52 protein-coding genes are annotated in these 57,310 nt (G+C 72.1%); 31 read left to right on the top strand and 21 right to left on the bottom strand.

Annotation, left to right across the window (positions count from 1 at the left end):
* Positions 1–94 precede the first annotated feature (94 nt).
* A complete protein-coding gene (locus ABT170_RS11055; RefSeq protein ID WP_351865995.1) occupies positions 95–1,288 on the top strand; it encodes an FAD-dependent monooxygenase in 1,194 nt (397 codons plus the stop codon).
* A gap of 317 nt (positions 1,289–1,605) precedes the next feature.
* Here the strand turns inward: ABT170_RS11055 and ABT170_RS11050 are convergent, their stop codons facing one another.
* Positions 1,606–2,832: an acetyl-CoA C-acetyltransferase gene (locus ABT170_RS11050; protein WP_329942619.1), complete on the bottom strand. Its 1,227-nt coding sequence runs from the start codon at positions 2,830–2,832 to the stop codon at positions 1,606–1,608.
* A 118-nt stretch (positions 2,833–2,950) separates the two neighbouring features.
* Complete coding sequence (locus tag ABT170_RS11045) at positions 2,951–3,868, bottom strand: LysR substrate-binding domain-containing protein (protein WP_329942618.1); 918 nt, start codon at positions 3,866–3,868, stop codon at positions 2,951–2,953.
* 179 nt (positions 3,869–4,047) lie between these two features.
* On the opposite strand from ABT170_RS11045, the gene ABT170_RS11040 reads away from it, so the two are divergent.
* Genes ABT170_RS11040 through ABT170_RS11030 form a run of 3 tightly spaced genes read left to right on the top strand, consistent with a single transcriptional unit; the run spans position 4,048 to position 7,395 of the window.
* Positions 4,048–4,986, top strand: a complete 939-nt coding sequence (locus ABT170_RS11040) for a CoA transferase subunit A (RefSeq protein ID WP_329942617.1) — start codon at positions 4,048–4,050, stop codon at positions 4,984–4,986.
* Positions 4,987–5,012: 26 nt separating this feature from the next.
* Entirely contained in the window at positions 5,013–5,843 is an 831-nt protein-coding gene (locus ABT170_RS11035) for a CoA-transferase subunit beta (protein ID WP_502970501.1), read from the top strand.
* Positions 5,844–5,859: 16 nt separating this feature from the next.
* On the top strand, positions 5,860–7,395 hold the full coding sequence (locus ABT170_RS11030; RefSeq protein WP_351865987.1) for a 3-hydroxyacyl-CoA dehydrogenase: 1,536 nt from the start codon (positions 5,860–5,862) through the stop codon (positions 7,393–7,395).
* 106 nt (positions 7,396–7,501) lie between these two features.
* Here ABT170_RS11030 and ABT170_RS11025 read toward each other — a convergent pair whose 3' ends face one another.
* Positions 7,502–8,095, bottom strand: a complete 594-nt coding sequence (locus ABT170_RS11025) for a hypothetical protein (protein WP_351865985.1) — start codon at positions 8,093–8,095, stop codon at positions 7,502–7,504.
* Complete coding sequence (locus tag ABT170_RS11020) at positions 8,092–8,787, bottom strand: hypothetical protein (RefSeq protein ID WP_329942613.1); 696 nt, start codon at positions 8,785–8,787, stop codon at positions 8,092–8,094. The genes ABT170_RS11025 and ABT170_RS11020 overlap by 4 nt, the downstream gene beginning before the upstream one ends.
* 152 nt (positions 8,788–8,939) lie before the next feature.
* On the opposite strand from ABT170_RS11020, the gene ABT170_RS11015 reads away from it, so the two are divergent.
* On the top strand, positions 8,940–9,332 hold the full coding sequence (locus ABT170_RS11015; protein WP_329942612.1) for a VOC family protein: 393 nt from the start codon (positions 8,940–8,942) through the stop codon (positions 9,330–9,332).
* Here ABT170_RS11015 and ABT170_RS11010 read toward each other — a convergent pair.
* Positions 9,272–10,045: a DUF6597 domain-containing transcriptional factor gene (locus ABT170_RS11010; RefSeq protein ID WP_502970500.1), complete on the bottom strand. Its 774-nt coding sequence runs from the start codon at positions 10,043–10,045 to the stop codon at positions 9,272–9,274. The genes ABT170_RS11015 and ABT170_RS11010 overlap by 61 nt on opposite strands.
* 22 nt (positions 10,046–10,067) lie before the next feature.
* Positions 10,068–11,330, bottom strand: coding sequence for a YihY/virulence factor BrkB family protein (locus ABT170_RS11005; protein WP_329942610.1), 1,263 nt, complete (start codon positions 11,328–11,330; stop codon positions 10,068–10,070).
* Positions 11,331–11,347: 17 nt separating this feature from the next.
* On the opposite strand from ABT170_RS11005, the gene ABT170_RS11000 reads away from it, so the two are divergent.
* The 15 genes from ABT170_RS11000 (at position 11,348) to ABT170_RS10930 (ending at position 26,597) form a co-directional block, all read left to right on the top strand.
* On the top strand, positions 11,348–12,985 hold the full coding sequence (locus tag ABT170_RS11000; protein ID WP_351865977.1) for an acyl-CoA dehydrogenase family protein: 1,638 nt from the start codon (positions 11,348–11,350) through the stop codon (positions 12,983–12,985).
* Positions 12,986–13,284: 299 nt separating this feature from the next.
* A complete protein-coding gene (locus tag ABT170_RS10995; protein ID WP_351865974.1) occupies positions 13,285–14,577 on the top strand; it encodes a GAF domain-containing protein in 1,293 nt (430 codons plus the stop codon).
* Positions 14,578–14,669: 92 nt separating this feature from the next.
* Entirely contained in the window at positions 14,670–15,266 is a 597-nt protein-coding gene (locus tag ABT170_RS10990) for a GNAT family N-acetyltransferase (RefSeq protein WP_329942607.1), read from the top strand.
* 188 nt (positions 15,267–15,454) lie between these two features.
* A complete protein-coding gene (locus ABT170_RS10985) occupies positions 15,455–15,538 on the top strand; it encodes a putative leader peptide (protein WP_309500612.1) in 84 nt (27 codons plus the stop codon).
* A 115-nt stretch (positions 15,539–15,653) separates the two neighbouring features.
* On the top strand, positions 15,654–17,351 hold the full coding sequence (locus ABT170_RS10980) for a nitrite/sulfite reductase (protein ID WP_351865970.1): 1,698 nt from the start codon (positions 15,654–15,656) through the stop codon (positions 17,349–17,351).
* A complete protein-coding gene (locus ABT170_RS10975; RefSeq protein WP_329942605.1) occupies positions 17,348–17,527 on the top strand; it encodes a hypothetical protein in 180 nt (59 codons plus the stop codon). The genes ABT170_RS10980 and ABT170_RS10975 overlap by 4 nt, the downstream gene beginning before the upstream one ends.
* Positions 17,524–18,240 carry a phosphoadenylyl-sulfate reductase gene (locus tag ABT170_RS10970; RefSeq protein WP_351865967.1) on the top strand — a complete coding sequence of 239 codons (717 nt, stop codon included), beginning with the start codon at positions 17,524–17,526 and terminating at the stop codon, positions 18,238–18,240. The genes ABT170_RS10975 and ABT170_RS10970 overlap by 4 nt, the downstream gene beginning before the upstream one ends.
* Positions 18,240–18,809, top strand: coding sequence for an adenylyl-sulfate kinase (gene cysC, locus ABT170_RS10965; RefSeq protein ID WP_351865964.1), 570 nt, complete (start codon positions 18,240–18,242; stop codon positions 18,807–18,809). Before ABT170_RS10970 ends, cysC begins: the two co-directional genes overlap by 1 nt.
* Positions 18,806–19,741, top strand: a complete 936-nt coding sequence (gene cysD / locus ABT170_RS10960) for a sulfate adenylyltransferase subunit CysD (RefSeq protein WP_329942602.1) — start codon at positions 18,806–18,808, stop codon at positions 19,739–19,741. Before cysC ends, cysD begins: the two co-directional genes overlap by 4 nt.
* A 208-nt stretch (positions 19,742–19,949) precedes the next feature.
* Positions 19,950–21,293 carry a sulfate adenylyltransferase subunit 1 gene (locus ABT170_RS10955; RefSeq protein ID WP_329942601.1) on the top strand — a complete coding sequence of 448 codons (1,344 nt, stop codon included), beginning with the start codon at positions 19,950–19,952 and terminating at the stop codon, positions 21,291–21,293.
* Between the two features lie 288 nt (positions 21,294–21,581).
* Positions 21,582–22,697, top strand: coding sequence for an aliphatic sulfonate ABC transporter substrate-binding protein (locus ABT170_RS10950; protein ID WP_329942600.1), 1,116 nt, complete (start codon positions 21,582–21,584; stop codon positions 22,695–22,697).
* A gap of 122 nt (positions 22,698–22,819) precedes the next feature.
* Positions 22,820–23,611, top strand: a complete 792-nt coding sequence (locus ABT170_RS10945; protein WP_266925054.1) for an ABC transporter ATP-binding protein — start codon at positions 22,820–22,822, stop codon at positions 23,609–23,611.
* Positions 23,598–24,515: an ABC transporter permease gene (locus ABT170_RS10940; protein WP_266925052.1), complete on the top strand. Its 918-nt coding sequence runs from the start codon at positions 23,598–23,600 to the stop codon at positions 24,513–24,515. The genes ABT170_RS10945 and ABT170_RS10940 overlap by 14 nt, the downstream gene beginning before the upstream one ends.
* Before the next feature lie 60 nt (positions 24,516–24,575).
* Positions 24,576–25,337, top strand: coding sequence for a sirohydrochlorin chelatase (locus tag ABT170_RS10935; protein WP_329942599.1), 762 nt, complete (start codon positions 24,576–24,578; stop codon positions 25,335–25,337).
* 387 nt (positions 25,338–25,724) lie between these two features.
* Positions 25,725–26,597 carry an ABC transporter ATP-binding protein gene (locus tag ABT170_RS10930; protein WP_351865957.1) on the top strand — a complete coding sequence of 291 codons (873 nt, stop codon included), beginning with the start codon at positions 25,725–25,727 and terminating at the stop codon, positions 26,595–26,597.
* 4 nt (positions 26,598–26,601) lie between these two features.
* On the opposite strand, the gene ABT170_RS10925 is transcribed toward ABT170_RS10930, so the two are convergent.
* The 7 genes from ABT170_RS10925 to ABT170_RS10895 form a co-directional block, all read right to left on the bottom strand.
* The gene (locus ABT170_RS10925; protein ID WP_266925048.1) at positions 26,602–26,985 is read right to left on the bottom strand and encodes a nuclear transport factor 2 family protein; all 384 of its coding nucleotides are present in this window, start codon (positions 26,983–26,985) and stop codon (positions 26,602–26,604) included.
* Positions 26,978–27,526 carry a DUF1697 domain-containing protein gene (locus tag ABT170_RS10920; protein WP_351865954.1) on the bottom strand — a complete coding sequence of 183 codons (549 nt, stop codon included), beginning with the start codon at positions 27,524–27,526 and terminating at the stop codon, positions 26,978–26,980. Before ABT170_RS10920 ends, ABT170_RS10925 begins: the two co-directional genes overlap by 8 nt.
* Positions 27,527–27,662: 136 nt before the next feature.
* The gene (locus tag ABT170_RS10915) at positions 27,663–28,865 is read right to left on the bottom strand and encodes a S8 family peptidase (RefSeq protein WP_351865951.1); all 1,203 of its coding nucleotides are present in this window, start codon (positions 28,863–28,865) and stop codon (positions 27,663–27,665) included.
* A 564-nt stretch (positions 28,866–29,429) separates the two neighbouring features.
* A complete protein-coding gene (gene mgt / locus ABT170_RS10910; RefSeq protein ID WP_351865948.1) occupies positions 29,430–30,629 on the bottom strand; it encodes a macrolide-inactivating glycosyltransferase in 1,200 nt (399 codons plus the stop codon).
* 67 nt (positions 30,630–30,696) lie between these two features.
* Positions 30,697–31,989, bottom strand: coding sequence for an ABC transporter substrate-binding protein (locus tag ABT170_RS10905; RefSeq protein ID WP_329942594.1), 1,293 nt, complete (start codon positions 31,987–31,989; stop codon positions 30,697–30,699).
* Positions 31,989–32,828 (bottom strand): carbohydrate ABC transporter permease, encoded by an 840-nt coding sequence (locus ABT170_RS10900; protein WP_351865945.1) that lies wholly within the window; start codon positions 32,826–32,828, stop codon positions 31,989–31,991. Before ABT170_RS10900 ends, ABT170_RS10905 begins: the two co-directional genes overlap by 1 nt.
* Positions 32,825–33,799: a carbohydrate ABC transporter permease gene (locus ABT170_RS10895; RefSeq protein WP_351865942.1), complete on the bottom strand. Its 975-nt coding sequence runs from the start codon at positions 33,797–33,799 to the stop codon at positions 32,825–32,827. The genes ABT170_RS10900 and ABT170_RS10895 overlap by 4 nt, the downstream gene beginning before the upstream one ends.
* Before the next feature lie 126 nt (positions 33,800–33,925).
* Here ABT170_RS10895 and ABT170_RS10890 point away from each other — a divergent pair, with 126 nt between their 5' ends.
* Positions 33,926–34,792 carry a phosphotransferase gene (locus ABT170_RS10890; protein ID WP_351865939.1) on the top strand — a complete coding sequence of 289 codons (867 nt, stop codon included), beginning with the start codon at positions 33,926–33,928 and terminating at the stop codon, positions 34,790–34,792.
* A gap of 142 nt (positions 34,793–34,934) precedes the next feature.
* Here the strand turns inward: ABT170_RS10890 and ABT170_RS10885 are convergent, their stop codons facing one another.
* Positions 34,935–35,687: a 3'-5' exonuclease gene (locus tag ABT170_RS10885; RefSeq protein ID WP_351865937.1), complete on the bottom strand. Its 753-nt coding sequence runs from the start codon at positions 35,685–35,687 to the stop codon at positions 34,935–34,937.
* Between the two features lie 150 nt (positions 35,688–35,837).
* Positions 35,838–37,070, bottom strand: coding sequence for a DUF5919 domain-containing protein (locus ABT170_RS10880; RefSeq protein WP_266925031.1), 1,233 nt, complete (start codon positions 37,068–37,070; stop codon positions 35,838–35,840).
* A gap of 590 nt (positions 37,071–37,660) precedes the next feature.
* On the opposite strand from ABT170_RS10880, the gene glgX reads away from it, so the two are divergent.
* Both glgX and treY read left to right on the top strand, forming a co-directional pair.
* Positions 37,661–39,865, top strand: coding sequence for a glycogen debranching protein GlgX (gene glgX, locus ABT170_RS10875; RefSeq protein WP_351865934.1), 2,205 nt, complete (start codon positions 37,661–37,663; stop codon positions 39,863–39,865).
* Between the two features lie 125 nt (positions 39,866–39,990).
* Positions 39,991–42,462: a malto-oligosyltrehalose synthase gene (gene treY, locus ABT170_RS10870; protein WP_329942588.1), complete on the top strand. Its 2,472-nt coding sequence runs from the start codon at positions 39,991–39,993 to the stop codon at positions 42,460–42,462.
* On the opposite strand, the gene ABT170_RS10865 is transcribed toward treY, so the two are convergent.
* Together ABT170_RS10865 and ABT170_RS10860 are read right to left on the bottom strand one after the other, a co-directional pair.
* Complete coding sequence (locus ABT170_RS10865; protein WP_329942587.1) at positions 42,422–43,501, bottom strand: cytochrome P450; 1,080 nt, start codon at positions 43,499–43,501, stop codon at positions 42,422–42,424. The two genes, treY and ABT170_RS10865, sit on opposite strands and share 41 nt — an antisense overlap.
* Positions 43,502–43,703: 202 nt before the next feature.
* Positions 43,704–44,270: a DUF1707 and FHA domain-containing protein gene (locus ABT170_RS10860; protein ID WP_351865930.1), complete on the bottom strand. Its 567-nt coding sequence runs from the start codon at positions 44,268–44,270 to the stop codon at positions 43,704–43,706.
* A gap of 130 nt (positions 44,271–44,400) precedes the next feature.
* Between ABT170_RS10860 and ABT170_RS10855 the strand changes: the two genes are divergently transcribed.
* The 5 genes from ABT170_RS10855 to ABT170_RS10835 all read left to right on the top strand — a co-directional run bounded on the left by ABT170_RS10855 (position 44,401) and on the right by ABT170_RS10835 (position 48,679).
* Positions 44,401–45,354, top strand: coding sequence for a GNAT family N-acetyltransferase (locus ABT170_RS10855; protein ID WP_351865927.1), 954 nt, complete (start codon positions 44,401–44,403; stop codon positions 45,352–45,354).
* A gap of 277 nt (positions 45,355–45,631) precedes the next feature.
* A complete protein-coding gene (locus ABT170_RS10850; RefSeq protein WP_351865924.1) occupies positions 45,632–46,543 on the top strand; it encodes a GNAT family N-acetyltransferase in 912 nt (303 codons plus the stop codon).
* A gap of 126 nt (positions 46,544–46,669) precedes the next feature.
* A complete protein-coding gene (locus ABT170_RS10845; RefSeq protein WP_351865921.1) occupies positions 46,670–47,191 on the top strand; it encodes a MarR family winged helix-turn-helix transcriptional regulator in 522 nt (173 codons plus the stop codon).
* A gap of 101 nt (positions 47,192–47,292) precedes the next feature.
* Positions 47,293–47,757, top strand: coding sequence for a hypothetical protein (locus tag ABT170_RS10840; RefSeq protein WP_329942582.1), 465 nt, complete (start codon positions 47,293–47,295; stop codon positions 47,755–47,757).
* 55 nt (positions 47,758–47,812) lie between these two features.
* Positions 47,813–48,679, top strand: a complete 867-nt coding sequence (locus ABT170_RS10835; RefSeq protein WP_329942581.1) for an NmrA family NAD(P)-binding protein — start codon at positions 47,813–47,815, stop codon at positions 48,677–48,679.
* Positions 48,680–48,743: 64 nt separating this feature from the next.
* Here ABT170_RS10835 and ABT170_RS10830 read toward each other — a convergent pair whose 3' ends face one another.
* Positions 48,744–50,102 (bottom strand): GH1 family beta-glucosidase, encoded by a 1,359-nt coding sequence (locus ABT170_RS10830; RefSeq protein WP_351865916.1) that lies wholly within the window; start codon positions 50,100–50,102, stop codon positions 48,744–48,746.
* A gap of 170 nt (positions 50,103–50,272) precedes the next feature.
* Here ABT170_RS10830 and treZ point away from each other — a divergent pair, with 170 nt between their 5' ends.
* The gene (treZ, locus tag ABT170_RS10825) at positions 50,273–52,117 is read left to right on the top strand and encodes a malto-oligosyltrehalose trehalohydrolase (RefSeq protein ID WP_351865913.1); all 1,845 of its coding nucleotides are present in this window, start codon (positions 50,273–50,275) and stop codon (positions 52,115–52,117) included.
* 173 nt (positions 52,118–52,290) lie between these two features.
* On the opposite strand, the gene ABT170_RS10820 is transcribed toward treZ, so the two are convergent.
* The gene (locus tag ABT170_RS10820) at positions 52,291–53,739 is read right to left on the bottom strand and encodes an amidase (protein WP_351865910.1); all 1,449 of its coding nucleotides are present in this window, start codon (positions 53,737–53,739) and stop codon (positions 52,291–52,293) included.
* Between the two features lie 501 nt (positions 53,740–54,240).
* Between ABT170_RS10820 and ABT170_RS10815 the strand changes: the two genes are divergently transcribed.
* Positions 54,241–54,774, top strand: a complete 534-nt coding sequence (locus tag ABT170_RS10815; RefSeq protein WP_329942577.1) for a hypothetical protein — start codon at positions 54,241–54,243, stop codon at positions 54,772–54,774.
* An 11-nt stretch (positions 54,775–54,785) separates the two neighbouring features.
* On the opposite strand, the gene ABT170_RS10810 is transcribed toward ABT170_RS10815, so the two are convergent.
* Positions 54,786–55,913: a M24 family metallopeptidase gene (locus tag ABT170_RS10810; protein WP_351865907.1), complete on the bottom strand. Its 1,128-nt coding sequence runs from the start codon at positions 55,911–55,913 to the stop codon at positions 54,786–54,788.
* Positions 55,914–56,128: 215 nt separating this feature from the next.
* A complete protein-coding gene (locus ABT170_RS10805) occupies positions 56,129–56,761 on the bottom strand; it encodes a nucleoside/nucleotide kinase family protein (RefSeq protein WP_351865904.1) in 633 nt (210 codons plus the stop codon).
* Between the two features lie 116 nt (positions 56,762–56,877).
* Between ABT170_RS10805 and ABT170_RS10800 the strand changes: the two genes are divergently transcribed.
* The gene (locus ABT170_RS10800; RefSeq protein WP_351865901.1) at positions 56,878–57,267 is read left to right on the top strand and encodes a VOC family protein; all 390 of its coding nucleotides are present in this window, start codon (positions 56,878–56,880) and stop codon (positions 57,265–57,267) included.
* Positions 57,268–57,310 lie beyond the last annotated feature (43 nt).

Genomic DNA, 57,310 nt, shown 5'->3' with positions numbered 1-57,310 from the left:
GCACGGGTGCCGTACCGGGCCGAGCGGGACGACGGGCCAGGTCGACGTCCCGCGTCCCGGTGCACCCCGGACCGACGGCGAAGGTGGTAGTGGCATGGCGGCAGCGGCCTTGCGCGTAGGAGTGATCGGCGGCAGCATCGCCGGCTGCGCGGCGGCCGTCGCGGGCTTCCGTGCCGGGGCGGACGTCACGGTGTACGAGCGCAGCGACGGCGAGCTCCAGGACCGGGGGTTCGGGATCGTGATCCCGCCGCCCCTGCACGAGGATCTGGTCTCGGCCGGCTATCTGGACGCGGCGATGCCCACGGCCCCGGTGGCGTACCGGGCCTGGGTCACCCGGCAGCCGGGGGGACGTTCCGCGCGGGAGTTCGCACGACAGGATGCCGCGGTGACGCCCTGCAACTGGGGTTTGCTGTGGCGGTCGTTGCGCGGGAATGTGGGTGGGGCACGCTATCTGCGGGGCCGGCCGGTGACCGCCGTACGGCAGGAGCCGGACGGGCGGGCGGTGATCCGCACCGCGGACGGCGAGGAGAGGTACGACATCGTCGTGGGGGCCGACGGGCACAGGTCCCCGACCCGTCAGGTGCTGGCCCCCGGTCTGTGCCCGACGCCCGCCGGATATCTGGTGTGGCGCGGCACGATTCCGCTGAGCGCCCTCGCCGGTCATCCCCGGGAGCTGGAGCTGCTGCGCGAGGCGTGGGTCACCGTGGGCTTCCGGGGCGGTCATGGGATCTTCTATCTGATTCCGGCCGGTCACCGGGACGGCGCGCGGGCCCGCGGGACCGGCGGCCAGGTGATCGCGTACGCCGTCTACGGCCGGCCGCCCGCGCCGGGCACCGACGCCGGCGCCCACGTACGCACGATCGCCGAGGAGCATTTCCCGGATTCATGGGCCGACATCGTCGCGCGTGGCGAGCACCTCGCCATGGCCTGTCACCCGGTGGCCGATGTCCAGGTTCCCCGCGCCGCGCGCTCCCCGCTCCTGCTCGCCGGGGACGCGGCGGGAGTGACCAGGCCGCACACGGCCAGCGGCGCGGTCAAGGCACTCCAGGACGCGCTGTGTCTGGAGCGGGCGCTCCGGGAGTCGGCCTCACCGGCCCGCGCGCTGGAGCGGTACGCGGACGAACGCACGGCGGCGGGCGCCCGCCTGATGGAGCTGGGACGCAGGCTGGGGCACGCGCAGGTGGAGGCGACCCCGGACTGGGCGGCCATGGGCCAGGCCGAGGTGGACGCGTGGTGCCGGGTCACGCTGGCGGGGACCCGGCACTATCTGTACGGGGAACTGCGATAGGGCCACGCCCGGACGAGCGGCGCTGTGCCATGTGACATGCGCGATGGCACTGGGGCGACATGCCCGGTGACCCCGGGGTGACATGCGCGGTCGCGCGGGAGTGACATGCGTGGTCGCGCGGTGTGACGGCGGTGGTGGGCGCGGTGTGACGGCGGTGGTGGGCGCGGTGTGACGGCGGTGGTGGGCGCGGTGTGACGGCGGTGGTGGGCGCGGGGCGACGGCGGTGGTGGGCGCGGGGCGACATATCGCCATGCGGCCCGCCGTACCGCGCCGCGCCGGGTCCGGTCGGCGCCCACGCCCCACGCCCCCGCCCGGCGTCAGGGGGCGATGCGCTCGAAGACCGCCGCCAGGCCCTGGCCGCCACCGATACACATGGTCTCCAGGCCGTAGCGCGCCTCCCGGCGGTGCAGTTCCCGGGTCAGCGTGGCGAGGATGCGGGCGCCGGTGGCTCCCACCGGATGCCCGAGCGAGACCCCGGACCCGTTGACGTTGATCCGCTGCTCATGGTCGCTCTCGCCGAGTCCCAACTCGCGTGTGCACGCCAGCACTTGTGCGGCGAAGGCTTCGTTGAGCTCGATCAGGTCGAGGTCGGCGAGCGTGAGCCCGGCGCGGTCGAGGGCCGCGCGGGTGGCGGGGACGGGGCCGATACCCATGGTCGCGGCCGGGACTCCGGCACGGGCGAAGGAGACCAGACGCACGAGCGGTGTGAGGCCGAGGCGTTCGGCCGTGGCCGCGCCGGTCACCAGGCAGGCGGCGGCCGCGTCGTTCTGGCCGCTGGCGTTGCCCGCGGTGACGGTGGCCCCGGGATCGGACTTGCCCATGACCGGTCGGAGCGCGGCCAGTTGCTCGGCCGTGGTGTCGGGGCGCGGGTGCTCGTCGGCGGTGACGGTCGTATCGCCCTTGCGGCTCCGCACGGTGACGGGGACCGTCTCCGCGGCGTACCGGCCCTCGGCGGCGGCGGTCGCGGCACGCCGCTGCGACCGCAGGGCCAGCGCGTCCTGGTCGGCGCGGCTGATCCCGTACGCGCGGCGCAGGTTCTCCGCGGTCTCGATCATGCCGCCGGGGACGGGATGGTTGACACCGCCCGCGGTGACGCGGCCACGGGCCAGTGAGTCGTGCAGTTGGAGGCCGGGGCCCTTGATCCCCCAGCGTCCGTCGTGCGTGTAGTAGGGGGCGGCGCTCATCACGTCGACACCGCCCGCGATCACGACCTCGCTGAACCCCGCCCGGATCTGCATCGCCGCGTCGAGTACGGCCTGGAGGCCGGAGCCGCAGCGGCGGTCGATCTGGGAACCCGTGACGGACTCGGGGAGTCCGGCGTCCAGTGCGGCGACCCGGCCGATGGCCGGGCCCTCGGCGGACGGGTAGGCCTGGCCGAGGATCACTTCGTCGACGCGGCCGGGGTCGATGCCCGTACGGGCGACGACCTCGGCGATGACGCGTGCGGCGAGCGAGGCCGGTGTCTGCTGCGCGAACGCCCCGCCGAAGCGGCCGATGGGGGTGCGCAGCGGTTCGCAGATGACGACATCGAGCGGGTCGGGCACGGCGGGGCCTTTCGCGAGGGGCGGCGGGGACGGTGGGCGGGGTACCGGGGTGACCTTCGCATCCGGCCACTGAGCCGGTCCAATATCGAATTCGCCCTGGTTCGAGAGGCGGCACGTCTCAATGGGGCTCCGGTCCCGTTCGGCGGACCGGTGTCGGCAGCGCGTCCTCGGCGACGGCGAGCACGGCGCGCAGTGCGGCGGAGGGGTTGTCGGCCCGCCAGGCCAGGGCCGCCTGGCGGCGGATGGGCGGTCCGGCGAGGGGGCGGTAGACGAGCCCGTTCTGCTGGATGTGCCGGCAGGAGGTGACCGTGAGGGCGACGCCGACCCCTGCGGCGACCAGCGCCATGATCGTGTACGAGTCGGGGGCCTCCTGCACCACGCGCGGGTTGAACCCGGCGCCCTCGCACGCCTCGACCATCGCGTCGCGCACGGTGGAGCCGGTGTTGGCCGGGAAGGAGACGAAGGGTTCCTCGGCCAGGGCCTCGACCGGCACCGTCTCCCGGCGGGCGAGCGGGTGGTCGAAGGGCAGGGCGCACAGCAGCTCCTCCTCGTCGATCACCCGGTACGCCACGCCCGGCCGGGTCACCGGCAGCCGGACGAAGCCGAGGTCGAGCGTGCCGTCAGCCACCCGGGACAGCGCGACATTGGCGTACGTCTGGCCGGTCATGACGAGTTCGAGACCGGGGTGGGCGGCGCGCACCGCGCGGGTCAGCCGGGGGAGCGTCTCGTGGCTGGAGGCCCCGGCGAAGCCGATGGTGACCCGGCCGTACTCACCGCGGCCGGCCGATCTGGCGGCGCGTACCGCCGTACCGAGGTCGTCCAGGACCGTTCGTACGGGTTCGAGGAACGACTCCCCCGCGCTGGTGAGCCGTACGGAGCGGGTGTTGCGGCGGAAGAGCTGGACGCCGAGCTCCTTCTCCAGCTGGCGGATCTGCTGGCTCAGCGGAGGCTGGGCCATCTGGAGCCTCCTGGCGGCCCGGCCGAAGTGCAGTTCCTCGGCCACGGCGACGAACGCGTTCAGATGACGCAGCTCCATACGGGCGCCTCCTCCCCTCGGTGCGCGGCGGTGATCCGGCGATCCATACGCGGGACGTCTTGATCCGACCTTAATTCGGTATTGGACAGCGATCAATGGCCGCTGACACGGTGGGGCGACCGTACGCACACGCCGAACGGCACGCACACGCCGAGCGCACGCCGACGCCGAGGAGCACCGTGGACCGGACGGACAAGGTCATGTCGATGAAGGCGGCCGTCGCCGCCTTCGTCCATGACGGGGACACCATCAGTCTCGAAGGTTTCACCCATCTCATCCCGACCGCCGCCGGGCACGAGATCATCCGGCAGGGCCGCCGCGATCTCACGGTCGTCCGGATGACCGCGGACATCGTGGTGGACCAGATGCTGGCGGCGGGCTGTGTCGCGCGGCTGGTCTCCTCCTTCGTGGGCAACTCCTCCGCCGGTTCGCTGGGCGAGCTGCGCAGGCGGATCGAGAGCGCGGATCCGGAGCCGCTCGCGTTCGAGGAGTACAGCCACTACGGGATGATCTGCCGCTATCTCGCCGGGTCCCAGCGGCTGCCCTTCTATCCGCTGCGTTCGTACGGCGGCAGCGACCTGCCGTCCGTCAACCCCGGTCTGCGCAAGGTCACCTCGCCCTATCCGGGCCCGGACGGCGGACCCGAGCGGATCTATGTCGTCCCGCCCGTCAATCCGGATGTGACGATCATCCACGCCCAGCGCGCGGACCGCCGGGGCAACACCCAGATGTGGGGGCTGACCGGCGTCCAGGCCGAGGCGGTGTTCGCCGCGGGCAGGGCGGTCGTCGTCGTGGAGGAGCTGGTCGACGACGAGGTGATCCGCTCGGACCCGAACCGCACGCTGGTTCCGGCCCACGCGGTCGACGCGGTGGTGGTGTGCCCGCGCGGCGCGCACCCCTCGTTCGCGCAGGGGTACTACGACCGGGACAACGCCTTCTACCGGGCCTGGTCGGGGATCAGCAAGGACCCTCAACGGCTCCGGGCCTGGCTGGACGAGTGGGTCCTCGGCACGGCCGACCACGCCGAGTACGTGGCCAAGCTCGGTGAGGAGTTCTGGGCGGGGCTCGCGGTCGGCGAGGCGCTGAGCGAGCCGGTGAACTACGGACGACGGCTGTGAGCGCGGGACACCGGAGGGAACCGGCCATGAGGACGAGCGCCGCGAACACCACCGGCACGGCAGGCTCCGCAGCCGCGGCCCCCGAGAGCTCCCCGGCGTCCCCCGTCACCTCCTCCGAGCTGCTCGCCGTCGTCGCCTCCCGCGAACTGGCCGCCCGGCGCACCGTGTTCGCCGGAATCGGCCTGCCGACGCTCGCCACCGAGCTGGCGCATCTGACCGTCGCGCCGGACATCGAGGTCGTGTACGAGTCCGGGGTCTGCGGCGCCCACCCCTCGCACCTTCCGGAGACCATCGCCGACGCGGTCCTGATCACCGGTGCCGAGGCGGTGCTGCCGATGCCCGCCCTGTTCGGCTGTGTCCTTCAGGGCGGCCACATCGACGTCGGGTTCCTGGGAGCCGCCCAGATCGACCGGTGGGGCAACCTCAACACCTCCGTGATCGGCGACTGGGAGAGCCCCTCGGTGCGGCTGCCCGGCTCCGGCGGCGGTGTGGAGGTGATGGCCAACTCCCGCGAGGTGTTCGTGGTGATGCGCCGCCACACCCCGCGTTCCTTCTCCGCCACCCTCGACTTCTGCACCACCCCGGGACCCGACCGGGCACTCGCCGAGGGCATCCGGCCGCTCGGCGTCGGCGTCACCCGGGTCATCACCGAACTGGGCATCCTGGCCCGCGCGGGCATCGGCGGGGAACTGCGGCTGGTCGCCGTCCACCCGGGCGTCACCGTCGAGCGGGTCCGGGCCGCGACCGGCTGGGACCTCCAGGTGGCCGATACCGTCACCACGGTGCCGTCCCCCACGGCCGCGGAGCTGCGGCTCCTGCGCGACGATGTCGACCCCCACCGGGTGTACCTCCGCTGAAAGGACCTCAACTGCCATGCGTATCAGGATTGTCGGCGCCGGAGCCATGGGGCGCGGGATCGCCCAGTGGGCGGCGAGTGCCGGGCACACCGTCGAGCTGGGCGACGTACGGGCCGAGGCGGTGACGGAGGCGCTGGACTTCGTCGCGTCGATGCTGGAGCGTGCCGTGGCCAAGGGCCGGATGACCGCCGGGGAACGGACCGCCGCCGGGGAACGGCTCATCCCTCTCGCGGACCCCTGGGCGGCCGGGGAGGACGTCGAGCTGGTCATCGAGGCTGTACGGGAGGATCTGGACACCAAGGCCGAGGTGTTCGGCAGGCTGGAGCGGGCGCTGCCCGCCTCGGCCGTCTTCGCCACCAACACCTCGTCCCTGTCGGTCACCCGGATCGCCGCGACGCTCCAGGACCCCTCACGGCTGGCGGGGCTGCACTTCTTCAACCCGGTCCCGCTGATGAGGATCGTCGAGGTGGTGCCGGGCGCGGCCACCCGCCCGGACATCCCGCCGGCGCTCACCGCGCTCGTCGAGAGCTGCGGCCACCGGGCGGTCACGGTGGCCGACACCCCCGGCTTCCTGGTCAACCACGCCGGACGCGGTCTGGTGACCGAGGCGCTGGCGCTGCTGGAGGAGTCGGTCGCCGACCCGGCCGGCATCGACCGGATCGCCCGTGATGTGCTGGGTCTGCGGATGGGTCCGTTCGAGCTGATGGATCTCACCGGGCTCGATGTGACGGCCGCGGTGATCGACTCGATCTGGCAGGGCTTCCGTCACGAGGACCGGCTGCGCCCCTCCTACCTCACACCGAACCGGGTGGCCGGCGGGCTGCACGGGCGCAAGACCGGCCGGGGCTGGTTCGCGTACGGGCCCGGGGCACCCGGCCCCGCCCCGGAGGCGCCGGTCACGGGTGACGCGGACCGGCCGGCGCATGTGCCCGGCGACGGGCCGCGGGCCGTGGCGCTGCGCGCGGCGCTGACGGCGGCGGGCGCCACCGTCGGGGCGGGCCGGGAACCGTCGGCGGAAGCCGTGGTGCTGGTCCCGGTCTGGGGAACGACGGTCGCCGCCGCGGTGGCCGCGCACGGGCTGCCGGCCGACCGCACCTTCGGGGTGGACCCGCTGCCCCCGGTGGGCCGACGACGGGTGCTCGCCGTGACCCCGGCGTCCGGTCCGGCCGCCGCCCGGGACGCCCGTGCGGTGCTGGCGCGTGCCGACAACGGCGCGGAGCCGTATGCCGTCTCGGTCGTGCGGGACACCGCCGGTTCCGTCGCCCAGCGGCTGCTGGCCTCGGTCGTGTCCGTCGCCGCGTCGATCGCGGAACGCTCGCTGGCCGCCCCGGCCGATATCGACCTGGCCGTGACGACGGGGCTCGGCTATCCGGTGGGGCCGCTGGCCTGGGGCGATCGGATCGGCGCCGGACAGATGCTGGAGCTGTCCCGGTCGCTGTACGCCACGACGGGTGATCCGCGCCACCGGCCGACCCGGTGGGTCACCGAGCGGGCGCAGCTCGGGCTGGCACTGACGGATCCCGGAACCACACCCGAGGCCTGCGCGGACTGACGGGAGGCCCCGGGCCGTACGCGGAGGGGCGCCCGGCGCCCGCCTCGGCCGGTCCGGGCCCCGCCTCGGCCCGTCGGCCGGATGACCATCGGCCCGTCGGCCCGCCTCAGCCCGTCAGCCGGATGACCGTCAGCAGTACGGCGGCGATGAGCGCTCCGAGTCCCAGGACCCGTATCTCCGGGCGGCGCGGCTCGATGCGTTCGGCCGGCGTTCCCGTGTGCTCCAGGTTCTCGGCCTGCCGGGACAGCTCCCCCGGTACCCGTACCGGCACGATCACCCGCCAGGGCTGTTCCGGGTCGTACCGGACCACCATGGACCGCCGGTTGCGGGCGTCCTGGAGGTCGAGCGGATGCCTGACGGTCACGCGGTACGGGGGCCGGGTGCCGGGCACGACCGTGATGTCGAACGCGAACGCCGTGTCCGGCGACTTCGGGTCCAGCGCGGGCAGCCTGGCGTCCTTGTTCACCACCCGCACCCCGTGGACGACGGCGGGCGCGAAGGCGCTCGGACCGCCGGACCGCAGGTCCAGCGCGGTTCCCGCAGGGGTCACCCGGGAGACCAGGTCGACGGCGACCAGGACGAGCACGGTGAGGTTCAGCCCGAGCAGCAGCAACCAGCGGGGGCCGTCGAGCGCCCCGTGCGCCAGGGCGGTCAGCGCGCCGCCGGTGAACACGGCGGCGAGCAGGGCGCGCGGGTTCACGGCCTCCCCTTCCGCGGGGTCGACACCCGGGAACTCGTCGCGTCGCCCGGGTGCTCCCCGTCGTACAGGACGAGTGCCGGGCGGCCCAGGGCGTACCGGTCGACGACGGCCGGGAACTCGTGGCGTACGCCGTCCCCGTCGTCGAAGCCCACGACGACCCGGCCGCGGTCGCGTGCCACCCGTTCCCACCCGGTCAGCTCCGCCTCGGCCACGGCGAGCCGGCGGCCGAGCGCGAGCCGGTGCAGGACCTGGGTCCGCCGGAGACCGAGGCGCAGGCCCCAGAGCGCGTAGAGGCATCCGGCGACGGTGACCGCCTGCGAGACGACGATCCAGTTCGACGGGGTGAACCAGCCCAGCATCCACTCGGCGGACGCGTCGGCGCGCACGTCCCCCGCGTCGATGGCGTCCCGCCAGCCCGTGCCGAACGCGGCACCGGCCAGCGCGACGGCGACGCCCGGGGCGGCACGGTGCAGATAGCGCGTCGAGAGCAGGCTCAGCGCCACCACCGCGGCGGCGCCCATCATCGGTGCCCCGCCCGCCAGGTCGTCGGTTCCGCAGCTGCCGCCCCCGCAGCTCCAGACCACCTTCGAGCCCTCGGCCGCGGCGACATGGAAGAGCAGCCACACCTGCCAGGCCATCAGCACACAGGCCGACGCGAGCGGCAACTGCGCCGCGAGCTTTCCCCGTGTCATCGCTCCCGTACCCCTCGTTCCTCTCTTCCCCCTGGTCATCCCCGGTCCGGCTCCGAATCTATGTCACCGGTTCCGGGGTGTGGGAGGCAGGTCGGGGGGCATGACCGTTTCGTACAAGACCTGGGCGGGACGCCGCGCCTACTGTCGGCCCCATGACTCCACGACTCGACGCCATCAGCGTCATCACCGCGGACCTGGCCGCGTCCCTCGCCTTCTACCGGCGGCTCGGCCTGGACATTCCGGCCGGTGCGGAATCCGCGCCGCACGTCGAAGCGACCCTGCCCGGCGGGGGGCGGCTGCTGTGGGACACCGAGGAGGTCATCCGCTCCTTCGACCCGGACTGGCGGCGGCCGGCGGGCGGGGAGCGCCTCGGCCTCGCGTTCCGCTGCGACAGCCCGGCGGAGGTGGACGCGGTGTACGCCGATCTGACCGGGGCCGGACATCCGGGGCATCTGGAGCCGTGGGACGCGGTGTGGGGACAGCGCTACGCCGTCGTGCTGGATCCGGACGGCTGCGGGGTGTCGCTGTTCGCGGATGCCGCGTAGCCGGTGCGGGCCAGATAGCCGCCCAGCGTGGTGCCCGCCAGTGCCCGTACCTCGCGGGCGAGGTGCGCCTGGTCGGTGCAGCCCGCGGTGAGCGCGGCCTCGGCGTACGGCGTTCCGGCCCGTACGAGGGCCAGCGCGCGCTGGAGCCGCAGCACCCGGGCCAGCGTCTTGGGCCCGTAGCCGAACGCGGCCAGTGAGCGGCGGTGCAGCTGGCGGGCGCCGAGGCCGGCCGACCGCGCGGTGGCGGCGACCGGCCGGCCGCGCCGGAGCTGCGCGGCGATGTGCGCGGTCAGCGGGTCCGGGGGGCCGGTGTCGGCGGCCCGGCGCAGGGCGAGACGTTCCAGCGCCGCGGCCGGTTCGGGGTCCTCGGCGATCCGTTCGGTGAGCCTGCGGACCTCGGCGCCCGGCCACAGCGCGGCGAGGGCGACACGGCGGTCGCGCAGTTCGTCCGCCGGGACGCCGAGCAGTGCGGGCGCGGTGCCGGGGGCGAAGCGGATGGCCGCGCACCGTCCGCGCTGTTCCCCGGCCGCCTCGAACGCGTGGGTGTCGGGTCCGGCGACGAGCAGTCCGCTCCGGGTCCAGATCAGGTCCATGCAGCCGTCGGGGAGGACGGGCCGGGAGGGCTCGTCGGGCCCGTTCCAGGTCCAGACGACCGCGCCCTCGAAGCGCGACGCCCGTTCCGCGTACCCGTGGGGCGTGTCCACGGCGCTCATCCGTGGTTCCCGCGGCGCGTCCTCACGGGGCCCGGAGCCCCGGGTTCTCGCCGGTGTCCGTCCACCCCGTGTCCGGGGTGTGCCGTACGCCGGTGGTGTCCCGCGGATCCCCGGCGGCATCGGCGTCCTTGCCGTCCTTGGGTTCCTTCGCTCCCTTGGGTTCCTTCTCCCGGGTCGCGTGCAGCCGGGACTTCACGTCGTCCGGCGGCAGGAAGCGCGACCAGCGCTCCGGGAACTCCGAGGGCATGTACGCGTCGTCGTCATCGTCGTCGTCCCCTGTGCCGTCCCAGGCCGTGTAGCGGGTACGGGCGACGAACTCGGCGGCCTGCGCGGCCCGGACGAGCTCGTTGGCCTCGCGGGCGGCGGCGGTCGCGAGCGAGGGCCACACCCGGTCGATGGCGGCGTTGACCGCGGCGCCCACCAGTACGGCGAACGCCGAGATGCCTATCCACAGCAGGACCGCGATGGGCGCGGCCAACGATCCGTAGATGGTGGGGCCTTCGACGGTGCTGGTGAGGTAGATCCTCAGCAGGAAGCTGCCGACCACCCACATCCCGAGGGCGACGAGCGCTCCCGGTACGTCCTCTATCCACGGCGAACGCACGGGTACGGACACGTGGTACAGCGTCGTGAGGAACGCGATCGTCAGCAGGATGACCAGCGGCCAGTACAGGACGGCGATGACCTCGGTGCCCCAGGGGACGAACTCCACCACCCGGTCCGGGCCGACCACCAGCAGCGGCAGCACCACCGCCCCCAGCAGCAGCGCGACGATGTACAGCAGGAAGGCGAGCAGCCGGGTCTTGACGATGCCGCGTTCGCCGTCGAGCCCGTACATGACGGTGATGGTGTCGATGAAGACGTTCACCGCCCGGGAGCCGGACCACAGGGCGATCGCGAAACCGATGGAGATCACATCGGGCCGGGCACCGGTCGTGATGTCCGCCAGGAGGGGTTTGGCGAAGTCGTTGACGCCCCGTTCGGACAGCACGGTCTGCGCGGCACCGAGGATGTTGCGCTCGATGGAGGCGACCGTGGTGGTGGCCGTCCACTCGTCGACGTAGCCGAGCAGTCCGATCAGACCGAGCAGCAGGGGTGGCAGGGAGAGCAGGGTGAAGAACGCCGCCTCGGCCGCGAGTCCGAGAATGCGGTACTCGATGCACGAGTTGACGGTGTCCTTGAGCAAGTGCCAGGCCATCTGCCGCTTGGATACGTTGCGGTAGAGGGCTCGGGCCCGGTGGAGCCGGCCCGGTGGCCGCTCGGGTGTTTCATTTGCTGCCTGCACCTCCTTACCGTATCGGCATGGCAGCCACCACTCACACAGTGACCAATCAGGTTCCGCCGCTGGTCGGCTATGACGTCTTCGCCGCCGACCGCGCCCTCACCGAGGCCGTGGAGCGGCACATCGCGCCCGGCGTCCTGCCCGAGGCACGGGAGGAGCTCGGAGCGCTCGGCCGGTCCGCCGGTTCCGCACAGGCCCAGGAATGGGGTGCGCAGGCGAATGAGAATCCGCCGAAACTGCGTACCCACGACCGCTACGGGCACCGTATTGACGAAGTGGAGTTCCATCCGTCCTGGCACCGGCTCCTGGGCCACGCGGTCTCGGCCGGTCTCACCGATGCCTGGGGCCGGCCGGCCGGTCATGTCCGGCGCGCGGCCGGGTTCCTGGTGTGGACGCAGGCCGAGGCGGGGCACGGCTGCCCGCTGTCCATGACGCACGCGGCGGTGCCCGCGCTGCGCACCGACCCGGTGCTGGCCGCCGAGTGGGAGCCGCGGCTGACCTCGCACGTGTACGAGGAGGGACTGCGGCCCGCCGCGCAGAAGTCCGGGGTGCTCTTCGGGATGGGCATGACGGAGAAGCAGGGCGGCACCGACGTACGGACCAACACGACGCGGGCCGAGCCGCTGCCGGGCGAGGGGGAGTATCTGCTCACCGGTCACAAGTGGTTCTGTTCGGCGCCGATGGCGGACGGCTTCCTGGTGCTGGCGCAGGCACCGGGCGGGCTGAGCTGCTTCCTCGTGCCGCGCGTCCTGCCGGACGGAACCCGAAATGTGTTCGGTATCCAGCGCCTCAAGGACAAACTGGGCAATAAGTCCAATGCGTCCGGCGAGATCGAGTTCGACGGGACCTGGGCGCGCCGGGTCGGCGACGAGGGACGCGGCGTACGCACCATCATCGAGATGGTGGCGGCCACCCGGCTGGACTGTGTGATCGGTTCGGCGGCGCTGATGCGGCAGGCGGTGGCGCAGGCGATCCATCACACCGCGCACCGCTCCGCGTTCGGCGGGCTGCTGATCGAGAAGCCGCTGATGCGCAACGTCCTGGCCGATCTGGCCCTGGAGTCGGAGGCGGCGACGGTCCTGGGCCTGCGGCTGGCCGCCGCGTACGACGCGGACACGGAGGAGGAGCGGGCGTTCCTGCGGCTCGCGGTGCCCGCGGCCAAGTACTGGGTGACCAAGCGCTGCACGGCGGTGGTGGGCGAGGCCCTGGAGTGCCTGGGCGGCAACGGGTACGTGGAGGAGTCGGGCATGCCCCGGCTACTGCGCGAGGCGCCGCTCAACTCGATCTGGGAGGGCTCGGGGAATGTGCAGGCCCTCGACGTGCTGCGGGCGCTCCAGCGTGAGCCGCAGGCCCTGGACGCGTACCTCCAGGAGGTCGGCAAGGCACGCGGCGCCGATCACCGGCTGGACGCCGCGATCAAGGACCTGCTGACCGAGCTGGCCGACCTGGAGGCCGTGGAGGCGCGGGCCCGCAGGATCGTCGAGCGGATGGCGCTCGTACTCCAGGGGTCGCTGCTGGCGCGCTGGGCGCCGCCGGAGGTCTCCGACGCGTTCTGCGCCTCACGGCTGGGCGGGGACTGGGGCATGGCCTTCGGGACGCTGCCGCACAGTCTGGATCTGGCCTCCGTGGTGGCGCGGGCCCGGCCCGTCGCCCGGTGAGGCGGTAGCGAAGCTACGGAGGGTGGTGCTGCGCCGACACGGCACCACCCTCCATGCTTCTGCGACACCGACGACGGGAACAGGCCCGTCATACGGTGTTCCGTCACTCTCGTACGGGCACGCGGCACATCACCAGAGTTGCAAAGGGTTGCAACCATTGTGTGGAGTGCGAGGTACAGGGAGCACGGCGGCGTCAGGATGGGGTTCCTTGGGGCTGAAGGCTGTCCGGAATTCGTCGTCGTACGCCCGCCAGGGGCTACGGGACAGCCTTTGGGGTCGGCTTTTTCTGGGGGGAACCCATGAGGGATACAGGGCCTGTCGAGGTGGCGCGGCTCACCGCGCGGGAGGCGGACCGGGCGGCGACCCGGCTGCTCCACGGCGCGCGGGACGCCCGGCTGACGGGCGAGCGTGCCCCGGTCGCCCCCCGTGCGGAGATCGACGCCTCCTGGGACCGGGTGGCGCGCAGTGGGATCGACCCGGAGCAGTCCCCCGGGAGCGATCTGCTGGAGGCGGACGAGATCGAGCACCGGCGCCGGAGCACGGTGCTGGGCGAGGTGATGCCGGTGCTGCGCGAGGGGCTGGGCTCCATCGCGGACGCGCAGCAGATCATGGTCGTCACCGATGTCGAGGGCCGGGTGCTGTGGCGCCAGGGCAATCCCGCCGTGATGCGCCGGGCCCATGACATCTGCCTGGAGGAGGGTGCCGCCTGGGCGGAGGCCGCGACCGGTACGAACGCGATCGGAACGGCGCTCGCCGCCCGCGCCCCCATCCAGGTGCACTCCGTCGAGCACTTCATCCGCGCGCTGCACACCTGGACCTGTGCGGCGGCCCCGGTACGCGATCCGCGTGACGGGCGGCTGATAGGGATCGTCGACATCAGCGGTCCGGCGTCCGCCTTCCATCCGACGGCACTCGCCCTGGTCGGCTCCGTCGCCAGGCTCGCCGAGGCCGAGGTGCGGACACGGCATCTGACCGCGATAGAACGGCTGCGCGCGGTGGCGGCGCCGATCCTGTGCCGGCTGGGCGGCCGGGCACTGGTGGTGGACACCCATGGCTGGCTGGCGGCGGTCACCGGGATGCCGCCGGTGGACCGGCTGCCCCTGCCCAAGTCGCTGCGGCCGGGCCGGGTGTGGCTGCCGTCGCTGGGCATGTGCCGGATGGAGCCGCTGCCCGGCGGCTGGCTGGTGCGGGTCGCGGACGGCTCGTCGGACGGGCCGCCGCGCCGGGTGGTGCTCGATCTGAGCCGGGCGCGGGGGCTCTCGGTCCATGTGGTCAGCCCGGTCGGCACCTGGACGCAGCGGCTCTCGCCCCGGCACGCGGAGCTGCTGTACGCGCTGGCGCTGCACCGGGAGGGGCGGACCGCCTCGGAGCTGGCGCGGGACATCTTCGGCGATCCGACCCGGACGGTGACGGTGCGGGCCGAGGTCTCCCGGATGCGGCGCCATCTGGCGGAGGTGCTGGCGCACCGCCCGTACCGCTTCGGCGAGGACGTCGAGGTGGAGGTGGTCCACCCGGAGCATCCGGGCGATCTGCTGCCGCACTCGAAGGCTCCGGTGGTGGTCGCGGCGCGGCGGCCGGTGCGGCGGGTCTGAGCCGGGAGGACGGGGCCGCACCGCCGGGTGTCCGCCGTCCGGGACGGGGCCCGCTTTGGGCCGGAACGGGGGGTCATGGTTGTCTGGCGGCCATGAGCAATGCCGCGAATCCCGACAGCCCCACCACCGAGGTGACCATCTGGTCGCTGGAGCAGACCTCACCCGCCGACCTGCGGCCCGCCGCCGTTCCGGAGGGTGATCTGCGGATCGTACGGTCGGCGGTGCCACTGCCCGAGTTCAGCCGGTTCCTCTATACGGCGGTCGGCGGCGACATCCAGTGGACCGACCGGCTCGCGATGACCTACGCGCAGTGGCAGGAGGCCCTGGAGCGGCCCGGGGCCGAGACCTGGGTGGCGTACGAGAACGGGACCCCGGCCGGTTACATCGAGCTCGACCCGCAGGACGACGGCGTGGTCGAGATCATGTACTTCGGGCTGATCCCGGCGTTCCGGGGCCGCCGCATAGGTGGCCATCTGCTCTCGTACGGGGTGGCGCGCGCCTGGGATCTGGCCGAGCGCTGGCCGGAGCGGACGGAGACGAAGCGGGTGTGGCTGCACACCTGTTCCAAGGACGGCCCGCACGCCATGGACAACTACCTGCGGCGCGGCTTCCGGCTCTTCGACACGAGGACCGAGCGGGAGCCGGACGTGGCGACACCCGGTCCGTGGCCCGGCGCGCACGCTTCCTGACGGCACACAACCGCACACGGCCGCACGCGACGGGACGGCGACGGCACACACGTATACGCACCTGTCCGGGGCGGCGCGGACCCCGCCCCGGGGTGACGCTCGACACAGCGTCTCGCTCTTCGGGACCATCTCGTCCACATAGCGGATAGTGGTGGACTGGCCCGAGATTCGCGTGACACGCTTCCGCCATGTCCGGAACTGGAATTGCCTTGGTGAGTCGACGCCACGTCGACCTCGGCCGCATGTCCAGCGCCATCTGTCCGGCGGGCTGAGAGTCCCAGCACCGCCGCGATCCCCTTACCTCTGCAACTCCCCGCGCACCGCCGCGCCTCAGCGCGAGTGTGCCGTTCAGAGCCGCCCTCCCGCAGTCCCGAAGGACGTATTGTCATGGCCGCTACCCCGGAACAGCCTGCGACCACCACGCCCCGCCGCAAGGCCGGACGTCACCGTGGCGAAGGCCAGTGGGCGATGGGTCACTTCACCCCGCTCAACGGGAACGAGCAGTTCAAGAAGGACGACGACAGTCTCAATGTGCGGACACGTATTGAGACGATCTACTCCAAGCGCGGCTTCGACTCCATCGACCCGAACGACCTTCGTGGACGTATGCGCTGGTGGGGGCTGTACACCCAGCGCAAGCCCGGCATCGACGGCGGCAAGACGGCCGTCCTGGAGCCGGAGGAGCTGGACGACCGCTACTTCATGATGCGCGTCCGCATCGACGGCGGCCGGCTGACCACCGCACAGCTGCGCGTCATCGGTGAGATCTCGCAGGAGTACGCCCGCGGTACGGCCGACATCACCGACCGGCAGAACATCCAGCTGCACTGGATCCGCATCGAGGACGTCCCGGAGATCTGGCGGAAGCTGGAGGCCGTCGGGCTCTCCACCACCGAGGCCTGCGGCGACTGCCCCCGCGTGATCATCGGCTCCCCGGTGGCGGGCATCGCCGCCGACGAGATCATCGACGGCTCGCCCGCGGTCGACGAGATCCACGAGCGCTACATCGGCAGCAAGGAGTTCTCCAACCTGCCGCGCAAGTTCAAGACCGCGATCTCCGGCTCGCCCGTGCAGGACGTGGTGCACGAGATCAATGACATCGCCTTCGTCGGCGTCGACCACCCGGAGCACGGTCCGGGCTTCGACGTCTGGGTCGGCGGCGGCCTCTCCACCAACCCCCGGTTCGCCGAACGCCTCGGCGCCTGGGTCCCGCTCGGCGAGGTGCCCGACGTCTGGGCCGGAGTCGTCGGCATCTTCCGCGACTACGGCTACCGGCGGCTGCGCACCCGGGCCCGGCTGAAGTTCCTGATGGCCGACTGGGGGCCGGAGAAGTTCCGCCAGGTACTGGAGGACGAGTACCTCAAGCGCCCGCTGCTCGACGGACCCGCGCCCGAGCAGCCCAGCTCCCGCTGGCGTGACCACATCGGTGTGCACCAGCAGCAGGACGGCCGCTTCTACGTCGGGTTCGCCCCGCGGGTCGGCCGGGTGGACGGCTCCACCCTGGCCAAGATCGCCGATCTGGCCGCCGCCCACGGCTCGGACCGGCTGCGCACCACCGTCGAGCAGAAGATGATCATCCTGGATGTGGAACGGGACCAGGTCGAGTCGCTGTCCGCCGGTCTGGAGGCGCTGGACTTCCAGGTGAAGCCCTCACCGTTCCGGCGGGGCACGATGGCCTGCACCGGCATCGAGTTCTGCAAGCTGGCGATCGTCGAGACGAAGGCGCGCGGCGCCTCGCTGATCGATGAACTGGAGCGCCGCCTGCCGGAGTTCGAGGAACCGCTCACCATCAACATCAACGGCTGCCCCAACGCCTGCGCCCGCATCCAGACAGCCGACATCGGCCTCAAGGGACAGCTGATGCTCGACAGCGCGGGCAACCAGGTCGAGGGCTACCAGGTGCACCTCGGTGGCGCACTCGGCCTGGAGGCCGGGTTCGGCCGCAAGGTCCGCGGCCTGAAGGTCACATCGGCCGAACTTCCCGACTACGTCGAGCGGGTGCTCGGCCGCTTCCAGGAGGAGCGCGAGGACGGCGAGCGCTTCGCGACCTGGGCGGCGCGGGCCAGTGCGGAGTCGCTGTCATGAGCGAGCGAGCCGCACCGTTCTACTGCCCCTACTGCGGTGACGAGGACCTGCGTCCGCACGAGACCGGGCACGGCGCCTGGGAATGCGCCTCCTGCAATCGCGCGTTCCAGCTCAAGTTCCTGGGCCTGCTGAGCCGGGGACTGCAGCGCAACGACGGGGAACGGGACGGGATATGACGGACACTCTGTCGGCCACCCGGCTCACCGACGGCCAACTCCGGGAGCTGGCCGGGCGGGCGGGCCGTGAGCTGGAGGACGCCTCCGCGCTCGACATCCTGAAATGGGCCACCGACACCTTCGGCCCGCGGTTCTGTGTCACCTCCTCCATGGAGGACGCCGTCGTCGCGCACCTCGCCTCCCGGGTCCTGCCCGGTGTGGACGTGGTGTTCCTCGACACCGGCTACCACTTCCCCGAGACCATCGGCACCCGGGACGCGGTGGACGCGGTGATGGACGTCCATGTCATCACGCTGACCCCGCGGCGCAGCGTCGCCGAGCAGGACGCCGAGCACGGGCCGAAGCTGCACGACCGGGACCCCGACCTGTGCTGCGCCCTGCGGAAGGTCGCCCCCCTGGAGGACGGCCTGACGTCCTACACCGCCTGGGCGACCGGGCTGCGCCGCGACGAGTCCCCCACCCGGGCCGGCACCCCGGTCGTCGGCTGGGACGAGAAGCGCCGCAAGGTCAAGGTCTCGCCGATCGCCCGCTGGACCCAGGACGACGTGGACACCTATGTGGCGGAGCACGGCGTGCTCACCAACCCGCTGCTGATGGACGGCTACGCCTCCGTCGGCTGCGCGCCCTGCACCCGCCGGGTGCTGGAGGGCGAGGACGCACGCGCCGGCCGCTGGGCCGGGCGGGGCAAGACCGAGTGCGGGCTGCACGGCTGATGACGACTGATCAGGAGACTTCGATGAGCGTGACGGAGACGGGAGCCACCATCTGGCTGACCGGTCTGCCGAGCGCGGGCAAGACCACCATCGCGTACGAACTGGCGGGCCGCCTCAGGGGCGAGGGCCACCGGGTCGAGGTGCTCGACGGGGACGAGATCCGGGAGTTCCTCTCCGCGGGGCTCGGCTTCTCCCGCGAGGACCGGCACACCAACGTGGCGCGGATCGGATTCGTCGCCGAACTGCTCGCGGCCAACGGCGTGAAGGTGCTGGTGCCGGTCATCGCGCCCTTCGCGGACAGCCGGGAGGCGGTCCGCGAGCGGCACGCCGCCGAGTCCACCACCTACCTGGAGGTGCACGTGGCGACGCCCGTGGAGGTGTGCTCCGTACGCGATGTGAAGGGGCTCTACGCCAAGCAGGCGGCGGGCGAGATCAGCGGCCTCACCGGGGTGGACGACCCCTACGAGGCACCCGACTCGCCCGACCTGCGGATCGAGTCGCACCAGCAGACCGTGCAGGAATCCGCGGCGGCGCTGCACGCGCTGCTCACCGAGAGGGGTCTGGCGTGAGCACCGTCACCACCGTGCCCGAGGGCACCGTCAATCCGTACGCGCTCAGCCACCTGGACTCCCTGGAGTCGGAGGCGGTGCACATCTTCCGCGAGGTGGCGGGGGAGTTCGAGCGGCCGGTGATCCTGTTCTCCGGCGGCAAGGACTCGATCCTGATGCTGCATCTGGCGCTCAAGGCGTTCGCGCCCGCGCCGGTGCCGTTCACGCTGCTCCATGTGGACACCGGGCACAACTTCCCCGAGGTCCTGGAGTACCGCGACCGTACGGTCCGGAAGTACGGGCTGCGGCTGCACGTGGCCTCCGTGCAGGAGTACATCGACGCCGGGAAACTCCGCGAGCGCCCCGACGGCACCCGCAACCCGCTCCAGACCGTGCCGCTGACCGAGGCGATCCAGCGGCACCGCTTCGACGCGGTGTTCGGCGGCGGGCGGCGCGACGAGGAGAAGGCGCGCGCCAAGGAGCGGGTCTTCTCGCTGCGCGACGAGTTCTCCCAGTGGGACCCGCGCCGCCAGCGCCCGGAACTGTGGCAGCTGTACAACGGCCGGCACGCCCCCGGTGAGCACGTCCGGGTCTTCCCGATCTCCAACTGGACCGAGCTGGACGTCTGGCAGTACATCGAGCGCGAGTCCATCGAGCTCCCGGAGATCTACTTCGCCCATGAGCGCGAGGTCTTCAACCGCAACGGCATGTGGCTGACCGCGGGCGAGTGGGGCGGCCCCAGGGAGCACGAGCGGACCGAGACCCGCCAGGTGCGCTACCGCACGGTCGGCGACATGTCCTGCACCGGCGCCGTCGACTCCGACGCCACCACCCTGGACGCGGTCATCACCGAGATCGCCGCCTCCCGGCTCACCGAGCGGGGCGCGACCCGGGCCGACGACAAGATGTCCGAGGCCGCGATGGAAGACCGCAAGCGCGAAGGGTACTTCTGAGGGTCTCCCGTGCGGATCACGCCGGGCCCCACCCGCCCCGGCACCGCACCGCACCGCGCCGCGCCGCGCAGCCATCGGTACGGCACGCACGTCGGCCACCGGCACCCTCCCGCCGGTCACCGGCGCCCGGCGTCGATTCCTTGTCCCCGCGGCGCACGGCACCAGCCCCCGCTCCCCGATCCGGCCCGATCCTCACGAGAGGCCCGCAATGACCAGCACCACCGAGCAGTTGTCGGCCACCACCCTGCTGCGGTTCGCCACCGCCGGGTCCGTCGACGACGGCAAGTCCACCCTCGTGGGGCGGCTTCTGCACGACTCCAAGTCGGTCCTCACCGATCAGCTGGAGGCCGTCACCCAGGCTTCGCTGGGCCGCGGCCAGGAGGCGCCCGACCTCGCGCTGCTGACCGACGGGCTGCGGGCCGAGCGCGAGCAGGGCATCACCATCGATGTCGCCTACCGCTACTTCGCCACCGCCCGGCGCCGCTTCATCCTCGCCGACACCCCGGGCCATGTGCAGTACACGCGCAACATGGTGACGGGCGCCTCCACCGCGGAGCTGGCCGTCGTCCTGGTCGACGCGCGCAACGGCGTGGTCGAGCAGACCCGCCGGCACGCCGCCGTCGCCGCGCTGCTGCGCGTTCCGCACGTGGTGCTCGCCGTGAACAAGATGGACCTCGTCGAGTACGCGGAGCCGGTGTTCGCCGCGATCGCCGAGGAGTTCACCGCGTACGCCGCCTCGCTCGGCGTCCCGGAGATCACCGCGATCCCGATCTCCGCGCTGGCCGGGGACAACGTGGTGGAGCCGTCGGCCCATATGGACTGGTACGGCGGCCCGACCGTGCTGGAGCACCTGGAGACGGTGCCGGTCAGCCACGACCTCACCGGCTGCCACGCCCGCTTCCCGGTGCAGTACGTCATCCGGCCGCAGACCGCCGAGCACCCCGACTACCGGGGGTACGCGGGCCAGATCGCCGCCGGGGTCTTCCGGGTCGGCGAGAGCGTCACCGTACTGCCCTCCGGACGTACGACGACGATCGCCGGGATCGACGCGCTCGGCGAGAGCGTGGACATCGCCTGGGCCCCCCAGTCGGTGACCGTCCGGCTGGCCGACGACATCGACGTCTCGCGCGGCGACCTGCTCGCGCCCACCGACGACGCACCCGCTGTCACGAGGGACGTCGGGGCGACCGTCTGCCATGTGGCCGACCAGCCGCTCTCGGTCGGCCAGCGGGTGCTGCTCAAGCACACCACCCGTACGGTCAAGGCGATCGTCAAGGACATCCCGTCCCGGCTGACCCTGGACGACCTCTCCCAGCACCCGGCCCCGGGCCGGCTGGTCGCCAACGACATAGGCCGGGTCGTCGTGCGCACCGCCGAGCCGCTCGCGCTCGACGCCTACGCGGACTCCCGGCGCACCGGTTCGTTCCTGCTGATCGACCCGGCGGACGGCACCACGCTCTCGGCCGGGATGGCGGGCGCCTCGTTCGCGGAGGTCGCGCTGCCCGGTACCGGTGAGGGCCCCGCGAACGACGACGCGGAATGGGACTTCTGATGGGAATCGACGTCTTCTCCACCTTCGCGAAGGAGGGCGGCCGCGTCGGCAGCGGCGCCCTCGGCAGCGGTCAGGGCGGGGTCGGGCGATGTGCGTGATGACGTACGCGCACTGCCTGCGCGCCCGCCCGTACCCACCGCACCGCCGGCACAGCACGCACCGCCGGCACATCCAGCGCCACCCGTCCGCCCCGAACAGCCGGTTCGGACGAAGACCTGCCGACCGCCCGGCCGTGTCCCCGGACTTCCGAGGGACGTGAGCACCGGGCCGACGAGAGGAAAACCTCCCGTGCCTGCCCCACGTACCACCGTCTCCCGCAGCCTCGCCGCCGCCGTCGCCCTGCCGATGCTGGCCGTGGCACTGACCGCCTGCGGTTACGGATCCGAGGCGAAGGACGACGACGCCGGGAAGGCGAACGTCTCCGCCGGCGGCAAGAAGCTCTCCGCGGACACCGTGAAGATCGGCTACTTCCCGAACCTCACGCACGCGACCGCCCTGGTCGGAATCCAGGAAGGCACCATCCAGAAGGAGCTCGGCGGTACGAAGGTCGTGCCCTCGACCTTCAACGCGGGCCCGTCCGAGATCGAGGCGCTCAACGCGGGATCGATCGACATCGGCTTCATCGGCCCCTCCCCCTCGATCAACGGCTACGTCAAGTCGAAGGGCAAGGGCCTGCGGATCATCGGCGGTTCGGCCTCCGGCGGGGTGAAGCTGGTCGTGAACCCGAAGAAGATCAAGACCCTGGACGACCTCAAGGGCAAGAAGATAGCCACCCCGCAGCTCGGCAACACCCAGGACGTGGCGTTCCTCAACTGGATCTCCGAGAAGGGCTGGAAGGTCGACGCCCAGAGCGGCAAGGGCGACATCTCCGTGGTCCGTTCGGACAACAAGGTGACGCCGGACGCCTACAAGTCCGGTTCGCTGGACGGTGCCTGGGTTCCGGAGCCGACCGCTTCCAAGCTGGTCTCCGAGGGCGCGAAGGTGCTGCTCGACGAGTCGACGCTGTGGCCGGACAACAAGTTCGTGATCACGAACATCATCGTGTCCCAGAAGTTCCTCTCCGAGCACCCCGATGTCGTCGAGGCGGTGCTGCGGGGCTCGGTGAACACCAACAAGTGGATCAACGCCAACCCGGATCTCGCGAAGGCGTCCGCCAACAAGGCGCTGGAGACCCTGAGCGGCAAGCCGCTGGCCCCGGAGATCCTCGACCCGGCGTGGAAGTCCATCCAGGTCATCAACGACCCGCTGGCGGCGACGCTGGACGCGCAGGCGGCGCACGCGGTGAAGGCCGGTCTGCTGGAGGAGCCGGACCTCAAGGGCATCTACGACCTGGGGCCGCTGAACAAGATCCTCAAGGCCGAGGGCGAGCCCGCGGTCGACGACGCCGGTCTCGGCGTCAAGTAGCCCGCAGTCCGGTCCGACCGCCGTCCGCACGACGGCTGTCCGGTCCGACGGCTGTCCGGTCCGACGGCTGTCCGTCCGATCGCCCGTATTCAGGATTCCAGGATTCCCAGGAGGTGACGACCATGGCGACCACCACCCTCACCAAGGCCGAGGACCGCGCGACGGTCGAGCACGCCGCTCGTCTCACGCATGTCTCGAAGTCCTTCGCCGGACCCACGGGGCAGCAGCTCGTCCTGGACGACATCACGCTCGATGTCGCTCCCGGCGAATTCGTCACCCTCCTGGGAGCCTCCGGGTGCGGGAAGTCGACGCTGCTGAACCTGGTGGCCGGACTCGACCGCCCGACCGCGGGGTCCATCGAGACCCCCGGCGGGCGGCCCGCCCTGATGTTCCAGGAGCACGCCCTCTTCCCGTGGCTGACCGCGGGCAAGAACATCGAACTGGCCCTGCGGCTGCGCGGGGTGCCCAAGCCGGACCGCCGGACCGAGGCGGAGCGGCTGCTCGAACTCGTACGGCTCGGCGGGGCGTACGGCAAGCGGGTGCACGAACTCTCGGGCGGTATGCGTCAGCGGGTGGCGATGGCCCGCGCACTCGCCCAGGACAGCCGGCTCCTGCTGATGGACGAGCCGTTCGCCGCCCTCGACGCCATCACCCGCGATGTGCTGCACGACGAGCTGACCCGGATCTGGCACGAGACGAACGCCTCGGTCCTCTTCGTCACCCACAACGTGCGCGAGGCGGTACGGCTCGCCCAGCGCGTCGTCCTGCTGTCGTCGCGGCCGGGCCGGATCGCCCGGGAGTGGACGGTGGGCATCGAGCAGCCGCGCCGGATCGAGGACAAGGCGGTGGCGGAGCTGTCCGTCGAGATCACCGAACAACTGCGTGGGGAGATCCGCCGACATGGCCAGCACTGACATCACGTCCGACCGGGACCGGAAGGACGGGCCGGCCGGCGCGAACTCCGACGACCTGGCCGGTCTGGAGGCCGGACTCGACGCGCTGGACGCCGTCCAGGTGCGCCGGACCCCGGTGCGCGAGATCCTGCTGCGCAAGGTCCTGCCGCCCGTGGTCGCGGTCGTCCTGGTCCTGGTGATCTGGCAGCTGCTGGTCCGGGCCCAGGTCACCGAGGACTACAAGCTGCCGCCGCCGTCCGCGGTATGGGACAGCGCGGTCGACATGTGGTTGCGGGGGACCCTGCTGGAGGTCGTCTGGACCAGTGTGTCGCGCGGCCTGCTCGGCTTCCTGCTGGCGGTGGCCATCGGCACGCCGCTGGGTCTGCTGGTCGCCCGGGTGAAGCTGGTCCGGGCCGGCATCGGCCCGATCCTGTCCGGTCTCCAGTCGCTGCCCTCGGTGGCGTGGGTGGCCCCGGCCGTCATCTGGCTCGGACTGAACGACAGCATGATGTACGCGGTGATCCTGCTGGGTGCCGTCCCGTCGATCGCCAACGGTCTGGTCTCCGGGGTCGACCAGGTCCCGCCGCTGTTCCTGCGGGCGGGCCGCACGCTCGGCGCGACCGGGCTGCGCGGGACCTGGCACATCGTGCTGCCGGCCGCGCTCCCCGGCTATCTGGCCGGGCTGAAGCAGGGCTGGGCCTTCTCCTGGCGTTCACTGATGGCCGCCGAGATCATCGCCTCGTCCCCCGATCTCGGGCTCGGCCTCGGGCAGTTGCTGGAGAACGGCCGCAACAACTTCGACATGCCGGGGATCTTCCTCTCCATCCTTCTGATCCTCTTCGTCGGCATCGCGATCGACCTGCTGATCTTCAGCCCGCTGGAGCGATGGGTGCTGCGCAGCCGCGGCCTCCTCGTCAAGAACTGACAGAACCGCGAAGACCGCAGAACCGACGGAACCGAGAGAGCCGAGAGAACGAGTACGCCGATGTCCACCCCTGTCCTCCTCGTGATCGCCCACGGCAGCCGCGACCCGCGGCACGCCGCGACCGTGCACGCGCTCACCGCGCGGGTACGGGCGCTGCGGCCGGGGATACGGGTGGAGACGGGCTTCCTGGATTTCCACGCACCGTCCGTGCCCAGGCTGCTCGAACGCCTGGCCGCGGAGGGCGCGGGCGAGATCGTCGCCCTCCCCCTGCTGCTCACCCGGGCCTTCCACGCCAAGACCGACATTCCCGCGGTCCTGCGCGAGGCCCGGACCCGGATACCGGGGCTGGACATCCGTCAGGCCGAGGTCCTGGGCCCCTCGCCCCTGCTCAACGCGGCCCTGGACCGGCGACTGCACCAGGCCGGGGTCTCCCCCGGCGACAAGAGTTCGACCGGGCTCGTCCTGGCCTCGGCGGGCTCCACAGACCCGGAGGCGATCGCAGTGATCGCTGAAATCGCGCGGGAGCTGCGGCACACCGGTTGGTGCGCCGTGCGGCCTGCGTTCGCCTCCGCTGTTTCCCCGGACCGCCCCCGCACCGAGGACGCGGTGCGGGCGCTGCGGGCCGAGGGCGTACGCCGGGTGGCGGTCGCCCCGTACGTCATCGCACCCGGACGGCTCCCGGACCGGATCGCGGCGGGTGCCGCGGCGGCCGGGGCCGATGTTCTGGCCGATGTGCTGGGCCCGGCACCGGAGTTGGCACGGCTGCTGCTGACCCGGTACGACGAGGCGCGGCTCACGGCCTGTGCGTCGCTGACGGCCTGAGCCGGCCGGAGGCGAACGGCGACGGACGGCGGCGGCCAAGGGCGGTCGGCGCAGGCTTGAGCCGAATAGTGCGGACCGGCGCGGACCGACGCGGACCGGCGCGGACCGGCGCAGGCACGAGCCGACCGGTGCGGACCGAACGCGACCGGAGGCGGCCAGAGGCGGCCGGTAGGATCGTGGCACCGGTTCGGCCACCCTCACCGCCGAACGGCCCGGTGCCACCCGGGGGCGGACCGCCCCGTACGGCTGCCGCACCTCCCCTCCCCTCCCCTCCCCTTCTCCGCGCCCGCCCTCATCCGGGCACGGCCACGGCCGTCCACCGGCCGGGGCATGGGCCGGTGCCGACCGGCGCAGGGGTGTTCGCACCTGTACGAAGGAGTCCCGCCCATGTCCGCCACCGTCCCCACGGCCGGCACCGGCCCCGCCCGCGTCCCCGCCCCTTCCACCGCCCCCGGCCGCCCCGCTCCGGTGCCGGTGATCCACGCCGACGGGGTCACCCTCGTGCGGGACGGCAAGGTGCTGCTCGACTCGGTCTCGCTGACGGTACGCGGCGGTGAGCACTGGGCGCTGCTCGGCGCCAACGGCGCGGGAAAGAGCACGCTGCTCTCACTGCTCGGGGCCCTCACCCACCCCACCCGCGGCTCCGTGCAGGTGCTGGGGGAGACCCTGGGCCGGGTCGATCTGCGGGAGCTGCGCACACTGCTCGGGCATGTCGACCCACGTCATCCGCTGCGTTCACCTCTGTCCGTGCGCGAGGTGGTGCTCACAGGACTGACCAACTCCATCGAGCCGGTGCCCCGGTGGTCCGCCACCGCCGAACAGCGGGACCGGGCCGGCCGGCTGCTGGACATGCTGGGGATGACCGGCAAGGAGGGAGCGCGCTGGCCCTCGCTGTCCCAGGGGGAGCGCGGGCGCACGCTCATCGCCCGTGCGCTGATGCCGCGGCCCCGGCTGCTGCTCCTCGACGAGCCGGCGACCGGGCTCGACCTCGCCGCCCGTGAGCAGTTGCTGGACAGCCTGGACGCCTTGCGTCAGGAGCACCCGGAACTCGCGACCGTGCTGGTCACCCATCATCTGGAGGAGCTGCCCGCCTCCACCACCCACGCGATGCTGCTGCGCGGCGGGCGGTGTGTCGCCTCCGGGCCCGCCGACGGGGTGCTGACCACGGACCGGGTCAGCGACTGCTTCGGGCATCCGGTGCGGATCGAGCGCACGGACGGCCGGTGGACCGCGCGGGCCCGGCGCCCGACCCGCGGCTGAGGACTCAGACCTCGGCGAACGGATCGTCGATGAACGGGGTGGCCTGGTGGAAGTAGAGCAGCCAGCCCGACTCCTCCCGCCGCCACAGCGAACTGCGGTGGGAGCGCAGCCCCTTGGACTCCGTGTCGAAGGTGAGGTGCACCAGGTCGGTGCAGAGCTGGACTCCCCGCATCCGGGAGGCGGTCAGCGGCCCGGGGTTCGGGGCGTCGTCCGCGGTCAGCGAGGCGATGATCGTTTCCCGGCTCCAGAGGCGTCCGCTGGTGCCGATCTCCCGGAACTCCGGGTGCAGCAGAGTGGCGAGAAGATCCGCTGAGGCCCGCACCAGCGGGTCCAGGAGGCGAAGCTCGCCTTCGATGGCGGCGGCCACGGCGGGCGACGGCTCAGACACGTGTCATCTCCACGAGTTTTGCAACGGTGTTCCAGTTACGGCTGGTGGCGGTGAGGCCCTTGGTGAATGCGGGCCTCGACAGGGCAGCGGCCAGCTTGGAGCGGCCGAGCCCGTCGGGAGCGTACAGGTAGAGCGCGCGGTCCCCGAGCCCGAACTCCTCGGGGAGGAAGGAATCCGCGTCCAGCGAGGCGAAGCGTGCGGCGTCCACGGGTTGCCCGAAGTAGGTGACGTGCACCTGCTTGCCCTCCAGTTCGGCGGCCGGGAACGGGCAGGCGTCGGCGACGGCCGCGAGATAGGGGCCGCTGCGGACCAGGCAGCCGACGTGGAAGCCGAACCGCTGCTCGACGGCCTTCTCCAGCGCTGCGGCGAGTGCGTCCTCGTCGTCACTTTCACTGCTGAAGACCGCGTTGCCGCTCTGCAGATGGGTGGCGATGTCCCGGTGGCCCAGCTCCCCCAGCACGGTGCGCAGTTCCGCCATGGGGACCCGCTTGTGGCCGCTCACGTTGATCCCGCGCAGCAGCGCCGCGTACTTCATGGTCATGGGCACACCATAGGACGATCTTTCCGAGCTGTGCGGCCGCCGCGCCCCGTGGGGGAGGGCGCGGCGGCCGTGGAACACGCGGATGCCGGGCGGTGGCGGGTGAGCGCCGCCGCCCGGCATCCGAACGGGCCGGTGACTACTCGACGACCTTGAGCAGCAGGTTGGCCGTGCCCTCGGTCGCGTTGGTGATGGCGTCCGGGGTGGCTCCCTCGGTGAGCGCCGTGGCGACCTCCTCCGGGGTGGCGTCCTGGTGTCCGCCCAGGTAGACGGCGGCGGCACCGACGACGTGCGGGGTCGCCATGGACGTACCGGAGATGGTGTTCGAGCCGTCGTCGCTGTCGTTCCAGGCGGACGTGATGTCCGAGCCCGGGGCGTAGATGTCCACGACGGAGCCGTAGTTGGAGAACGACGACTGCTCGTCGTCCACCGTGGACGAGGCTACGGTGATGGCCTCGGGGACGCGGGAGGGCGAGCCCTCGCCGGCGTCGCTGGAGTCGTTGCCCGCGGCCACCGCGAAGGTGACGCCGGAGGCGATGGCCTTCTGGACGGCCGCGTCGAGGGCCTCGTCGGCGCCGCCGCCGAGGCTCATGTTGGCGACGGACGGGCCCTCGTGGTTCTCGGTGACCCAGTCGATGCCGGCGACGACCTGCTCGGTGGTGCCCGAGCCGGAGTCGTCCAGCACGCGGACGGCCACGATGTCGGCCTTCTTGGCGACGCCGTACGAGGCACCGGCGATGGTCCCGGCCACGTGGGTGCCGTGGCCGTTGCCGTCGTCCGCGTCGTCGTCGTTGTCCACGGCGTCGAAGCCCGAGGTGGCCCGGCCCTCGAAGTCGCTGTGGGTGACACGGACACCGGTGTCGATGACGTACGCGGTGACACCCTCGCCCGCCGCGTCCGGGTAGTTGTACGCGTCGTCGCCCGTGGTCTCGGTCTGGTCGATCCGGTCCAGGCCCCACGACGGCGGGTTGTCCTGGGTGGCGTCGATGTGGAACTTCTTGTTCTGCACCACCTTGGAGACGGCCGGGTCGGCCGCGAGCCGCTTGGCCTCGGTCAGCGAAAGGCCGCTGGCGGAGAAGCCGTTGATGGCGGAGGAGTAGTTCCGCTTGAGCTTGCCGCCGTACTCCTTGGCGAGCTCGGCCTTGTCCGTCTTCTGGTCCAGCATCACGATGTAGCTGCCGGAGACGGCGGTCGCCGCGTCCGTGCCGTAGACCGTGCCCATCGCGGGAGCCGGCGCGGCTCCGGCGAGCGTGGTGTTGAGAAGGGTGACTCCGGCCGCTGCCGCCACGGCGGTTATCGCGGCGGTGAGCTTGAACCGGCGGGTGCGCTGCTGAGTGGTCATGAAGAGGGAGCTCCTCGTCATTCTTTGTGGGGGGATTGGCCCTCGGCCGGAAGATCTCCGGGGGCTGGCTCGAAACCCTGACCGATTGACGCGCGCAGATCAAGGCCTCCCGTGGCTGCGACTTACACAACAAGGTTTCTTAATAAGAAATCAGCCACACCCGGCCCCCGTGGGCGGCGGACGCCCACGGATCCGCCGCACAGGCCTCTCGCACCGCTATCACCGGCCACAACGCCCGCAGCCGGCACCTGGGCAACTCCCGCCCGGCACACGGCCGGGCGAGCCGAGACGGCTTGTTTTCGCCCCCGAGGGCCCACCTCGCGCACGGCCCCGAAATCGGCGGAACACTCCTCGTGGACGGGTGAAGACCCAGGTGAATCCGCGAAGGTCCCCGCGCACGCCATGAAGGTGAACGACGACAGGTGAATGCGACGCGCAGCTGTGTGAAATCACGAGGAGACACGTGAAGATACGGAAACCGGAGCCGCCACGACCTGTGACAGCTCCGGTTTCCGGCACCGCGGCCCCGCCGGCACCCCCGGACGGGGACACCGGTCCGGGGGCTCAGGAGGCGAGTTCGGCCTCGATGAGATCCGCCGCGCGAAGCGTCCCGCCCTCCGCCGCCATCCGCCGGCGGACCTCGGAGGACCTCGCCGCCACCTCCGGGTCGTCCACCAGGGCGAGTACGGCGGCGCGCAGGGCCTGCGCGTCGGCCTCCTCCATCGAGAGCCGGCGTGCCACGCCGAGCCCCTGGAGCATGTCGGCGTTGGCGAACTGGTCGACGCCCTGCGGGAGCGCGACCATCGGTGTACCGGTGGCCAGCCCCTCCTGACTGCCGCCCGCGCCCGCGTGGGTGATGAACGCGTCCGCCTGCTTCAGCACGGACAGCTGCGGCACCCAGGAGTGCACCTCCACATTGGCGGGTACGTCGCCGAGCTCGGACGGGTCGACGAACGCGCCGATCTGCAGCACCACGTGCCAGCCGGGCAGATCACCGAACGCCTTGACGCACTCGCGGTAGAAGGCGGGGTGATTGGTGTTCGCGGAGCCGAGCGAGACCAGGAGCACCTTCTCGGCATCTGCCGGACGCTTCCACTCCCCCTGGTCGGCCCGCTCGCCCTGACAGGCGCCGACGAAGGTGTACACCTCGCGGTCCACCCGGTCGGCGTTCGGCTGGAGCACCTCGGGGATCAGGACGAGCCCGCGGCGCGGACGGGCCACGAAGTCGTCCGAGCTGAGATCGCCGAGGCCGTTCCCGGTGAGCCAGTCCGCGAATCGGGCGTAGTACTCCCGGCCCCGCTCGCTCTGCCTGAGCTCGGCGTTCATGGGCTCGGCGACCTCTTCCTCGTATCCCTCCCAGGGCACGAGGTTGGGCCAGAGGGAGACGGCGGGAACGCCCCAGCGATGCGCGAGAACGCGCGCCGGATAGGAGGTGACGTCATGCAGGACGAGGTCGGGTTCATCACCCGCGAAGGCCTCGGCCAGCTGCGGGAGCGCCTGGACCGCGTCATTGAGGAAGGGCTCGATGTTGTCGATCCATTCCGTGCCCCAGGCCTCGTGGTCCTCCTCCGTCGGGAGGACCGACCGGTAGATCACCGGCTCGGCTCCGGTCGTGGCGATCTTCTCGGCGAAGGAGGCCGGGATGGCGTAACTGACGCGGTACCCACGGGCGACGAGCTCCCGGATGACTTCCAGGCTCGGGTTCACGTGCCCGTGGGCGGCGATGGAGAACATGGCGATATGGGCACGCGGAGATTCCGTCATGCCGTTCAACCTAGACGAGACGATACGTATCGTGCAAGCACATCCCGTGCGGGCCGGCTCCCGCCGCTCAGCGCTGATAGCGGGCCAGAACCCGGTTCCCGTCCTCGACCAGACGCTTCTCCAGCTCGTCGATGCCGATCGCCCCGCTGTAGTACTCCTGGAGCGCGGGGGTCGCCACCTTGTCCTTCCACTCGGGGTAGCCGCGTACGGACTGCGCGGGCGCCGGACGCAGCCCCCGGGCGAGCGCCGTGCCGGTCGCCCAGCCGTTCTCGGCGGTGTGCAGGGCGGGATCGGCCAGGGCCTCGGTGCCGGTGGGAAGCATCCAGTCGCCCCTGGCCAGCCGCACCATGTTGCGCGGCTGGAGCAGGAAGTCGATGAACCGCACCGCCTCCTTCTTGTGCGGGCTGTCCTCCGCGACCGAGAGCGTCTGCGGGCTCACGCCCTGGGTCGCTCCGGCGCTTCCCGCCGGGGCGGGCAGCACCGTCCACTCGAAGCCCTCGGGAGCCTGCTCGACGATCTGCTGGCGGTAGGAGAACCCCAGCGGCACCATGGCGTACCTGCCGCCGAAGAAGCCGGGCAGGGTGTCGGAGCCGCCCATGCCGAGCGCCGTCCGGGCGGCGCTGCGGTCGGTGTTGACCTGGTCGTGGATGGTCCGGGGCACCACCCGCTCGCCCTCGTCGAAGCGGATGGACGCCTTGCCGTCCGCGTCGCGGTGGAAGAACCGCCCGCCGGCCGACAGGCTGAGATTGAGGGTGACGGAGACCGGTTCCTTCAGCGGCCAGGCGACGCCGTACGTGCCCTTCCCGGTCAGCTTCTCGGTGATCCGGCGGAACTCCTCCCAGCTCCAGGGCTTGCCGGGAGTCGGGACGCGGACCCCGGACGCCTTGAGGATCCTGGTGTTGGCGATCAGGACCTTGGGTTCCTGCAGGAACGGGACGCCGTAGACACCGCCGTCGAAGGTGGCGGTCCGCCAGGACCGCTCCGGGATGTCCTTCGTCAGCCGCTCGGGCAGCAGGGTGCGCAGATCGGCGAGATAGCCCCCGTACGCGAAGTCGGCGAGGTCGTCGGAGGCGTCATGGATGATGTCCGGCGCCTCGTCGCCCTCGAAGGAGGTGAGCAGTTGGTCGTGGACGTTGTCCCAGCTGCCCTGGACATAGTCCACCTGGATGCCGGGATGGGCCGCGTTCCACTCCTTCACCAGTTGCCTGTTGGCGTCGACGGACTCCTTCTGCCAGGCCAGCGACTGGAAGCTCAGCCTGATCGTGCCGTCCGCGTCCCTCCCGTCCCCGCCCCCGGAGCAGCCGGCGAGGAGCAGGGTCAGAGCGGTGGCGGCGGCCACCGCCCGCGAGAAGGCGCGCATCAGCTCTTCACCGCCCCGGCCATCATGCCGCCCGCGATCCGCTTCTGGATGACCGCGAAGAGGACGAGGGAGGGAAGGGTGGCGAGGAAGGCGGCGGCGGCGAGCGGGCCGAGATCGGCGACGCCCTCCGCGCCGAGGAAGTGCGTGAGTACGACCGGCAAGGTCTGTTTCTCCGGTGTCTTGAGCAGGACGAGCGCGAAGAAGAACTCGTTCCACGCGGTGATGAACGCGAAGAGGGCGGTGGCGACGATTCCGGGGGCCAGCAGCGGGGCGACGACCGAGACGAGTATCCGCGCCCGGCCCGCCCCGTCGACCGAGGCGGCCTCTTCCAGCTCCGGCGGCACGGCTCTCACATACCCGGCCAGCATCCACAGCGCGAACGGCAGCGACCAGACGACGTACACCATGATCAGCCCCCACAGGGTGTTGATCAGATGCAGGTTCTTGAGGATCAGGAAGAGCGGAATGATCACCAGGACGAAGGGGAACGCCTGGCTCACCACCACCCAGCCGGTCGCCGCCGTCGAGAGCCTGCCCCGGTGGCGGGCCATCACATAGGCCATGGGGGTCGCGATGACGACGGCGATCAGGGCGGCGCAGACGGCGGCGATCAGCGAGTTCGCCGCCGCCTGGAGCAGTGGCTGTTCGTCGAAGGCCTGCCGGAAGTTGTCCAGGGTGGGGTTCCGGGGGATCCAGGTCGGATGCAGCGAGCCCAGTTCGCGGGCGGGTTTGAAGGCCGTGGAGATCAGCCACAGGAACGGGAAGGCCAGGAAGATCAGATACGCCAGGAGCGCGGCGTACTGCCCGGCGCGTGCGGGCCCACTGGTACGGAGACTCACGCGTCCTCGCCTCCCCGGAGCCGGCCGGCCAGGTAGCAGGCGAGGATCACGGAGATCACCGCGACCATCACACAGCCCATCGCGGCGGCGTAGCCGAACTGTCCGTAGCGGAATGCCTCTTCGTAGGCGAAGAGCATCGGCAGCCTGGTACGGCCGCCGGGTCCGCCGCTGGTCAGGACATAGACCAGGGCGAAGGAGTTGAAGTTCCAGATGAAGTTGAGGGCGGTGATGGACAGGGCCACCGGTTTCAGTGCGGGCCAGGTGACCGTACGGAACCGGCGCCAGGCGCCCGCGCCGTCGAGGGCCGCGGCCTCGTGGAGTTCGTGCGGGGTGTTCTGGAGTCCGGCCAGCAGGGCGACCGTGGTCTGCGGCATGCCCGCCCAGATGCCGACCAGGATCACGGCGGGCAGCGCGGTGGCCAGTCCGGTCAGCCAGTCCCGCCCGTCGCCGAGTCCCAGATCACGGACGGTCTCGTTGAGAATGCCCGCGTCGGGGTTGTAGACGAGGCGCCACATGATGCCGAGGACCACTTCGGGCATGGCCCACGGAATGATCGCCAGCGCCCTCGCCAGCCAGCGCATGCGCAGCTTCTGGTTGAGCAGCAGGGCGAGGCCCAGGGCCAGGAAGAACTGGGGAACGGTGACACCGACCGCCCACAGCAGACCGATCCGGAACGAGTCCCAGAACAGGGTGTCGTGGAGCAGGTCCTGGAAGTTGAGCGCGCCGATCCACTGCGTGGAGCGGGTACGCCCCGACTGCGCGTCGGTGAAGGCCAGCATGATGCCGTAGAGCAGCGGCCCGACGCTGAGGATCAGGATCGGGATGAGCGCTGGCAGCACCAGGAACCAGGTGGCCCGGTCCCTCGCAGCCCGTCCGGCCCCCGTTCGCCCTCCGGCCCGGCCGTCACGCGGACCGCGTGCGCCGGACGGGCCGGACGGGCCGGACCGCTTCGTTGCGGTCGGCAATGTCACGAATTCGACCTCTTCGCTTCTTTGGATGGGATTCATCCCGGTCTGGCCGCCCGGTCGGCCCCCGTCATCGTGCTGACGGACCGTCCGTTCGTCAAGGCGGCCTGCGCGGATGCGAAAATCGGAGCCATGAACGAGATGCGTGCGCGCGAGGTACTGGCCGCTGCCGGACTTCCCGGCGGGGCGGAGCTGCTCGCGCTGGGCGAGAACGCGGTGTTCGCCGACGGCGACCTGGTGGTCAAGGTCGGCCGGGACGCCACGCTCCACCCGGAGCTACGGGACCGGGCCGAGCGCGAGGTGGCCGTCGCGCGGTGGCTGGCCGCGTCCGGGGTCCCCGCCGTACGGTCGGCCGAACCCGGGGCACGCCTGGTCGAGGGCCACCCGGTGACCCTGTGGCACCGGCTTCCCGAGGCCGTGCGCCCCGCCGAGCCGCAGGACCTCGCGCCCCTGCTCTCCCTCGTCCACGCGCTGCCCGCCCCGGCCGGCTTCACCCTGCCGCGCCGCGAGCTGCTCGGCGGCGTCGAGCGCTGGCTGCGGCTCGCGGGCGACACGATCGATCCGGCCGACGCCGACTATCTGCGGGAGCGCCGCGACGGCTTCGCGGCGGCCGCGGCCGCGCTGGCCCCGCATCTTCCGCCGGGTCCGATCCATGGCGACGCCCTCCCCCGCAACGTCCATGTCGGCCCGGACGGCCCCGTGCTGGTCGACCTGGAGACGTTCTCCTTCGATCTGCGGGAGCACGACCTGGTCGTGCTCGCCCTCTCCCGGGACCGCTACGGCCTGCCCGCCGCGGCGTACGACGCCTTCACCGCGGCGTACGGATGGGACGTGCGGCAGTGGGACGGCTGCGCGGTGCTGCGCGGAGCACGGGAGACGGCCAGCTGTGCCTGGGTCTCCCAGCACGCGCCCGCCAACCCGAAGGCACTCACGGAATTCCGGCGGCGGGTGGCGTCGTTGCGGGACGGTGACGCCGAGGTGCGCTGGTACCCCTTCTGAGACGGACGGCCGGCGGACTTCCGAGGCGGTTCACCGGTGGGCTTCCGAGGCGGACGGCGAGCGGACCGAAGGGGCCTCCGCACCCGGACCGGCTGACCGCCGGGCCTGCGGACCCGCGGACCTGCGGGGGGAAGTACCGCCCTCAGCCCTCGGACGGGGCCGATATGCCGGACAGCGTCGCCGCCGGCTCCCGCAGGGGCCAGTGCCCGTCGATCACCGCGTCGGCGCTGCCCTTCCGGCGGAGGAACTTCTCGAAATCGGCCGCCCAGCGCGCGTACCACTCGATCTGGCGCTCGTGCAGTTCGGCCGAGGTGAGTGCGGCCACCGAGCCGTGCCGCTCGGCTATCGCGTACGCCACGCGCACCGCGGCCAGCGCGTCCGCCCCCGCGTCGTGCGCGCCGCCGTGCACCACCCCGTACTCGACGCAGACCGCTTCGAGAGTGCGCTTGCCCTTGCGGTAGCGGTCGACGGCGCGGTCGATCGTGTACGGGTCGACGACCGGGCCGATTCCGGCGCCGCCCAGCCGGTCGCTGAGCGAAGGCAGCCCGTGCCGGCGCAACTCCGCAGTCAGCAGGGTGAGATCGAACGACGCGTTGTACGCGACGACCGGCACCCCTTCGCGCCAGTAGGCCACCAGGGTCTCGGCGATCTCGTCCGCCACCTCGCGCACCGGGCGGCCCTCCGCCGCCGCCCGCTCGCTGCTGATGCCGTGGATCGCGGAAGCCTGCGCGGGAATCCGGATGCCCGGATCCGCCAGCCAGGACCGCCGCCGGACCGGCTCGTCCTCGCGGCCCTCGACCGCGACGACCGCGGCGGTCACGATCCGGGCCTCCAGCGGTTCCGTACCCGTCGTCTCCAGGTCGAAGCCGACCAGCGGCTCACGGTGCCAGCTCATCCCGTACCTCCTTCGTGGTGCTCTCCCCCAGGTGATGAACACCCTCCCACGCACCACTGACAAGCCCGCACCGGCCGCACACCGCGGGACCGTCGGGGAGCGCCGGGAGCGGCCCGGCCCGTCGAGGCCGTCATGGGAGTGGCCGGCCCGTCAGGAGACCGGCCGCGAGTCCGTCCACACGGATTCGAACTCCTCCCGGTACGTCTCGAACAGTCCGTGCTCGCTGTCCTGCCCCACCCTGACCACGGAACGCCCGCCGCCGCGCAGGACCAGCACGGGAGCCTCCATGCCGCGGGCCCGCCGCAGGTACGTCTGGACGACACCCACGGCGTCCGGTCCGTCGCCGTCCACCAGGTAGGCCGTGAAGCGCGGGGTCTCGTCGAAGACCTGGATCTGGAAGGCGCCCGGGTCACGGAGTTTGGAGCGCACCCGGCGCATGTGCAGGATGTTCATCTCCACCGAGCGGCTCAGCTCGCCCTTCTTGAGGCCCAGTTCCCGCTCGCGGCGCTTGACCGCGCTGCTGGCCGGGTTGATGAACAGCAGCCGGACACGGCAGCCCGATTCGGCCAGCCGCACCAGCCGCCGGCCGGAGAAGTTCTGCACGAGCAGGTTGAGCCCTATGCCGACGGCGTCCAGGCGCCGCGCACCGCCGAAGAGGTCCTCGGCGGGCAGCTGGCGCTGGAGCCGCACCCGGTCGGGGTGGACCGAGACCACGTCGGCGTACCGGTCACCGACCAGTTCCTCCACGGCGTCGACGGGCAGCCGGTCCGCGGACGGGACCGCGGCCCCGCTCCCGAGGATTTCGAGGAGCCGCGCGGAGGCCCGCTCCGCCTGGGCCAGGACCGCCTCGTTCAGCGCGCGGTTGCGGGAGACCACATTGCGCGCCACCTCCAGCTCGTCCAGGGCCAGCTCGACATCCCGGCGGTCGTCGAAATAGGGCTCGAAACAAGGCCAGTGCTGGACCATCAGCTCGCGCAGCTGCGGCAGGGTGAGGAAGCTGAGGACGTTGTCGTCGGCCGGGTCGAGCAGATAGCCCTTGCGGCGCGAGACCTCGCGGACCGCGACGGCGCGCTGCACCCACTCCTGGCCCGCCGGTCCGGCCGCGGCGACCACCCAGTCCTCGCCGTGCACCGGTTCGTAGATGGGCCGCAGCACCGCGGCGACGACGGCCCGCAGCCGCTGTTCCACGAGATTCAGCCAGATATAGGCCCGTCCGGCCCGCTGGGCCCGGGTGCGTACCTCGGTCCAGGCATCCGCTCCCCAGTCGAGCTCGGCACCGATCTCCAGGGGCTGCGCAAGGGACACCGCCCCGGGCGGTGCATCGGTCGATTCCCCCTCGTGACCTGCGTCACCTGGGGGTAGCTCGAACCCTCCCGAGCTCACCCGCGTACCGCCTTCCACTCCCCCACCCAACGATCAAGGAAGGGTACTCCGCGAGCGGGATCCGGTGCAGCCGGATGCGCAGGCTGCTTTCTCAACTCCCCTGCGGGAAAAGCCCGTTCCAAGCGGCAACATTGGGCGGAGTGAGCGGATTCATAGTGATTAACCACCCCACGACATGCCGCATTCCGGGCGGCGGACCGCTGGGCAGCGGCAGTTTTCCGCCCTGGGCGGCATCGAGGTGTCCGAAGTTGACCGGTGCGGCCCCGACAGCCCGTCACGGGAACCCCCGGGCGCCGACCGGGCCGGGCCTCTCCGGCCCGGCGCCCTCAAGGCTGTCCCCGTGCGCCCCGGCGGATCGGCGCGCGGCGGTGGACACGGCGCGTCGCACGGCGGAGGGAGGTCCGCATACGGGATGTATGCGGACGCTCCGACACACCACGAGGTGCCGTAGCTGTCGTCGCGCGCCGGCCGGGGACCGCGGGACGGCCTTCGGGTGGACGCACCTCTTTCGGGGAGTATCTGGCTCATTCGGGGAGTATCTGGCCCAAGAGACCCCTCGCACCCGGATCAGAAGGGGAAGAATCCTTTCCATGCAGGTCTGGCCGGGACAGGCGTATCCGCTCGGCGCCACGTACGACGGCGCCGGGACCAACTTCGCGGTCTTCTCCGAGGCCGCCAACCGAATCGAGTTGTGCCTGCTGCACGACGACGGCTCCGAGACGGCGGTGGAACTGCGCGAGACCGACGCCTTCGTCCGCCATGCCTATCTGCCCGGGGTGATGCCGGGTCAGCGCTACGGCTTCCGGGTGCACGGGCCGTACGAGCCGCAGCGCGGGCAGCGGTGCAATTCGGCGAAGCTGCTGCTCGATCCGTACGCGCGGGCCGTGGCCGGGCGGATCGAGTGGGGCGAGGCGGTGTACGGCTATCCCTTCGGCCGGCCCGACGCGCGCAACGACCTGGACTCGGCCCCGCACACGATGAGCTCGGTCGTGGTCAACCCGTACTTCGACTGGGGCGACGACCGGCGGCCCCGTACGGACTACCACCGCACGGTGATCTACGAAGCCCATGTGAAGGGGCTGACGATGCTCCATCCGGGCCTGCCCGAGGAGCTGCGCGGTACGTACGCGGGGCTGGCGCACCCGGAGGTCATCGCCCATCTGACCGAGCTGGGCGTCACCGCGATCGAGCTGATGCCGGTGCACCAGTTCGTGCAGGACCACCGGCTGGCGGACGCCGGGCTGGCCAACTACTGGGGCTACAACACCATCGGCTTCTTCGCCCCGCACAACGCGTACGCCTCCTGGGGCGACCGCGGGGAACAGGTGCTGGAATTCAAACAGGCCGTACGGGCGCTGCACCAGGCGGGCATCGAGGTCATTCTCGACGTGGTCTACAACCACACGGCCGAAGGGAACCATCTCGGTCCGACGCTCTCCTTCCGGGGGCTCGACAATGCCTCCTACTACCGCCTCATGGACGATCAGCGGTACTACATGGACACCACCGGAACCGGGAACTCGCTGCTGATGCGGTCCCCGCACGTGCTCCAGATGATCATGGACTCGCTGCGGTACTGGGTGACCGAGATGCACGTGGACGGGTTCCGGTTCGATCTGGCGGCGACGCTGGCCCGGCAGTTCCACGAGGTGGACCGGCTGTCGTCGTTCTTCGATCTGGTGCAGCAGGACCCGGTGGTCAGCCAGGTGAAGCTGATCGCGGAGCCCTGGGACGTCGGTGAGGGCGGCTATCAGGTAGGGAACTTCCCCCCGCTGTGGACCGAGTGGAACGGCAAGTACCGCGACACGGTGCGGGATCTGTGGCGGGGTGAGCCGCGCACCCTGGCGGAGTTCGCGGGCCGGCTCACCGGCTCGTCGGACCTCTATCAGGACGACGGGCGCCGGCCGCTCGCCTCGATCAACTTCACCACCTGCCACGACGGATTCACGCTGAACGACCTGGTCTCGTACAACGACAAGCACAACGAGGCGAACGGCGAGGGCAACCGGGACGGCGAGAGCCACAACCGGTCCTGGAACTGCGGCGTGGAGGGCGAGAGCGAGGATCCGGAGGTTCTGGAGCTGCGCCGACGACAGATGCGGAACTTCATCGCCACACTGATGCTGTCGCAGGGCGTGCCCATGCTGAGCCACGGGGACGAGTTCGGCCGGACCCAGCGGGGCAACAACAATGCCTACTGCCAGGACAACGAGCTCTCCTGGGTGCACTGGCCCGATCCGTCGTCGGCGGGCGCGGGCGCTGATACGGACCCGGACGCGGATACCGACGCGGAGAACGTGGGTGGCGGAACCGGAGCCGGGACCGGTTCGGGTTCCGGCAGTGGACTGCTGGAGTTCACCCGGGCCATGGTGTGGCTGCGCCGGGACCATCCGGTCTTCCGCCGCCGCCGCTTCTTCCACGGACGGCCCGTGGAAGGCACCCATGACGAGCTCTCCGACATCGCCTGGTTCACCCCCGAGGGCGAGAAGATGACCCAGCGGGACTGGCAGGCGGCCCACGCCCGTGCCATGACGGTCTTTCTGAACGGGCACGCGATCTCGGAGCCCGGACCGCGCGGCGAGCGGATTTCCGACGACTCGTTCCTGCTGATGTTCAACGCGGGCGCCGAGACCCTGGACTTCGCCGTTCCGGTGAACCACGGGCGGCAGTGGCAGGTGGTGGTCGACACCGCACGGCCGGACGGTGTGCCGCCGGGGAACGGGCCCAAGGTGTCGGCGGGTGAGCGGGTGACGCTGATCGGTCGGAGTCTGGCGGTGCTGAAGCGCCCGGCGTGAGCCCGGCGTGAGCCCGGCGAGCGTGGCCTGCGCCCGGCGTCACCCCCGTGCCTCCCGCGACAAGAACGGGTGATGCTCACGGCCGCCGTGACACACACCGCCGCCCGCTGGGTACGTACGTTCGCATGACGCCCACCGCCACGTACCGCCTCCAGCTCCAGCCGGACTTCCCCTTCTCGGCAGCCGGGGACGCGGTGCCCTACCTCGCCGCGCTCGGCGTCTCCCATCTGCATCTCTCGCCCGTCCTGGAGGCCGTTCCCGGTTCCCGGCACGGCTACGACGTCGTGGACCACAGCCGGGTCCGGGCCGAGCTGGGCGGTGAGGAGGGGCTGCGGCGGCTCGCCGCGACGGCACGCGAGCACGGGCTCGGGCTGGTCCTGGACATCGTGCCCAATCACATGGCGACCGCGCCCCGCCACAACCGGGCGCTGTGGGAAGTGCTCCGCGAGGGCCCGGAGTCCCCCTACGCCCGCTGGTTCGACATCGACTGGGCGGAGCACGGCGGCAGGGTCCTGCTGCCGGTCCTCGCGGGGCGCCTCGGCGATCAGCTCGACCGGTTCTCGGTGGAGGGCGACGTGCTGCACTACGACGAACAGGTGTTCCCGCTGCGCGAGGGTACGGCCGCGCTGCCGCTGCGCGAGCTGCTGGACGCCCAGCACTACCGGCTCGGCTGGTGGCGGCTGGCCCGTACCGAACTGAACTACCGGCGCTTCTTCACCGTCCCGGAGCTGATCGGGATCCGCGTCGAGCACCCCGAGGTCTTCGACGCCACCCACGGCAAGGTGCTCGAACTGCTCCGGGACGGTGTCGTCGACGGGCTGCGTGTCGACCACCCGGACGGTCTCGCCGACCCGGCGGCCTATCTGGAGCGGCTCGACCGGGCCACCGGCGGCCGGTGGACGGTGGTGGAGAAGATCCTCACCGGACCGGAACCGCTGCCCGCGGGCTGGGCGGTCGCCGGGACGACGGGGTACGACGCGCTCCACCGGATCGACGGGCTGTTCACCGACCCCGCGGGCGCGGCGGAGCTGCTCGGCCGCTACCGGGACTTCGCGGGCCCGCCCGGAGACCGGGGCGGCTACTGGGCGGCGACCGTGCGCCGGGCCGCGTACCGCGTGGTGACCCATGAACTCGCCGCCGAGACCGCGTGGCTGACCCGGCTGGCGGTCCGGGTGTGCGCCGCGGATCCCGTCCTGTGCGACCACGCCCCGTGGGCACTGCACACCGCCGTACGCGAACTGCTCGTCCGGATCCCGGTCTACCGTCCGTACGTCACGGCCGGCGGGCCGCTCACGGACGCCGCCGCGTCGGCGCTGCCGCAGGAGGCGGTACGGGACGCGAGGGCGGTGTTCTCCGTACCGGAGGAGGCGGCGGCCGTCGACGTCGTGCGGGACCTGGCGCTGGGGCGGCTCGGCGACGGGCCGGAACAGGCCGCGTTCTGTGCCAGGTTCGCGCAGACGGCGTCGGCGCTGCACGCCAAGTCGGTCGAGGACACCGCGTTCTACCGCTATGTGCCGTTGGTCTCCGCGACCGAGGTGGGCGGCGACCCCGGCAGGCCCGCCGTGCCACCTGAGGAGTTCCACATGTTCTGCGCACGGCTGGCCCGGGACTGGCCGGCCGCCGGCACGGTACTGACCACGCACGACACCAAGCGCAGTGCTGATGTACGGGCCCGGATCGCGGTGCTCTCGGAGTGCCCCGAACGATGGTCCTCGCTGGTGGAGCAGCTGACCCGGGCGACGGCGGTGACGGCACCGGACCCGCAGCTGGCCTGGCAGTCCTGGCAGTCCTCGTACGGCTGCGCGGCGCTGCCCGGCACGGAGATGGCGGGGCGGCTCGAACCCGCACTGCTCAAAGCCGTACGGGAGGCGGGGCTCTTCACCAGCTGGACCGAACCCGATCCGGGGTACGAGCGGGCGGTGACGGACTTCGTCGCGGCCGGTCCGGGCAGCGCCACCGGTGCGGCGCGGACGCTGGTGACACGGTTCGCGGGGACGCTCGTCCCGTTCGTGCGGGCCAATGTGCTGGGCGCGGCTCTGGTGCATCTGACGATGCCGGGGGTGCCCGATCTGTATCAGGGCACGGAGCACGAGTACATCGCGCTGGTCGACCCGGACAACCGGCGGCCGTTCCGTCGGCCCGCTGCCGGATCGGCCGGCACCGACGGCTCGGCCGGGGTCGACGGCTCGGGGGGTGAGTACGGCTCGGCGGGTGGGTACGGCTCGTTCGGGGCCGGCGAGAAGGCGGCGCTCACGATGGCCGCACTGCGGCTGCGGCGGGCGCGGCCGGAGGTGTTCGGGGAGTCGGGGACCTACACCCCGCTGGTCGCTAGCGGCGCGGCGGCCGGGCACTGTCTGGCGTTCTGCCGGTCGGGCGAGGTGGTCACGGCGGTGACCCGGCTGTCCCTGCGGCTGGCGGAGGAGGGCGGCTGGCGCGGCACGGTGCTTCCGCTGCCGGACACCGGACCCTGGCAGGACGTCCTGGCGCCGGGACGGGAGTTCTCGGGCGGCACGGTCGCGGTGGAGGAGCTGTTCGCCGAACGGCCGGTGGCCCTGCTCAGGAAGGCCGTACGAGAAGAGTCCGCGGACCACGCGTGAGCAGCCCGGTGCCGACCGGACGGAAGCCGTCCGCCCAGCGGATGCGGGGCATGGCCTCCAGCAGGGCGCGAAGCCCGTACTCGGCCTCCAGCCCGCCGAGCAGTACGGCGGGGCAGCCCGCGGGGCCGGTGATGAGACGGCCGGGATCGGGACGGAGGGGGTCGAAGCGGTCGGGATCGGTGAAGCGGTCCGGGTCGCGTCCCGCCGCGCCGGTCAGACAGGCGACGGGTACCCCTGCGGGGAGCGTGCCGCCGCTGACGGGGACTTCGGTCAGGGTGCGGCGCAGGACGATCTGGACGGGCGGGTCGTGGCGCAGCGTCTCGGTCCAGGCCCGCGCGATGAGCCCTGGTTCGGTGCGTACGGCAGCCAGCAGGTCGCCGTCGTCGAGCAGGTTGGCCAGGAACGACGCGAGGGCCGTCTCCCGCAGAGCCGTGTGCCCCGCGCAGTCGGTGGGACCGGCGGCGGAGTGGATGAGCCGCGGATGGAGGGCGGCACGTGGCAGCCGGTCGAGGTCCGGGGAGGAGAGTCCGGCCGCGGCGGCTGCGGCACCGGCCGGAAGCCAGCGGCAGAACTCCTCGACCAGGTCCGCCTGTTGGCGCCCGGCTATGCGGCGGGCCAGCACATAGGCGGTCCGCTCGACGGCCTTGCGGCGGGCGGGGGCCACCATGTGAACGGCTCCTTCGGAGCCTGCGGGGCGGGGCTGGAACTCGGGCCCCCGCGGCCCTTCGTCCCGCGCCGTACAGCGGAGGCTGCCCCGGCAGAGCCCGAGCGGGGCGGGGTCGCCGCGCGGTGCGCCGTCGTGCGGGTAGCCGGCGAACCGGGGGTCGGTGAGCGCGACGGCCACATCGGCGTACCTGCTGAGCAGCCAGGCGCCCAGGCCCTCGTCGTAACAGAGCGGGTAGGCATCGCGCAGGCGGCGGTAGAGCCGGAGCCGGCAGGGGTCGGTGGCCGCACCGGGCTCCAGGAGGCCGGGCTGCCCGCCCGTCCCTCTTCGCGGGGCGGGGGCCGCGGGTACGCGCTCGGGTCCGTCGACCGGCATCCGCACCCCCGGGGTCGGTGCGTCGCTGTCCGACGCGGGTGCCTTCAGCCCACCACCACCGGGGGCTCACCGCAGTCGGCGTGCGGCCGTTCGGGTGACGGCCGCGCACGGCGGGGCACCCGGCGGGATTCGAGGGGCGAGGCCGGCGAACGGCGGGATTCGAGAGGCAGGCGGGGTTCGCGGGTCAGGCGGGGTTCGCGGGTCAGGCGGGCGGACGGAGCGCCTGGGCGGTCAGCCGGAAGCTCATCCGGCCGAAGCTGACCTGGTCCCCGTCACGGACCGGGACCGATCCGACGACCCGCTGGCCGTTGACACAGGTGCCGTTCGTCGAACCGAGGTCGCGCAGCACCCATCGGCTGCCCTGCACGGTGAGTTCGGCGTGCAGCCGGGACACGGTCTCGTGGTTGAGCCGCAGGCCGTTGCCCGGGTCGCGGCCGATGAGGAGCGGGTAGGGGCCGGGGGCCGGCAGCAGGAGCTTCGGCAGCCGTTCGGTCTGCCAGGCCCGGCGCATCCGCCCGGGGAAGGCCGACAGGCCGCCCACGGCACGCGCCAGGCTCCGGGTCCAGCGCCCGCCGGAGTCCAGGTCGGAGGTGAGCGCCGCCAGTTCCTCGGGACGGCGTGCGACGAGGGCCAGTTCCATGCGTCGCAGGAAGGTGTCGTGGGAGAGCTTGCCCTGCGCGGCCCCTTCTCTGAGCACGCCGAGGACACGGTCGCGCTGGGCGTCCGACAGCCGCGCGGGATACGTGTGGAACTCGAAGGGGGACGTCACAGGGACGATTGTCGGGCCGACCGCCCCGGGGTGTCCAGAAGAACCCCTCTTTCCGCCCGTGCTGACCTGCGGCGCTCCTCGGCCGGGGCCGTTGTTAGTGTCTGCGGCCTATCCGCCATGAGGAGACTTCGTGACCCTTGCACCACAGGATTTGACCGTTCGTCCGCTGGCCGGACCGCAGGAGCTGGGACTCTTCTGCCGTCTGCCGTACGTCCTGGACCACGAGTTGGCGGACGACCTGGCGAGCGGCCTGCGCCGCCCGGAGTGGATGTGGGTGGCGCTGCGCGGCGAGCGCGTCGTGGCCAGGGCCGCCTGGTGGACCGCCGAGAAGGGCGGGCAGCCGCTGGCACTGGACTTCTTCGACCTGGACGACACCCTGCCCGTACCCGAGCGCGTCGGGACAGGGGTCCGGCTGCTGGAGACGGCCGTCGCGGCGGTGCTGCCCGGGGGCGCGGCACGCCCCGAGTACGGCAGGTTCGTGCCGCCGGACTGGCGCGAGGACCCGGTGGCGCGCGAGAGCGTCGAGGCCCGGATCCAGGTGATGGAACGCACGGGTGCCCGGATGCTGGTGGAGCGGCTGCGTCTGGAGTGGCGGGCCGGGACGGCGGTCCCCGAGGACAGCGGCCGGCTGGTGTTCCGGCCGGTCACCGGGCGCGAGGATCTGGTCGCCCTGATGACACCGGTGATGGAGGGCACCCTGGACGCGCACGGGCAGGCGGACCTGGCGTCCGGGCTGAGCGCCCGGGAGGCGGCGGAGAAGCACTTCGACGAGGAACTTGCGGGCTACACGAGCCCGCGGGAATGGTGGCGGACGGCCGAACTGCCCTCCGGTGAACCGGTCGGCTTCGTCGTCCCGGCCCGCAACAACTACAACCCGATCATCGCGTACATCGGCGTCCTGCCGGCACACCGCGGGCAGGGCTACATCGACGACATCCTCGCCGAGGGCACCCGGGTGCTCGCCGGACAGGGCGTGGAGCGGATCAGGGCGGCGACCGACCTCGGCAACGTCCCGATGGCGAAGGCCTTCGAGCGCCTGGGGTACGTGAACTTCGAGCGCGCGTTCAACATGGTCTGGGACTGAACCGTCCGGGGATGTCCCGTCACCCGACCGTCCGGGAGCGAGGCCCGTGGTTCCGGCGTCCCGTCAAATCCGATGGACGGGCCGACCGGGGCCGGGTTAGTGTGCTCGCGAAACACCGAACCGGCCGAGCGAGTCGTGGAAGGAGGCGAGAGAAGTGCGTACGAGCGACAGCACCACCATCCGCAGCACCTCATTCCCGCGCTCCCGTCCCGTCCGCAGGGCGGTGTCGGACTCCGTCTGACCGGGAGCGCGCTGTTCAGTCCCCGGAGGACAATCCATGACCGATCTGGTCATCCGCGCGCTCGGTGCGAGCGACGCCCAGCTCTTCGACTCCCTTCAGGACCGCGCCCTCGTCGGCCGGGCCGCGTTCGGCCACCGCTACGCCACCGTCGCGGCCGGCGGCGACTACCGCCCCGAGTGGACCTGGGTCGCCCTGCGCGAGGGCACCGTGGTCGCCAGGGCCGCCTGGTGGGGCGGGCCCGATGACAGCGAGCCCATCCTGCTGAACTGGTTCGACTTCGCGGACGGGGAGGACGAGGCGGGCGCCGAACTCCTGCGCCGCGCCCCCTTCCACCTCGAGTACGAACTCATCCTGCCCGCGGACTGGCGGGAGGTCCCCGAGATCACGGCCGCCGCGCGGTCCCGGATCGCCGCCGCCACCGCGGCCGGGCTGCGACCGCTCGTCGAGCGCTACCGCTACCGCTGGACCCCGGACGACGGGCTGCCCGCGCGCCCCGGCCGGCTCACCTTCCGCCCGGAGCCCGACGACGCCGTCATCCTGGACGTCCTGCGCCGGGTCCACTCGGTCACCCTGGACGCCCACGCCCGCAAGGCGATCGAGGGGCCCGGCGGCCTGGAGGCGGCGGCCCAGGAGGAGCTGGACTTCTTCCACTGGTGCCCCTCGCCGCGTTCCTGGTGGCAGTTGGCGTACACGCCGGACGGCGCGGTGGCGGGCATCCATGTGCCCGCGCACAACCCGTCGGGTCCGTGCATCGGCTTCATCGGGGTCGTCCCCGAGGCACGTGGCCACGGCTACGGCTACGACCTGCTCGTGGAGTGCACGCACTTCCTGGCCGAACAGGGCGCCGAGTACGTAGCGGGCGCGACCGACCGGGGGAACGTCCCGATGGCCGTGGCGTTCGCCCGTGCCGGACATCGCATCACCCAGGAACTCATCCACCTGGCGTGAGCACGGCGGCCTCACCGGCAGACCGGCCGCGGGTGATCCTGTCACCCCGTGCGGAGCCGGTGAGGCAGCCGCCGTCGCGGCTCCACACGGCTTGACCGGCCTGTAGTTAGCTGCCATATTAGTTTCATGAGCAACGAGGACGCGAACCCTGGCGCCGTGCCGACACTCGATCAGGCACGGCACCAGATCGCACGGTACGGACTCGACGCCGACCCCCAGGCGGTGCTCGTGGCGGTGCGCCTGATGGCCGCGGGGGTACGACTGGACCGCGCGTCCGAAGTGCACTTCTCCCGTTTCGGACTCTCGACCGGGCGCTACCGCCTCCTGGTGGACCTTGAGGACAGCGACGGGGAGAAGTCGCCGTCGCGTCTCGCGAAGAGCCTCGGCGTCTCGCGCGCCACGGTGACCGGCCTGGTGGACGGGCTCGAACGTGAAGGCCTCGTAGCCCGTCGCGCGTCCGCGGAGGACGGGCGGGGCGCGGTGGTCGTCCTTACGGCGCGCGGCGCACAGCGACTGCGCGACATGGCCGCGGACCACTTCGCGCGCCTTCAGGCACTGGTCGGCGGACTGACCGCCGACGAGCGCGGACTGTTCCTGGACCTGCTGGAACGGATCACACAGGGGATCGGCGCACTGACCGCCGAGTAGCGCCCCGCGCCGCACGAGAAGCGAGAAGCAGTCGCCCGACCGGGCGGCAACCTCCCCATGCCCACATAGTTAGGCCCCTAACAATCATTCGAGGAGTGCCTGTGAGCCCTACCCGCACCAAGACCGCCGAGCGCGGTCCCACGGCACGCCCGTTCACACTCCGGAAGGAAGTCGCCGTCGCCTACCTGGCCCCCGCCCTCATGGCCGGGCTCGGTGGAGTCCTCGGCGGCCGGCCCGGACTGACGGTGGCCGCCTTCACCTCCATCGGGGCCACATCGGCCGCGGTGGCCTTCGTCGTCGGCGGGTGGTTGCACCGCGGGGGCCGCCCGCGCCGGTGGACGACATCGGTGCCGCGTCCCGCGATCACCATCGGGCTCGGCATCGCCGCTGCCGGAATCGCGGGACCGGCCGGGTGGTTCGCGGCCGGCTGGCTGCCCGCACACACCCCGGTGCCCGACACCGGCTGGATCGAGCGGCTGCGGATCGACCTGCCGCTGTCGGCCGCCCTCGCGGCCACGATCATCACGTGGCGATGGCGCGGTACGGCATCCCCGCGGCAGAAGTGACCCGGCCGTCCTCCACCCGTTTCCCCGAACCCGTCACAACCACGAAAGGCACACCGTGATCACCATCATGGGCGCGACCGGCACCACCGGCGGCGCGCTGCTCCGTCGTCTGATCGAACTGGACGTCCCCTGCCGCGCCGTCAGCCGTACTCCGGACAGACTGCGCGCCGCGATGAGCGGGGAAGAGCGGGTCGAGATCGTCGGTGCGGACGCCGCGGATCCCCGCGCGCTGCGCACCGCGTTCGAAGGCTCCTCGCAGCTGTTCCTCGCCATGGCCAACAGCCCGCACCAGGTCGCGCTGGAGATCAACGCGATAGACGCCGCCGCCGCGTGCGGGGTACGGCACCTCGTCAAGCTCTCCTCCCCCGCGGTCGAACCCGACTCGACGGTCGCCATCTCACGCGGGCACTGGCGGGTCGAGGCACACCTCGCGGCAACCGGCATGGTGCCCACGCTGCTTCGGCCCTACGGGTTCATGCAGAACCTGCTCCTGAACGCTCCGGCGGTCGCCGAGGGCGTGCTCGTCGGGGCGATGCGCGACGTGCCCTGCAACTACATCGACGTCCGGGACATCGCCGATGTCGCCGCGGAGACCCTCCTCCGCCCCGGCCTCGGCGGCGCCACGTACACACTGACCGGCCCGCAGGCCTTCAGCCATCCGGAACTCGCCCTGCTCCTCACCGAGCGGACGGGCCGGCCCGTCCGCTGCGTCGACCTGTCACCGGACGACTTCCACGGCCATCTCGTGCGGACCGCGCACATGCCGGACTGGCTCGCGAGCCATGTGGTGGAGATCCAGCAACTGGCCATCGCTCGCCCGGAGTCCCCGAACGACACCGTGGAAACCGTTCTCGGCCGGCCCGCCCGGACACTGGACGCCTTCCTGCGCGAGCATCTCGCCATGTTCGCGCCAGTCGCCTGACCGGCACCTGACCGGCCCCCGCCGATGGCCGCGCATCCGCGAGGCGGCTGCCCGGCGGCGGGGGCTACCGCTGGTGCCGCGTCTTCTGCGCGCGGATCAGGTCGCGGTACCAGCCGTAGGACTCCTTCGGTGTCCGGCGCATCGTCTCGTAGTCGACGTGGACGAGCCCGAAGCGCTTGGCGGCGCCCTCGATCCACTCGATGTTGTCGGTGAGCGACCAGGTGAAGTAGCCGCGCACATCGATCCCCTCGTCGATGGCGGCGCGCAGTGCGGTGAGGTGTCCTTCGAGATAGGCGATACGGCGGTGGTCGGCGACGGGCTCGTCGATCGCGCAGCCGTTCTCGGTGATGTGGACCGGCGGAAGGCGGTCCCCGAAGCGCTCGCGCAGCAGGGTGAGCGTCTCGCCGAGGCCTTCGGGAACGACCGGCCAGCCGAAGTCGGTCTTCTCGTAGCCCTCGATCTCGCGTATGCCGAAGGGGAGTTCGGCGGGCATGTCGAAGCCGGAGAAGGATTCGAGGGCCTCCGGCTTGGGGGCGCCGACGAGGATGGGGTTGTAGTAGTTGACGCCGTACCAGTCGAGGGGAGCCGAGATGACCTTCAGGTCGTCCGCCACCGGGCCCGGCATCAGCGCCGCGAAGTTCTCGTCGGGGTAGCGGCCGGTGAGGATCGGGTCCGCGAACAGCCAGTTGGTGAGCGTGTCGTAGAGCTCCGCGCCGAAGCGGTCCTCCTCGCTGTCCCCTGCCGTCCAGACCGGGGCGTGCGAGAGCGCGACGCCGATGTTGTCGGCACCCGCCGCGCGCAGGGCGCGTACGGCGAGGCCATGGGCGAGCAACTGGTGGTGGGCCGCGGGCAGGGCGTCGAAGAGGAGGGCGCGCCCGGGGGCGTGCTCACCGAGCGCGTAGCCCAGCAGAGTGACTTCCGCGGGTTCGTTGATGGTGATCCACATGGGGACGCGGTCGGCGAGGCGTTCGGCGACGATGCCCGCGTACTCGGCGAAGCGGTAGGCCGTGTCCCGGTCGAGCCAGCCGCCCGCCTCGTCCAGGGGCAGCGGGGTGTCCCAGTGGTAGAGGGTGGGGGCGGGGGTGATGCCGTGGGCGCAGAGTTCGTCGACGAGCCGGTCGTAGAAGTCGAGCCCCTCGGGGTTGACCGCACCACTGCCCCCGGGCACCACGCGCGGCCAGCTGATGGAGAAGCGGAAGGCGTCCGCCCCGAGTCCGGCGAGCAGGGCCACGTCCTCGCGGTAGCGCTCGTGGAAGCCTGTGCCTCGCGTGGTGTCGGCGCCGTCCTTGATCCGGCCCGGCTGCGCGGCGAAGGCGTCCCAGCCGGAGGGGCCCTTGCCGTCGGTGTCGGCGGCCCCCTCGGTCTGGAAGGCGGAGGCGGAGGCTCCCCAGAGGAAGCCCGGGGGGAACATCGGCACGGTCATCTCGGCCTCCAGCAGCCGTACGTATGAGCAGAACCAGGCAGGGCAATGATCAGACCCAGACCCTAATCGCCAGTAACGGGCTCGCTCTAGTGTTCCGGGGCCGTAAACGCGACTTCCACCGATCATGGAGCCCGCCTTCGGGCGACCTGTTCATGAACGAGGAGTGGTGAATGCAGTTCGAGGTGTGGGCCCCGGAGGCGGAATCGGTCGTCCTGCGGCTGTCGAGCGCGACGGCCGGAACAGGTGCGGGGGCGGGCAGCGGCGCGGCAGCGGATGGCGGCGCTCGGGCCGGCGCGGCAGCGGATACCGGCGCGCGGCGGGCGATGGTGCGCGATCCGTCGCGTCCGGGGTGGTGGTGCGCCGAGGCCGACGCGGTGGACGGCGACCGCTACGGGTTCGCCGTGGACGACGGCCCCGTACGGCCCGATCCGCGTTCCCGCCGCCAGCCGGACGGCCCGGACGGCGAGAGCGCGGTCGTCGACCAGGAGGCGTACGTCTGGCGGAACCCGTGGGCGGGACGCGGACTGCCCGGCGGCGTCCTGTACGAGCTGCACATCGGGACGTACACCGGAGCGGGCACCTTCGACGCCGCCGCCGAACGGCTCGGCCACCTCGCGGAGCTGGGGGTGACCCATGTGTCGCTGATGCCCGTCTGCCCCTTCCCCGGCACCCACGGCTGGGGGTACGAGGGGGTGTCGCCGTGGGCCGTGCACGAACCGTACGGCGGCCCGACCGGACTGAAGCGCTTTGTCGATACGGCGCACGGTCTGGGGCTCGCGGTCGTCCTGGACGTGGTCCACAACCACCTCGGCCCGTCCGGCAACCACCTCCCGGCCTTCGGCCCGTACTTCACCGACACCCATCACACCCCCTGGGGCGCGGCGGTCAACCTGGACGCCCCGGGTTCGGACGAGGTCCGCGCGTACCTGCTGGGCAGCGCGCTCGCCTGGCTGCGCGACTACCGCCTCGACGGACTGCGGCTGGACGCGGTCCACGCCCTCGCCGACACCCGCGCGCTCACCTTCCTGGAGGAACTCTCCGCGGCCGTCGACGCGCTCGCGGCGGAGACCGGCCGACCGCTCACCCTGATCGCGGAGTCGGACCTCTGCGACCCGCGCACCACCACCCCGCGCGAGGCCGGCGGCCTCGGGCTGCACGCCCAGTGGAACGACGACTTCCACCACGCCCTGCACACCGCGCTGACCGGCGAGTCCCAGGGCTATTACGCCGATTTCGCCGAGGCCCCGCTCGCCGCCCTGGCCAAAACGGTGACCAGCGGCTTCTTCCACAACGGGACGTACTCCAGCTTCCGGGGCCGTACGCACGGACGCCCCGTCGACGTCACCCGGAGCGCGGCCCACCGCTTCGTCGGGTACGCCCAGACCCACGATCAGATCGGCAACCGGGCCCTCGGGGACCGGCTGGCCGCCACGCTCTCCCCCGGCCTCCGGGCCTGCGCCGCGGCCCTGGTGCTCACCGGCCCCTTCACCCCCATGGTGTTCATGGGCGAGGAGTGGGGTGCCCTGACGCCGTGGCAGTTCTTCACCGACCACACCGACCCCGCGCTCGCGGAGGCCGTACGCGACGGCAGGCGGCGGGAGTTCGCCTCGCACGGCTGGGCCGGGGAGGAGATTCCCGACCCGCAGGACCCGGCGACCCGCGACCGCTCCTGTCTCGACTGGAGCGAGCCGGAGCGCGAGCCGCACGCCCGGCTGCACGCCTGGTACCGCGAACTGATCGCGCTGCGCCGGGCGATGCCCGACCTCCACGACCCCGACCTCGCCACGGTCAAGGCCGCGTACGACGAGGACGCCCGCTGGCTGGCGTACCGCAGGGGCGATCTCCGGATCGCGGTGAACCTCGCCGCCGGCCCCGCCACGATCCCCCTGGGCGGCGGCCGGAACCGGCGCCCCGGCGGCAGGGTGCTGGCGGCGTGGGAGCCGGTCCGCGCGCCGGAAGCCGATGGGCTGCTGCATCTGCCGCCGGAGTCGTGCGTGGTACTGGCGGACGACTGAGGAGAGCCGGACGGGCGCGACGCGGGTGACCCCGGCGACGCGCCCGTCCGAAGCCCTGGCCGGAGGACGACACCCCCGCGCACCGGGGTACGGGACCCCGGTGCGCGGGCATCAGGACAGCCGCGCAGGGTGATATGTCACAGCCCCGCGGACCGGCGGCGCGGTGACGGCGCTCAGAAGCCCGGCGGGCGGCGGAATCCGCCGATCACCTTCTCCAGGCACCGCACGAACTGGACCGCGGTGCGGTCGTGCAGGTAGGGCGCGATCACCTGGATGCCGACCGGGAGACCGTCCCGGGTCGCCCCGACAGGCGCCACCGCGGCGGGCAGATGGTTGACCGCCGACGGCGCCATCCATGTGAGCATGTCGCGGTACGGCCGGTCGGCGCCGTCGACCCGCAGTGTCCGGACCGACCAGGTGGGATCGGGCTGCTGGTCGTGGGGGAAGGCGGCCGTGGGGGTCACCGGGCAGAGGAGCACATCGACATCGCGGAAGAACTCGGCCCAGCGGCGCCGGGAGTGCTGCCGACGTTCGTCGAGCGCGTGCCACTCACGGAAACTGACCGTCAGGTCCGACGCGAACCCGCCCGCGGCCCCCTCGGCGGCGGCGAGGTCAGCGAGCCCGGCATACGACTCGTCCGACTCGACCAGCCCGCTCTGCGCCATCAGCAACGGCTCGTAGAGGGACATCGTCTCTTCGAGCCCGACCGGCCCCTCTCCCTCGACCACGACGGCGCCCTCGGCCCGCACCGCTTCCAGCGTCGCCCGCATGATCGCGGTCAGCTCGCTGTCGACGGGGCAGAACGGGTCTTCGAGCCATGCCGCGACCCGGAAGCCCCGCAGCGTGGTCGACCTGGCGGCGGGCAGCTCCAGCCGCCACGCCGGGGCGCGGTCGTGGTCCGCTCCCGCGAGGATGTCGAGGCCGAGGTCGAGGTCGTCGGCGTGCCTGCCGAGCGGGCCGAGCACCGCCATGTCGAAGTCCGCCAGCGTTCCGGGAGCGTGTCCCGAGACGCTTCCGTACCTCGGCACGATCCCGAACGACGTGCGCAGTCCGTAGACGCCGCAGAAGTGGGCGGGCACCCGAATCGAGCCCGCCGAGTCGCCGCCGAGCTCCAGGCCGGTCAGCCCCGCGGCGAGTGCCGCGGCGGATCCACCGGACGAACCGCCGGGTCCGCGGGTCGGGTCCCACGGGTTGTTCGTGGTGCCGTAGACGTCGTTGTAGGTCTGCCAGTCCCGGGCGTCCGGCGGCATGTTGGACTTGCCGAACACGATCGCTCCGGCGCTCTTGAGCCGTGCGACCGACTCCGCGTCGCTCGTCGAGACATGCTCCCCCCAGCGGGCCGAACCCCCGGTGGTCCGCATGCCCGCGACTTCGAGACTGTCCTTGATCGTCACGGGGACACCGTGCAGGCGGCCGAGCTGCTCGCCGCGGGCGACCGCGCGGTCGGCCTCCAGCGCCGCGGCCCGCGCCCCTTCATCGTCCCGGGCGACGACGGCGTTCACCTTCGGATCGAGTTGCTCCACCCGGTCGAGGTAGTGGTCGAGCAACTCGACGCTCGATACCTCCTTTGCCGCGACGGCGGCAGCGAGCTGGCCTGCGGAGCGAAATGCCAGATCGGTCATGCGGAACCTCCAGAAAAGCTCGACCCGCGACGCTCACATCTCTGTGGGCGACGCAAAATCCCAGTTCAGGGCGGGTCTATGCCGAGCTTAGCGTGCGTGGGACCCCTGGTTGAGGTGTGGCCTTTCTCACTTTCGGCAGCGGCCTCGTACGGCCCTCCGGCCGGTCCCCGGAGGCCAGCGGACCCGGAAATGATCACGAGAAACGCTCGCGGACACGGCCGCCCGGGCCCGGGTTTCCGTACGCCCCCGGCGACGGACCGATGATCAAGGGCGGCCGGGTCGCGCCGTTCCGCGCAGGGCCGTCCCGGTCCCGGTTGTGCTCATCGCGCCGGCCGTCGGCGCGAGTTGTGCGCCCGTGCCTCCGGTTTCCCCCATCCCGTTTCGACGGTGGCCTTTCCGCGGCGCGAGGGACAGAGTGGTGGGACGGGCTCCTGTCCGATCACCCGCCCGTGGCAGTGCTGATGGACGCCCCACTCGTACCAGCCTCTTCAGGGAGAAGCCGTGCGCCGAACCACCGTTGTCCCGCTGGCCGTTGCCGCCGTGCTCCTCGGCGCGGTGCCCGTCTCGGCCGCGCCCGCCGGCCCCGGCAATGGCACCGGCACCGGCAGGGGCTGGGAACCCTCGCCCTCCGCGCCGTGGGACGTTTCCGCAGGCGTCCGGTGCGACTTCCCCGTGCACGGCGAGCCCGTCGTCGATGAAGTGGTGCGGCGCGTGCTGGACACCTACCCGGACGGTTCCGTGAAGCGGGTCGCGTACAAGGGCGACTTGGTCGTCCGGGTCACCAACACCGTGTCCGGTGCCTCCTACGACGCGGACGTGAGCGGCACGGCCGTCGTCGACCACCGCACCGACGGCTCCCAGTTCTGGTCAGCGCTCGGCCCCGTTCTGGTCGGGGTGGGAGCGGGCGGTGGCAACCTGCCGCGTGGCCTGTACATCGTCGACGGGAAGTACACCATGGACATCAGCGCGACCGGGTACAGGACCGTGGACATGACGTACGGCACGCAGAACGACATCTGCGCGCGCGTCGCCTGACCACGCGGGCCCTACTCGACGATCGCCAGCTCCCTGGAGGTGGTGTTCAGCCGCCGTCCGCCGTCCTCGGTGACCGTCACGATGTCCTCGATCCGGACTCCGAACCGGCCGGGGAGGTAGATGCCGGGCTCCACGGAGAAGCACATGCCCGGGACCAGCGCCCGCTCCTCGCCCTCGATCATGTAGGGCGGCTCGTGGGTGGTGACCCCGATGCCGTGGCCGGTGCGGTGGATGAAGCGTTCGCCGTAGCCGAATTCGGTGATCACGGCGCGCGCCGCGCGGTCGATGTCCTGGCACGCGGCACCGGGCCGGACCGCGGCGCAGCCCGCCTTCTGCGCCTCCCGGACGATGTCGTGCACGCGCTGCTCCTCGGCGGTGGGTTCGCCGACATGGACCGTACGGGAGGTGTCCGAGCCGTAACCGTGCTTGAGGCCACCGAAGTCGAGGACCACCATGTCACCGCGCTCGATGGTGCGGTCGCCCGCCTCGTGGTGCGGGTTGGCGCCGTTGGGACCGGAGCCGACGACGGTGAAGTCGACCTGGGAGTGCCCGAACTGCTTGAGGAGTGCGGACAGATCGGCCGCCACGTCGGTCTCCCGGCGGCCGGAGAAGCGCACCTTCAGGATCTCGCCGTACGTGGCGTCGGCGGCGGCGCCCGCTGCCGCGAGGCGGTCCAGCTCGTGCGCGTCCTTGACCGCCCGGAGCATCGGCAGGGCCTCGGTGAGGGAGGTGTAGGAGGTGGCGGGCAGGATCTGCTGGAGACCCAGCAGATGCATCGCCCAGGCGTTGTCGCTGATCCCGAACCGCCCCCCGGCGTCCAGCAGCGGCGCGGTCACCGCGTACGGGTCCTTGCCGTCGGTCCAGTCCCGCAGGGTGAGGGCCGGAGCGCCCACCGCGTGCTCGGCGTCCGGTGCCTCCAGGGTCGGGACGACCAGGACGGGGTCCTCGCCGGCCTTGAGGACGAGGAGGGTGAGGCGCTCGGTGCTGACGGGCTGGTAGCCGGTCAGGTGTACGAGGTCGGGACCGGGTGCCACGAGGAGACCGGCGAGACCGGCGGCCTCGGCCGCCTCGGCGGCGCGGGTCATCCGGGCCCGGTAGTCGTCGGCGGTGAAGGGGACGGGCTGGTTCGGGCTGGACATGGCAGACCTCCTGGCGGGCGACACGGCACACAGCATCCTGCCCGTACGCCGGAAACGGCGCTAGCGGAGGTCGGGTGCGGCGGTGCGCGGCCGGCCGGGAAGGCCGGCGGGTGCGCGGCCGGCCGGGTAGGGCGGTGCGTCGCCGACCGGGTACGGCGGTGCGTGACCGACCGTGGGCCGCGAGCGCGAGCGCGGCGGGCTCGCGCGCCGCCGGCTCAGCCGCGTACCAATAGGTCGGCCCGGTCCCGGCCCCTGGCGATCAGCCGGGCGTTCGCCTCGTCGGACTCCGCCACCCAGCGCTCGGCGTACGGGCGGGACTTGCCGAACCACACATGCCGGTCGACGAGCCTGCGCACCCGCGCCTCCGGGTCGAGGTCCAGGAACCACACCTCGTCGAGCAGCCCGCGCACCGGCGCCCAGGCCGCGTCGTCGTGGAGGAGGTAGTTCCCCTCGGTGACCACCAGCGGGACGCCCGGGGGGACGGGCAGGGATCCGGCGATGGGTTCCTCCAGGGCGCGGTCGAACGCGGGGGCGTAGACGGGTGCGGCGTGGTGGGGGTCGCGCAGGCGTCGCAGGAGCGCCGCGTACCCGGCGGCGTCGAAGGTGTCGGGGGCGCCCTTGCGGTCCGCGCGGCCCAGGCGGTCCAGTTCGGCGCCCGCGAGGTGGAAGCCGTCCATGGGAACGAGCACGGCGCGTCCTTCGAGGGCGTCGACGAGCCGGGCCGCCAGGGTGGACTTCCCGGCTCCGGGCGGGCCGGTGATGCCGAGGATGCGGCGGTGGCCGGGAGCGGCGAGGCGCCGGGCGCGGTCCGTGAGCCCGGTGAGGTCGGTGAGGTCGCTCGTGTCCATGCGGGGCATTGTGCGGGGGCGGGACGGAGGGGCGTTAGTGTTACGTATAACCGTCGTGTCGGCCCACTCAGCGGTCAGCCCTGACCGCCGTGCCGCTTCCCCGGAAGGACCCGCACATGTCCCTCATCGCCCTGGTCACGCTGGTCGTCCATAACTACGACGAGGCCATCGCCTTCTACCGCGACGCCCTCGGCTTCGAACTGGCCGAGGACACGGACCGGGGCGACGGCTCCCGCTGGGTCGTGGTGCGCCCGCGCGGCACCGCCCCGGGTACGGGCCTGCTCCTGGCCCTCGCCAAGGACGAGGCCCAGGGCGCGAGCGTGGGGGCGCAGACGGGTGGCCGGGTCGGATTCTTCCTGCACACCGAGGACTTCGCGGGCGACCACGAGCGGATGCGGGCGGCCGGGGTGCGGTTCCTGGAAGAGCCCCGGCACGAGGTGTACGGCTCGGTGGCGGTCTTCGAGGACCTGTACGGCAACCGGTGGGACCTGTTGCAGCCCGCGTGAGCCGCTGTGCCGGGCGGCGCGAGCCCAAGAACGCGCCCCGGCG

Origin of the sequence: Streptomyces sp. NPDC001787, assembly GCF_040297465.1 — a bacterium.
In the GTDB taxonomy this organism is placed as follows: domain Bacteria; phylum Actinomycetota; class Actinomycetes; order Streptomycetales; family Streptomycetaceae; genus Streptomyces.
The sequence above is the reverse complement of the archived record's forward strand: the minus strand, read 5'-3'. Positions and strand labels throughout refer to the sequence as shown.

Coding starts and splice junctions, on each gene's coding strand:
- ABT170_RS11055 (WP_351865995.1), top strand. CDS start 95: ATGGCGGCAGCGGCCTTGCGCGTAGGAGTGATCGGCGGCAGCATCGCC.
- ABT170_RS11045 (WP_329942618.1), bottom strand. CDS start 3,868: ATGGAGCTGCGTCATCTGAACGCGTTCGTCGCCGTGGCCGAGGAACTG.
- ABT170_RS11035 (WP_502970501.1), top strand. CDS start 5,013: ATGAGGACGAGCGCCGCGAACACCACCGGCACGGCAGGCTCCGCAGCC.
- ABT170_RS11030 (WP_351865987.1), top strand. CDS start 5,860: ATGCGTATCAGGATTGTCGGCGCCGGAGCCATGGGGCGCGGGATCGCC.
- ABT170_RS11020 (WP_329942613.1), bottom strand. CDS start 8,787: ATGACACGGGGAAAGCTCGCGGCGCAGTTGCCGCTCGCGTCGGCCTGT.
- ABT170_RS11015 (WP_329942612.1), top strand. CDS start 8,940: ATGACTCCACGACTCGACGCCATCAGCGTCATCACCGCGGACCTGGCC.
- ABT170_RS11010 (WP_502970500.1), bottom strand. CDS start 10,045: ATGAGCGCCGTGGACACGCCCCACGGGTACGCGGAACGGGCGTCGCGC.
- ABT170_RS11000 (WP_351865977.1), top strand. CDS start 11,348: ATGGCAGCCACCACTCACACAGTGACCAATCAGGTTCCGCCGCTGGTC.
- ABT170_RS10995 (WP_351865974.1), top strand. CDS start 13,285: ATGAGGGATACAGGGCCTGTCGAGGTGGCGCGGCTCACCGCGCGGGAG.
- ABT170_RS10990 (WP_329942607.1), top strand. CDS start 14,670: ATGAGCAATGCCGCGAATCCCGACAGCCCCACCACCGAGGTGACCATC.
- ABT170_RS10985 (WP_309500612.1), top strand. CDS start 15,455: ATGTCCGGAACTGGAATTGCCTTGGTGAGTCGACGCCACGTCGACCTC.
- ABT170_RS10980 (WP_351865970.1), top strand. CDS start 15,654: ATGGCCGCTACCCCGGAACAGCCTGCGACCACCACGCCCCGCCGCAAG.
- ABT170_RS10975 (WP_329942605.1), top strand. CDS start 17,348: ATGAGCGAGCGAGCCGCACCGTTCTACTGCCCCTACTGCGGTGACGAG.
- ABT170_RS10970 (WP_351865967.1), top strand. CDS start 17,524: ATGACGGACACTCTGTCGGCCACCCGGCTCACCGACGGCCAACTCCGG.
- cysC (WP_351865964.1), top strand. CDS start 18,240: ATGACGACTGATCAGGAGACTTCGATGAGCGTGACGGAGACGGGAGCC.
- ABT170_RS10955 (WP_329942601.1), top strand. CDS start 19,950: ATGACCAGCACCACCGAGCAGTTGTCGGCCACCACCCTGCTGCGGTTC.
- ABT170_RS10945 (WP_266925054.1), top strand. CDS start 22,820: ATGGCGACCACCACCCTCACCAAGGCCGAGGACCGCGCGACGGTCGAG.
- ABT170_RS10940 (WP_266925052.1), top strand. CDS start 23,598: ATGGCCAGCACTGACATCACGTCCGACCGGGACCGGAAGGACGGGCCG.
- ABT170_RS10935 (WP_329942599.1), top strand. CDS start 24,576: ATGTCCACCCCTGTCCTCCTCGTGATCGCCCACGGCAGCCGCGACCCG.
- ABT170_RS10930 (WP_351865957.1), top strand. CDS start 25,725: ATGTCCGCCACCGTCCCCACGGCCGGCACCGGCCCCGCCCGCGTCCCC.
- ABT170_RS10920 (WP_351865954.1), bottom strand. CDS start 27,526: ATGACCATGAAGTACGCGGCGCTGCTGCGCGGGATCAACGTGAGCGGC.
- ABT170_RS10915 (WP_351865951.1), bottom strand. CDS start 28,865: ATGACCACTCAGCAGCGCACCCGCCGGTTCAAGCTCACCGCCGCGATA.
- mgt (WP_351865948.1), bottom strand. CDS start 30,629: ATGACGGAATCTCCGCGTGCCCATATCGCCATGTTCTCCATCGCCGCC.
- ABT170_RS10905 (WP_329942594.1), bottom strand. CDS start 31,989: ATGCGCGCCTTCTCGCGGGCGGTGGCCGCCGCCACCGCTCTGACCCTG.
- ABT170_RS10890 (WP_351865939.1), top strand. CDS start 33,926: ATGAACGAGATGCGTGCGCGCGAGGTACTGGCCGCTGCCGGACTTCCC.
- ABT170_RS10885 (WP_351865937.1), bottom strand. CDS start 35,687: ATGAGCTGGCACCGTGAGCCGCTGGTCGGCTTCGACCTGGAGACGACG.
- glgX (WP_351865934.1), top strand. CDS start 37,661: ATGCAGGTCTGGCCGGGACAGGCGTATCCGCTCGGCGCCACGTACGAC.
- treY (WP_329942588.1), top strand. CDS start 39,991: ATGACGCCCACCGCCACGTACCGCCTCCAGCTCCAGCCGGACTTCCCC.
- ABT170_RS10865 (WP_329942587.1), bottom strand. CDS start 43,501: ATGCCGGTCGACGGACCCGAGCGCGTACCCGCGGCCCCCGCCCCGCGA.
- ABT170_RS10850 (WP_351865924.1), top strand. CDS start 45,632: ATGACCGATCTGGTCATCCGCGCGCTCGGTGCGAGCGACGCCCAGCTC.
- ABT170_RS10845 (WP_351865921.1), top strand. CDS start 46,670: ATGAGCAACGAGGACGCGAACCCTGGCGCCGTGCCGACACTCGATCAG.
- ABT170_RS10830 (WP_351865916.1), bottom strand. CDS start 50,102: ATGACCGTGCCGATGTTCCCCCCGGGCTTCCTCTGGGGAGCCTCCGCC.
- treZ (WP_351865913.1), top strand. CDS start 50,273: ATGCAGTTCGAGGTGTGGGCCCCGGAGGCGGAATCGGTCGTCCTGCGG.
- ABT170_RS10820 (WP_351865910.1), bottom strand. CDS start 53,739: ATGACCGATCTGGCATTTCGCTCCGCAGGCCAGCTCGCTGCCGCCGTC.
- ABT170_RS10810 (WP_351865907.1), bottom strand. CDS start 55,913: ATGTCCAGCCCGAACCAGCCCGTCCCCTTCACCGCCGACGACTACCGG.
- ABT170_RS10805 (WP_351865904.1), bottom strand. CDS start 56,761: ATGGACACGAGCGACCTCACCGACCTCACCGGGCTCACGGACCGCGCC.
- ABT170_RS10800 (WP_351865901.1), top strand. CDS start 56,878: ATGTCCCTCATCGCCCTGGTCACGCTGGTCGTCCATAACTACGACGAG.